This window comes from Tepidimonas thermarum (genome assembly GCF_007556705.1).
Taxonomy (GTDB): Bacteria; Pseudomonadota; Gammaproteobacteria; order Burkholderiales; family Burkholderiaceae_C; genus Tepidimonas; species Tepidimonas thermarum.
In genome coordinates, this window is record NZ_VJOL01000006.1 from 1 (window position 1) to 56186 (window position 56186).

Annotated in this window: 47 protein-coding genes and 6 tRNA genes (1 of these 53 running past the window's edge); 29 read left to right on the forward strand and 24 right to left on the reverse strand. The window is 69.7% G+C overall.

Going from position 1 to position 56186, the window contains the following annotated elements:
* Window positions 1-213: 213 nt before the first annotated feature.
* The gene (locus tag Tther_RS02740) at window positions 214-1845 is read right to left on the reverse strand and encodes a transglycosylase SLT domain-containing protein (RefSeq protein WP_143900650.1); all 1632 of its coding nucleotides are present in this window, start codon (window positions 1843-1845) and stop codon (window positions 214-216) included.
* The gene (gloB, locus tag Tther_RS02745) at window positions 1842-2642 is read right to left on the reverse strand and encodes a hydroxyacylglutathione hydrolase (protein WP_246098881.1); all 801 of its coding nucleotides are present in this window, start codon (window positions 2640-2642) and stop codon (window positions 1842-1844) included. The genes Tther_RS02740 and gloB overlap by 4 nt, the downstream gene beginning before the upstream one ends.
* Window positions 2643-2648: 6 nt before the next feature.
* Between gloB and xerD the strand changes: the two genes are divergently transcribed.
* Window positions 2649-3563, forward strand: a complete 915-nt coding sequence (xerD, locus tag Tther_RS02750; protein WP_425472796.1) for a site-specific tyrosine recombinase XerD — start codon at window positions 2649-2651, stop codon at window positions 3561-3563.
* Between the two features lie 378 nt (window positions 3564-3941).
* Window positions 3942-5048 (forward strand): methyl-accepting chemotaxis protein, encoded by a 1107-nt coding sequence (locus tag Tther_RS02755; RefSeq protein WP_143900652.1) that lies wholly within the window; start codon window positions 3942-3944, stop codon window positions 5046-5048.
* On the opposite strand, the gene Tther_RS02760 is transcribed toward Tther_RS02755, so the two are convergent.
* Complete coding sequence (locus Tther_RS02760; protein WP_143900654.1) at window positions 5024-5917, reverse strand: ferritin-like domain-containing protein; 894 nt, start codon at window positions 5915-5917, stop codon at window positions 5024-5026. The two genes, Tther_RS02755 and Tther_RS02760, sit on opposite strands and share 25 nt — an antisense overlap.
* Before the next feature lie 16 nt (window positions 5918-5933).
* Between Tther_RS02760 and Tther_RS02765 the strand changes: the two genes are divergently transcribed.
* Together Tther_RS02765 and hslO are read left to right on the forward strand one after the other, a co-directional pair.
* Window positions 5934-6458 carry a gamma carbonic anhydrase family protein gene (locus Tther_RS02765; RefSeq protein ID WP_143900656.1) on the forward strand — a complete coding sequence of 175 codons (525 nt, stop codon included), beginning with the start codon at window positions 5934-5936 and terminating at the stop codon, window positions 6456-6458.
* A 10-nt stretch (window positions 6459-6468) separates the two neighbouring features.
* The gene (gene hslO / locus Tther_RS02770; RefSeq protein WP_143900658.1) at window positions 6469-7452 is read left to right on the forward strand and encodes an Hsp33 family molecular chaperone HslO; all 984 of its coding nucleotides are present in this window, start codon (window positions 6469-6471) and stop codon (window positions 7450-7452) included.
* Window positions 7453-7522: 70 nt separating this feature from the next.
* On the opposite strand, the gene ftsB is transcribed toward hslO, so the two are convergent.
* Genes ftsB through Tther_RS02795 form a run of 5 tightly spaced genes read right to left on the reverse strand, consistent with a single transcriptional unit; the run spans window position 7523 to window position 12033 of the window.
* Complete coding sequence (gene ftsB / locus Tther_RS02775) at window positions 7523-7852, reverse strand: cell division protein FtsB (protein WP_143900660.1); 330 nt, start codon at window positions 7850-7852, stop codon at window positions 7523-7525.
* Between the two features lie 9 nt (window positions 7853-7861).
* Window positions 7862-9145, reverse strand: a complete 1284-nt coding sequence (gene eno / locus Tther_RS02780; RefSeq protein WP_143900662.1) for a phosphopyruvate hydratase — start codon at window positions 9143-9145, stop codon at window positions 7862-7864.
* 57 nt (window positions 9146-9202) lie between these two features.
* Window positions 9203-9499: a DUF1330 domain-containing protein gene (locus tag Tther_RS02785; protein WP_143900664.1), complete on the reverse strand. Its 297-nt coding sequence runs from the start codon at window positions 9497-9499 to the stop codon at window positions 9203-9205.
* A 36-nt stretch (window positions 9500-9535) separates the two neighbouring features.
* A complete protein-coding gene (gene kdsA, locus Tther_RS02790) occupies window positions 9536-10393 on the reverse strand; it encodes a 3-deoxy-8-phosphooctulonate synthase (RefSeq protein WP_143900666.1) in 858 nt (285 codons plus the stop codon).
* Window positions 10390-12033 carry a CTP synthase gene (locus Tther_RS02795; protein WP_143900668.1) on the reverse strand — a complete coding sequence of 548 codons (1644 nt, stop codon included), beginning with the start codon at window positions 12031-12033 and terminating at the stop codon, window positions 10390-10392. Before Tther_RS02795 ends, kdsA begins: the two co-directional genes overlap by 4 nt.
* A 101-nt stretch (window positions 12034-12134) precedes the next feature.
* Between Tther_RS02795 and coaBC the strand changes: the two genes are divergently transcribed.
* Window positions 12135-13361 carry a bifunctional phosphopantothenoylcysteine decarboxylase/phosphopantothenate--cysteine ligase CoaBC gene (gene coaBC / locus Tther_RS02800; RefSeq protein WP_143900670.1) on the forward strand — a complete coding sequence of 409 codons (1227 nt, stop codon included), beginning with the start codon at window positions 12135-12137 and terminating at the stop codon, window positions 13359-13361.
* A 57-nt stretch (window positions 13362-13418) separates the two neighbouring features.
* Here coaBC and Tther_RS02805 read toward each other — a convergent pair whose 3' ends face one another.
* Together Tther_RS02805 and Tther_RS02810 are read right to left on the reverse strand one after the other, a co-directional pair.
* Window positions 13419-16481, reverse strand: coding sequence for an efflux RND transporter permease subunit (locus Tther_RS02805; RefSeq protein ID WP_143900672.1), 3063 nt, complete (start codon window positions 16479-16481; stop codon window positions 13419-13421).
* Window positions 16478-17563 (reverse strand): efflux RND transporter periplasmic adaptor subunit, encoded by a 1086-nt coding sequence (locus tag Tther_RS02810; protein WP_143900674.1) that lies wholly within the window; start codon window positions 17561-17563, stop codon window positions 16478-16480. Before Tther_RS02810 ends, Tther_RS02805 begins: the two co-directional genes overlap by 4 nt.
* Window positions 17564-17634: 71 nt before the next feature.
* Between Tther_RS02810 and Tther_RS02815 the strand changes: the two genes are divergently transcribed.
* Window positions 17635-18312 (forward strand): TetR/AcrR family transcriptional regulator, encoded by a 678-nt coding sequence (locus tag Tther_RS02815; RefSeq protein ID WP_143900676.1) that lies wholly within the window; start codon window positions 17635-17637, stop codon window positions 18310-18312.
* Here Tther_RS02815 and Tther_RS02820 read toward each other — a convergent pair.
* Window positions 18246-18542, reverse strand: a complete 297-nt coding sequence (locus Tther_RS02820; RefSeq protein ID WP_143900678.1) for a DUF167 domain-containing protein — start codon at window positions 18540-18542, stop codon at window positions 18246-18248. The two genes, Tther_RS02815 and Tther_RS02820, sit on opposite strands and share 67 nt — an antisense overlap.
* Window positions 18543-18597: 55 nt before the next feature.
* Here Tther_RS02820 and Tther_RS02825 point away from each other — a divergent pair, with 55 nt between their 5' ends.
* On the forward strand, window positions 18598-19791 hold the full coding sequence (locus Tther_RS02825) for a GGDEF domain-containing protein (RefSeq protein ID WP_185974984.1): 1194 nt from the start codon (window positions 18598-18600) through the stop codon (window positions 19789-19791).
* An 80-nt stretch (window positions 19792-19871) separates the two neighbouring features.
* Here Tther_RS02825 and Tther_RS02830 read toward each other — a convergent pair.
* The 6 genes from Tther_RS02830 to Tther_RS02855 all read right to left on the reverse strand — a co-directional run bounded on the left by Tther_RS02830 (window position 19872) and on the right by Tther_RS02855 (window position 26895).
* Window positions 19872-19947 (reverse strand) — tRNA-Thr (locus tag Tther_RS02830).
* Between the two features lie 77 nt (window positions 19948-20024).
* Complete coding sequence (locus tag Tther_RS02835; protein WP_143900682.1) at window positions 20025-21065, reverse strand: class 1 fructose-bisphosphatase; 1041 nt, start codon at window positions 21063-21065, stop codon at window positions 20025-20027.
* A gap of 29 nt (window positions 21066-21094) precedes the next feature.
* Window positions 21095-23749 (reverse strand): aminopeptidase N, encoded by a 2655-nt coding sequence (gene pepN, locus Tther_RS02840; protein WP_143900786.1) that lies wholly within the window; start codon window positions 23747-23749, stop codon window positions 21095-21097.
* Between the two features lie 36 nt (window positions 23750-23785).
* A protein-coding gene (gene prfB, locus Tther_RS02845) for a peptide chain release factor 2 (RefSeq protein WP_143900684.1) occupies window positions 23786-24890 on the reverse strand; the annotation gives its coding sequence in 2 pieces (ribosomal slippage) (window positions 23786-24808 and window positions 24810-24890; 1104 coding nt in all).
* A gap of 108 nt (window positions 24891-24998) precedes the next feature.
* Window positions 24999-25877, reverse strand: a complete 879-nt coding sequence (locus tag Tther_RS02850; RefSeq protein ID WP_143900686.1) for a DMT family transporter — start codon at window positions 25875-25877, stop codon at window positions 24999-25001.
* Window position 25878: 1 nt separating this feature from the next.
* Window positions 25879-26895 (reverse strand): alpha/beta fold hydrolase, encoded by a 1017-nt coding sequence (locus tag Tther_RS02855; RefSeq protein ID WP_143900689.1) that lies wholly within the window; start codon window positions 26893-26895, stop codon window positions 25879-25881.
* Between the two features lie 38 nt (window positions 26896-26933).
* Here Tther_RS02855 and Tther_RS02860 point away from each other — a divergent pair, with 38 nt between their 5' ends.
* The 3 genes from Tther_RS02860 (at window position 26934) to plsY (ending at window position 30576) form a co-directional block, all read left to right on the forward strand.
* Entirely contained in the window at window positions 26934-28712 is a 1779-nt protein-coding gene (locus Tther_RS02860) for an acetate--CoA ligase (protein ID WP_143900691.1), read from the forward strand.
* 97 nt (window positions 28713-28809) lie between these two features.
* Window positions 28810-29874: an aldo/keto reductase gene (locus tag Tther_RS02865; protein WP_143900693.1), complete on the forward strand. Its 1065-nt coding sequence runs from the start codon at window positions 28810-28812 to the stop codon at window positions 29872-29874.
* A gap of 60 nt (window positions 29875-29934) precedes the next feature.
* Entirely contained in the window at window positions 29935-30576 is a 642-nt protein-coding gene (plsY, locus tag Tther_RS02870) for a glycerol-3-phosphate 1-O-acyltransferase PlsY (protein ID WP_143900788.1), read from the forward strand.
* 17 nt (window positions 30577-30593) lie between these two features.
* On the opposite strand, the gene Tther_RS02875 is transcribed toward plsY, so the two are convergent.
* Both Tther_RS02875 and Tther_RS02880 read right to left on the reverse strand, forming a co-directional pair.
* Window positions 30594-31541: an HD-GYP domain-containing protein gene (locus Tther_RS02875; RefSeq protein WP_143900695.1), complete on the reverse strand. Its 948-nt coding sequence runs from the start codon at window positions 31539-31541 to the stop codon at window positions 30594-30596.
* Between the two features lie 34 nt (window positions 31542-31575).
* On the reverse strand, window positions 31576-32061 hold the full coding sequence (locus tag Tther_RS02880) for a YajQ family cyclic di-GMP-binding protein (protein WP_143900697.1): 486 nt from the start codon (window positions 32059-32061) through the stop codon (window positions 31576-31578).
* Between the two features lie 43 nt (window positions 32062-32104).
* On the opposite strand from Tther_RS02880, the gene murB reads away from it, so the two are divergent.
* Window positions 32105-33157, forward strand: a complete 1053-nt coding sequence (gene murB / locus Tther_RS02885; RefSeq protein WP_143900699.1) for a UDP-N-acetylmuramate dehydrogenase — start codon at window positions 32105-32107, stop codon at window positions 33155-33157.
* A gap of 57 nt (window positions 33158-33214) precedes the next feature.
* Here murB and Tther_RS02890 read toward each other — a convergent pair whose 3' ends face one another.
* Window positions 33215-33673 (reverse strand): hypothetical protein, encoded by a 459-nt coding sequence (locus Tther_RS02890; protein WP_143900701.1) that lies wholly within the window; start codon window positions 33671-33673, stop codon window positions 33215-33217.
* Between the two features lie 184 nt (window positions 33674-33857).
* Between Tther_RS02890 and Tther_RS02895 the strand changes: the two genes are divergently transcribed.
* Complete coding sequence (locus tag Tther_RS02895) at window positions 33858-34898, forward strand: alpha/beta hydrolase (protein ID WP_185974985.1); 1041 nt, start codon at window positions 33858-33860, stop codon at window positions 34896-34898.
* Window positions 34899-34941: 43 nt separating this feature from the next.
* Here Tther_RS02895 and argG read toward each other — a convergent pair whose 3' ends face one another.
* The 3 genes from argG to Tther_RS02910 all read right to left on the reverse strand — a co-directional run bounded on the left by argG (window position 34942) and on the right by Tther_RS02910 (window position 37057).
* A complete protein-coding gene (gene argG, locus Tther_RS02900) occupies window positions 34942-36267 on the reverse strand; it encodes an argininosuccinate synthase (RefSeq protein ID WP_143900706.1) in 1326 nt (441 codons plus the stop codon).
* 31 nt (window positions 36268-36298) lie between these two features.
* Entirely contained in the window at window positions 36299-36625 is a 327-nt protein-coding gene (gene ppnP / locus Tther_RS02905) for a pyrimidine/purine nucleoside phosphorylase (protein WP_143900708.1), read from the reverse strand.
* A gap of 87 nt (window positions 36626-36712) precedes the next feature.
* Window positions 36713-37057, reverse strand: a complete 345-nt coding sequence (locus Tther_RS02910) for an ArsC family reductase (RefSeq protein ID WP_143900710.1) — start codon at window positions 37055-37057, stop codon at window positions 36713-36715.
* A 133-nt stretch (window positions 37058-37190) separates the two neighbouring features.
* Here Tther_RS02910 and folC point away from each other — a divergent pair, with 133 nt between their 5' ends.
* The 11 genes from folC (at window position 37191) to Tther_RS02965 (ending at window position 44527) form a co-directional block, all read left to right on the forward strand.
* Entirely contained in the window at window positions 37191-38537 is a 1347-nt protein-coding gene (folC, locus tag Tther_RS02915) for a bifunctional tetrahydrofolate synthase/dihydrofolate synthase (RefSeq protein ID WP_143900712.1), read from the forward strand.
* Between the two features lie 3 nt (window positions 38538-38540).
* On the forward strand, window positions 38541-39305 hold the full coding sequence (locus Tther_RS13620) for an SPOR domain-containing protein (protein WP_143900714.1): 765 nt from the start codon (window positions 38541-38543) through the stop codon (window positions 39303-39305).
* Window positions 39306-39308: 3 nt separating this feature from the next.
* Window positions 39309-39794: a CvpA family protein gene (locus Tther_RS02925; protein ID WP_143900716.1), complete on the forward strand. Its 486-nt coding sequence runs from the start codon at window positions 39309-39311 to the stop codon at window positions 39792-39794.
* Between the two features lie 16 nt (window positions 39795-39810).
* Window positions 39811-41322, forward strand: coding sequence for an amidophosphoribosyltransferase (gene purF, locus Tther_RS02930; protein WP_143900718.1), 1512 nt, complete (start codon window positions 39811-39813; stop codon window positions 41320-41322).
* 2 nt (window positions 41323-41324) lie between these two features.
* Window positions 41325-42539, forward strand: a complete 1215-nt coding sequence (locus Tther_RS02935; protein WP_143900720.1) for an O-succinylhomoserine sulfhydrylase — start codon at window positions 41325-41327, stop codon at window positions 42537-42539.
* Between the two features lie 27 nt (window positions 42540-42566).
* Window positions 42567-43970 (forward strand): glutamate--tRNA ligase, encoded by a 1404-nt coding sequence (gene gltX / locus Tther_RS02940; RefSeq protein ID WP_143900723.1) that lies wholly within the window; start codon window positions 42567-42569, stop codon window positions 43968-43970.
* A gap of 143 nt (window positions 43971-44113) precedes the next feature.
* Window positions 44114-44189: transfer RNA gene (locus tag Tther_RS02945), tRNA-Ala, on the forward strand.
* A 7-nt stretch (window positions 44190-44196) separates the two neighbouring features.
* Window positions 44197-44272: transfer RNA gene (locus Tther_RS02950), tRNA-Glu, on the forward strand.
* 4 nt (window positions 44273-44276) lie between these two features.
* Window positions 44277-44353 (forward strand) — tRNA-Asp (locus Tther_RS02955).
* 17 nt (window positions 44354-44370) lie between these two features.
* Window positions 44371-44446: transfer RNA gene (locus tag Tther_RS02960), tRNA-Glu, on the forward strand.
* A 4-nt stretch (window positions 44447-44450) separates the two neighbouring features.
* Window positions 44451-44527: transfer RNA gene (locus tag Tther_RS02965), tRNA-Asp, on the forward strand.
* 96 nt (window positions 44528-44623) lie between these two features.
* Here the strand turns inward: Tther_RS02965 and Tther_RS02970 are convergent.
* The gene (locus Tther_RS02970) at window positions 44624-49174 is read right to left on the reverse strand and encodes an EAL domain-containing protein (protein WP_185974986.1); all 4551 of its coding nucleotides are present in this window, start codon (window positions 49172-49174) and stop codon (window positions 44624-44626) included.
* 132 nt (window positions 49175-49306) lie between these two features.
* Here Tther_RS02970 and tsaD point away from each other — a divergent pair, with 132 nt between their 5' ends.
* The 6 genes from tsaD to tpiA all read left to right on the forward strand — a co-directional run.
* Window positions 49307-50362 carry a tRNA (adenosine(37)-N6)-threonylcarbamoyltransferase complex transferase subunit TsaD gene (gene tsaD, locus Tther_RS02975; RefSeq protein ID WP_143900726.1) on the forward strand — a complete coding sequence of 352 codons (1056 nt, stop codon included), beginning with the start codon at window positions 49307-49309 and terminating at the stop codon, window positions 50360-50362.
* Window positions 50363-50508: 146 nt separating this feature from the next.
* Window positions 50509-51837, forward strand: a complete 1329-nt coding sequence (locus Tther_RS02980; protein ID WP_143900728.1) for a branched-chain amino acid ABC transporter substrate-binding protein — start codon at window positions 50509-50511, stop codon at window positions 51835-51837.
* A 159-nt stretch (window positions 51838-51996) separates the two neighbouring features.
* Window positions 51997-52263 carry a 30S ribosomal protein S15 gene (gene rpsO, locus Tther_RS02985; RefSeq protein ID WP_143900730.1) on the forward strand — a complete coding sequence of 89 codons (267 nt, stop codon included), beginning with the start codon at window positions 51997-51999 and terminating at the stop codon, window positions 52261-52263.
* Between the two features lie 256 nt (window positions 52264-52519).
* On the forward strand, window positions 52520-54643 hold the full coding sequence (gene pnp, locus Tther_RS02990; protein WP_143900733.1) for a polyribonucleotide nucleotidyltransferase: 2124 nt from the start codon (window positions 52520-52522) through the stop codon (window positions 54641-54643).
* A gap of 34 nt (window positions 54644-54677) precedes the next feature.
* Window positions 54678-55691, forward strand: coding sequence for an NAD(P)H-quinone oxidoreductase (locus tag Tther_RS02995; protein ID WP_143900735.1), 1014 nt, complete (start codon window positions 54678-54680; stop codon window positions 55689-55691).
* Between the two features lie 13 nt (window positions 55692-55704).
* On the forward strand, window positions 55705-56186 hold the 5' portion of the coding sequence (gene tpiA / locus Tther_RS03000; RefSeq protein ID WP_143900738.1) for a triose-phosphate isomerase. The gene runs 262 nt beyond the window's last position; the window shows 482 of its 744 coding nt (coding positions 1-482); its start codon is at window positions 55705-55707; its stop codon lies beyond the right edge, outside the window.

The following is a 56186-nucleotide window of genomic DNA, read 5'->3' on the forward strand; positions in this document are numbered from 1 at the left end:
TTATTTCGACCAACTTGGCCTACCCCGACTCTCATGACCTCAACTTCTCGAACCGCCCGGTGCGGACCCGCATGCCGGGTGGTGTGGGAGGGGCTCGGTCAGGCATACTGACCGCCCCTATCCCTATTTGGTTGTCACGTCCCCCATGGCCCGCGCACGGGATGGATGTGGCTCGGAGGGCGTGCGCGCGGACTCGACGGCCGCGCGGGGCCGTCAACGGGTGGACGCTGCAGCGGGTTTGGCCTGGGCCGTGCGCACCGGGGGCTGTTTGCGGGTGGCCACCGGGCGCGCTGCCGCGTTGCGCGCCGCTGTGGTGGTCCGGGCCGCCTTGGCCTGGGGCGCCGCCGCGCGGGATGCCGTGGCCCGGGGGGCAGCCGCCTTGTCGCGCGGCACTTCGATGTGCAGTGTCTGACCGGCTTTGAGCCGCGCGTTGGCGCTGAGCTGGTTCCAGGCCGCCACGTCGGCCACGCGCACGCGATACCGCCGGGCGACGGTGGCCAGGGTGTCGCCGGCGCGGGCCTGGACGCGCACCCGCCGGGTGGGCGGGCGATCAGGTGCCAGCAGCAGCTGCGCGTTGTCGGCCAGGTGCTCCGGCACGTCGCGGTCGAGCTTGCCTTCCCGCGGCACCAGGATCGTCGAGCCGGCCCGCAGCCGCATGCGCGCCGGGATGCGGTTGATCTCCCGCAGCGCGCGCTCGTCCCAGCCCAGTTGGCGCGCCGCTTGCGCAGCCGTCATGTCCTGCGGGACGCGCCACGCGGTCCAACTGGCGGCAGGGCCGTCGTAGTGGCGCAGCCGCTGTGCGAACAGCAAGGCGTTGTCCCATGGCAGCAAGATTTCCGGCGTGCCGGCGGCCATGATCACGGGTTGGTGGTGCGACGGGTTCAAGGTGCGAAAGTCGGCTTCGCTGATCCCGGCCAGACGCGCCACCACCGCCACGTCGATGTCGCGGTCGATGCGCACGGTGTCGAAAAAGGGGTGGTTGCCGATCACGGGCAGCGCCACGCCGGGCTGCTGGCGCATTTGCACCAGGCGCTTGACCGCCAACAGTTTGGGCACGTAGTGGCGCGTTTCGTCGGGCATGCGCAAATCGGCGTAGCCCGTGCCCAGCCCGGCGGCCTCGTTGCGGCGTATGGCCCGCTGGACGTTGCCCTCGCCCCAGTTGTAGGCGGCCAGCGCCAGGTGCCAGTCGCCAAACATGCGGTGCAGGCGCTCCAGGTAATCGAGCGCCGCGCGTGTGGAGGCCAGCACATCGCGTCGGTCGTCGCGGAAGGCGTTTTGCTTGAGGTCGAAGTGCTTGCCCGTGGCCGGCATGAACTGCCACATCCCCGCCGCCTTGGCGTGCGAGACGGCTTGCGGGTTGAAGGCGCTCTCGATGAAGGGCAGCAGCGCCAGCTCCAGCGGCAGGTCACGGCGCTCCAGTTCCTCGACGATGTGGAACAGGTACTTGCTGGCACGGTCGGCCATGCGCTGCAGGTAGTCGGGCCGGCTGGCGTACCACTGCTCCCACTGCTGCACCCGCGGGTCGTCGAGGTCGGGCATGGCAAAGCCGCGTTCGATGCGTTCCCACAGGTCGTTGGGGGCGACGACGGTGGCCACGGGACGCAGGCTGGGCAGGGATGCCGGCTCGATCGCGGGCGGCGTGGCAGCGGCTGACGTGGACGGTGGCTCAGGCGTGCGCGCAAGCGCAGCCGCTGCCGGGTCATCGCCGGTCGGTGGGGCCGAGGAGGCCGGGGCGTTGGGGGCGCCGGCCGCGGCATCGTCACGGCCACCGGGCGTGGGCAGTGCGGCGCAGCCTGCCAGCACCGCAGCGCCCAGCAGCAGGGTCAGGTGTCGCCAAGCGGTCATCGAAAATCGTCCTTCCAGCGGCGCAGCGTGGCAAAGATCTCGACGTCGCTGTTGGCCGCGGGGTTGCGATGCCTGATCGCTTGGCGCACCGCAGGTTCCCGGCAGCGCAAAAACGGGTTGATGCGGCGTTCGGTGCCGATCGTGCTGGGCAGCGTGGGCGCGCCGCGTGCGCGGCGCGCCTCGCACGCTTGGGTGTAGGCGGCCAGATCGGGGTTGCCCGGCTCCACCACGTGCGCAAAGCGCAGGTTGGACAGGGTGTACTCGTGGGCGCAGCAGACCCGGGTGTCGTCGGGCAGGGCCGCCAAGCGGTCCAGCGAGGCCAGCATCTGCGCAGGCGTGCCTTCGAACAGGCGGCCACATCCGCCGGAAAACAGCGTATCCCCGCAAAACAGCCAGCGCGGGCCCGCGGGCGCTTCGTTGACATAGGCCACGTGGCCAGCGGTGTGCCCCGGCACCGCCAGCACGCGCCAGGTGTGGCCCAGTGCCTGCACCGCATCGCCATCGCCAACCGGCTCCACCGGCTCGGGCAGGGCTTCGCCCGCGGGGCCCACCACGCGACAGCCGGTGGCGGCGCGCAAAGCCGCCACGCCGCCGACGTGGTCGGCATGGTGGTGGGTGATCCAGATGCCTTGCAGGGTCAGCCCCCGTTGCTGCAAGGCGCGGCGCACCGGAGCGTCGTCACCAGGGTCCACCACCCAGGCGCAGCGGCCATCGTGCACCAGCCAGATGTAGTTGTCGCTCAAGGCGCCCAACGGCTCCACGGTCAGCGGGCCGGCTGCCGTCGCGGACGATACCATTGTCATATGGCGATGATAGCCGGCGATGACGCCGTGGTCGACCGCTTTCTTGACGCGCTCTGGCTCGAAGATGGGCTGGCGCCGCGCACGCTGGCGGCTTACCGCAGCGACGTGCAGGCGTTCCGGGCCTGGCTGGGGCGCACCGGCGTGGGGCTGCTCGGGGTGGGCGCGGCCGAGGTGCAGGCATACCTGGCGCACCGCTTGCCGGGCAGCCGGGCCAGCTCCAGCAACCGGCGCCTGACGGTGCTGCGACGGTTTTACCGCTGGGCGCTGCGCGAGGGGCTGGTGCGGGCCGACCCGACGCTGACGCTGCTGTCCGCCAAGCGCCTGCTGCGCGTGCCCAAGACGCTGACCGAAGCGCAGGTCGAGGCCTTGCTGGTCGCCCCCGACGTGTCGCTGCCGTTGGGGCTGCGCGACCGCGCCATGCTGGAGCTGATGTACGCCAGCGGCCTGCGCGTGAGCGAGCTGGTGGCGCTGCGGCTGTTCGAGGTGAGCCTGCCCGACCAGGTGCTGCGCGTCACCGGCAAAGGCGACAAAGAGCGGCTGGTGCCGTTTGGCGATGTGGCGGCCGAGTGGTTGCGGCGCTACCTGGCCGAGGCGCGCCCGGTGCTGATGGCGGGCCGCTCCGGGGATGACCTGTTTGTGACCGAGCGCCACGGCAGCGCCATGACCCGGGTGATGTTTTGGATGCTGGTCAAGCGCTATGCGCGCGCCGCGGGCATCACGGCGCCTCTGTCGCCGCACACGCTGCGCCACGCCTTTGCCACCCATTTGCTCAACCACGGTGCCGATTTGCGCGCGGTGCAGCTGCTGCTGGGCCACGCCGACATCTCCACCACCACCATCTACACCCACGTGGCGCGCGAGCGCCTCAAAGCGTTGCACGCGCGGCACCACCCGCGCGGCGGGGCAGCGGCGTAAGCGCCGGGTCACCCCTTCGGGTAAATCCTGAGGCGCAGCGCCGGGGCAGCCCCGTTACACTTCCATATTAGAACGAACGGTCGTTCTTTTTTGGGACGGGTATGCGCAGAATCCACGATTGGCCCCTGGCCACCAAGCTCTGGGTCGGGGTGGCGGTGCTGCTGCTGACGCTGGCCACGGTGGTGGCTGCGGTGATCGTGCGCTCGGTGCGCTCGACGCACGCGGCCCAGGCGCAGGTGGCGCAGCAGACCGACCGGGTGTTTGCCGCTGCTCAGTGGGCCGCCTTGAGCGAGGCGCGGCTGCTGGCCGAGGTCGGGGCCGCCACCGCGCGTGATCCGGTGGCCCTGGAACTGCAGCGCGCCACGGCGCGGCAGGCACATGCGCAGGCCGCGCAGTGGCAGCAGCGCGTCCAGGCACTGGCCGAAGGGACGCCGCACCGCCCCGCGGTCGAGCAGATCCTGGCGTTGCAGCAGCAGGCCGATAGCGCGTTGGCGGCGGTGTTGCGGGTGTACCGGGAGGGGCAGGCAGCCGTTGCAGCGTTCGGTGCAGTGCGCGCACGAAATCGCCCGTGGCGATCTGTCCCATGCCCTGGTGGCCGATCGGCAGGACGAGTTTGGCGCGTTGCTGCGTGCACTGGAGACGATGCGCGCGCGGCTGGCGCGTGTCGTCAGCGGCGTGCGCGATGGGGCCCAGCGGGGGCACGGCGCCGCGGCCGAGATCGCGGCGGGCAACCAGGATTTGTCAGCCCGCACCGAACGCACCGCCACCAGCCTGCAACAGACCGCGGCGCGCATGCAGCAGGCCACCCAGGAGTGGCAGGCGTTGGCTGAAGCCGCGCAGCAGGCGTTGATGGCAGCCGACCGCGCGGCCGCCTCGGCCGAGCAGGGCGGCCAGCAAGCGCAGCAGGCGGTGCAATCGATTCAGGCGGCGGCGCGCGCCAGCGAACGCATTGCCGACATCACGGGCATGATCGACAGCCTGGCGTTTCAGACCAACATCCTGGCGCTCAATGCCGCGGTGGAGGCGGCGCGCGCGGGCGAAGCCGGACGGGGCTTTTCCGTGGTGGCGGGGGAGGTGCGGCAGCTCGCCCAGCGCAGCGCCCAGGCGGCCAGCGAAATCAAGCGCCTCATCGAGGCCAGCGTGCAGGCGGTCAACCAGGGCACGTCGCAGGTGGGGCTGGCCGGCGAGGTGATCGAGCGTCTGCGCCAGGAGGTGCTGGGCCTGCACGAGGCCATGGACCACATGCACGGGGCCAGCCAACGGCAGGCGGCCACGGTGGCGGACATCAACCACACCTTGGCGGCGCTCGACCAGGACACGCAGCACAACGCGGCCCTGGTGGAGCAGACGGCGGCTGCCGCGGCGGCGCTGTCGCAGGAGGCGGCGCGCCTGGGCGAGGCGGTGCAGGGCTTTGCGCTGTCGGCCGCGGTTGCGCCCAACGCCTTGGCGCTGGACGGTGCTCAGGCCACCGTTTGGGTCAGGTAATCGAGCTCGGCAGCGCTAAAACCCGCGCGCAGCCGGGCCTCGGTGTTGAGCGGGGGCTTGGGGCGGGGCGCACGGTGCAGGCGCACCAATTGGCGAAAGTGCGCCAGGGGCTCCAGCCCCCTTTGGTCGCACAGCCAGTGGTACCAGCGGTTGCCGATGGCCACGTGGCCCACCTCGTCGCGCAAGATGAGGTCGAGGATCGCGCAGGTCCGCTGGGCCGCGGGCGTGCCGGCGCGGCGCAGCTTGGCCTGAATCAGCGGGGTGGCGTCCAGCCCGCGCGCCTCCAGCGTGCGCGGCACGAGCGCCATGCGCGCCACGATGTCGTGGGCCGTGCGGTCGCACATGGTCCACAGGCCATCGTGCGCCTCGAAGTCGCCATAGTCCCAGCGCTGTCCGTCGGGGCCGTGCAGCGTGCGCAGGTGCTCGCGCAGCAGCGAGAAGTGCAGCGCTTCCTCCGCCGCCACGCGCAGCCAATCGCGGTAGAAGGCATCGGGCATGCCCGCAAAGCGCCACACGGCATCCAGCGCCAGGTTGATCGCGTTGAACTCGATGTGGCACAGGGCGTGGACGAGGGCCGCGTGCCCCTCCGGCGTGAAGGGGGAGCGCGCCGGGACCGCGCCGGGTTCGATCAAGACGGGGCGCAATGGCCGCCCGGGCAGCGGCCGTTGCGGCGGCGGGGTCAAGGCCGCCACCGGATCGACCCAGGGGCGGCCGGCGGCGGCATCCGCCTGCACGCGCTGCCACAGGGCCTGCACACCGCTGACTTTGGCCTGCGGGTCGGCTTGCGTGAGCCAGTGCAGCGCCTGCGCGCGCGCCTCGGCTGCCCCGGGCAGACCCGCGGGGGGCGGGGTGGACGTGGTGGGATGCATCCGTACAATTCTACGAATGAGCATCTACCAACTCGATGACATCGCCCCCGACGTGCACCCGTCGGTGTTCGTGGCCGACACCGCCCGGGTGATCGGGCGCGTCGCCCTGGCCGAAGACGCCAGCGTTTGGTTTGGGGCGGTGCTGCGCGGGGACACCGACCCGATCACGGTCGGGCGTGGCAGCAACATCCAAGACGGCAGCGTGCTGCACGCCGACATTGGCTACCCCTTGACCATTGGCGCGCACGTCACCGTGGGGCACCAGGTGATGCTGCACGGCTGCACCATCGGGGATGAGTCGCTGATCGGCATCGGGGCGGTGGTGCTCAACGGCGCGCGCATCGGGCGGCATTGTCTGGTCGGCGCCGGCGCCCTGGTCACCGAGGGCAAGGCATTTCCGGACGGCTCCATGATCCTGGGCAGCCCGGCCAAGGTGGTGCGCCAGCTCACGCCCGAGCAAATCGAGGGCCTGCGCTGGAGCGCGCGCCACTACATCGAAAACGCGCGCCGCTTCAAGGCCGGCCTCAAGCGCATCGGCTGAAGGGGCGGGCGTGTCCGAATTGCACAAATTTTTGTTTGACGGCGTGCCCGTGCGCGGCGCGCTGGTGCGCTTGACCGACGGCTGGCAGGAGCTGCTGCGCCGGCGCGAAAGCGCCGGTGGCTACCCGTCGGCGGTGGTCGAGCTGCTGGGCGAGATGACGGCGGCTGCGGTGCTGCTGCACAGCAACATCAAGTTTGCCGGGGCGCTGGTGTTGCAGATTTTTGGTGATGGGCCCGTCAAGGTGGCCGTGGCCGAGGTGCAGCCCGACATGGCGTTTCGTGCCACGGCCAGCGTGCGCGGGGAGGTGGCCACGGGCGTTGCGCTGTCGCATCTGGTCAATGTGCTGGGACAGGGGCGCTGCGCGATCACCTTGGACCCGCGCGAACGCCAGCCGGGGCAAAAGGCCTACCAGGGCGTGGTGCCGCTGGTGGATGCCCGTGGGCGGCCGCTGGAAGCGCTCAGCGACGTCATTGGCCACTACATGCGGCAAAGCGAGCAGCTCGACACGCGCTTGGTGCTGGCGGCCAATGCGTCGGTGGCGGCGGGGCTGTTGATTCAGCGCATGCCCGCGACGGGCGAGGGCAACCTGTCCGGCACGGCGGCAGTCGCCGACGACGCCGATGCGCTGGGTGCCAACGAGGACTTTCACCGCATCGCCACGCTGGCGTCCAGCCTGACGCGGCAGGAGCTGCTGACGCTGGACGCCGACACCATCTTGCACCGCCTGTTTTGGCAGGAAGGGCTGCTGCGGCTGCCGCCGTCCAGCCCGCAGCAGGCGCACCCGCACTTTGCCTGCACCTGCTCGCGCGAGCGCGTGGGCGGCATGCTGCGCGCACTGGGCGTGGACGAGGTCGAGGCGATCCTGGCCGAACAAGGCGATATCGACGTGGCATGCGATTTCTGCGGCCAGCACTACCGCTTCGATGCGGTGGACGCGGCCCAGCTGTTCTTGGCACAAGACCAGCAGCCGCCCACGTCGCCGCGCATGCAGTAAGGCCGCGCGGCGCGCGGTGCACGGCGGCGTGTTCGGCCACAACGTGCGGCCGCCGGCTGGTGCCCCGCCGTCACCGGGACGGCTGCTCGCCGGCGCTGCGGACCGCGGGCGACGCAGCGGTGGCCGGCGACTGGATTTGCACGAAGATTTCGTTGGGCTTGACCATGCCCAATTCCTGGCGGGCGATTTCTTCGACGGTTTCGACCCCTTCGCGCAGGTCCCGCACCTCGGCGGCCAAGCGCTCGTTGCGCAGCCGCGCGGCCTCGTTGGCCTGTTCCTGGGCGGCGAGTTCGCGCCGCAGGGCCTCGACCTGCGACACGTTGCCCCAGCCCCACCAGAGTTGCGCGTGGACCACGGCCAGCAGCACCAGCAGCACGGCCGTGACCCAGCGCCCGCCCATGGTGGGTCCTCAGCGCAGGTTGTAGAACGCGTCGCGACCCGGGTACACGGCGACATCGCCCAGGTCTTCTTCGATGCGCAGCAGCTGGTTGTACTTGGCCATGCGGTCGCTGCGGCTCATCGAGCCGGTTTTGATTTGCCCGGCGTTGGTGCCCACCGCGATGTCGGCGATGGTGCTGTCCTCGGTCTCGCCCGAGCGGTGGCTGATGACCGCCGTGTAGCCGGCGCGCTTGGCCATCTCGATCGCGGCGAAGGTCTCGGTCAGGGTGCCGATTTGGTTGATCTTGATGAGGATCGAGTTGGCGATGCCCTTTTGGATGCCTTCCTTGAGGATCTTGGTGTTGGTGACGAACAGGTCGTCGCCGACGAGCTGCACCTTGCGGCCCAGGCGCTCGGTCAACAGCGCCCAGCCGTCCCAGTCGCCCTCGGCCATGCCGTCTTCGATGCTGATGATGGGGTATTTGTCGCACCAGGTGGCCAGGATGTGGGTCCACTCTGATGCGTCCAGCACCAGCCCCTCGCCGCTGAGGTGGTATTTGCCGTCGCGGAAAAACTCGCTCGAGGCGCAGTCCAGCCCCAACGCGATTTGGCTGCCGGGGGTGTAGCCAGCCTTGTCGATGGCTTCGAGGATGAGCTGAATCGCCGCTTCGTGGTTGGCCACGCTGGGGGCAAAACCGCCTTCGTCACCGACGGCCGTGCTCATGCCACGGTCGTGGATGATTTTTTTGAGCGCGTGAAACACCTCGGCGCCCCAGCGGATCGCCTCGCGCAAAGAAGGCGCGCCCACCGGCAGGATCATGAACTCCTGCAGGTCCAGGTTGTTGTTGGCGTGCGCGCCGCCGTTGATGACGTTCATCATCGGCACGGGCAGGGTGGTGGCAGCGCTGCCCCCAAAGTAGCGGTACAGCGGCAGGCCGGATTCTTCGGCCGCGGCGCGCGCCACCGCCATGCTGACGGCCAGCATGGCGTTGGCGCCCAGGCGCGATTTGTTGTCGGTGCCGTCGAGCTCGATGAGCGTGCGGTCCAGGAACGCCTGCTCCGAGGCGTCGAGGCCGAGCACGGCTTCGCTGATTTCGGTGTTGATGTGCTCCACGGCCTTGAGCACCCCCTTGCCCAGGTAGCGGGCGGGGTCGCCGTCGCGCAGCTCGATGGCCTCGCGGCTGCCGGTGGAGGCGCCCGAGGGCACGGCGGCGCGGCCCATGACGCCCGACTCCAGCAGCACGTCGCATTCGACGGTGGGGTTGCCGCGGCTGTCCAGAATCTCGCGGCCGACGATATCAACGATGGCGCTCATGCGTGGGGTTCCTTGTGGATCGTGGGGATGGTAAAAACGTTGGCGGGCGGTGTGGCATCAGTCCCCGACGCCTTCGACCGCGACCATGCGCATGATGGCCGCGCCCTCGCGCGCAGCGCGGGCACGGCGGTATTCGGGCGAATCGTGAAAGGCGCGCGCGGCCTCGAGCGAGGGAAACTTCAGCACCACGGTGCGACCCGGGTTCCAGTCGCCTTCGAGCACCTCGACGCGGCCGCCGCGCACCAACACCTCGGCGCCGTGGGCCTGGATGGCCGCAGTGGACCAACGCTTGTATTCCTCGTACTGCTGCGGGTTGGTCACGGTGACCGAGGCGATGATGTAGGCGCAGGGCATGGTGGTTGGGGGGCGTTGGGGCGCTTGGGGTGGCGATTACGTGGCGAAGTCGGTTTCCAAAAACCCTTGCCGTTTGGTTACCTGGTCGAGCGCCAGCAGGGTTTCGAGCAGGGCGCGCATGTGCTTGAGCGGCACGGCGTTGGGACCGTCGGAAAGCGCCCGCGCGGGGTCAGGGTGGGTTTCCATGAACAGACCCGCCACGCCGACGGCGACGGCGGCACGCGCCAGCGGGGGCACGAACTCGCGCTGCCCGCCGGAGCTGCTGCCCTGACCGCCCGGCAGCTGCACGCTGTGGGTGGCGTCGAACACCACAGGGGCGCCGGTCTCGCGCATGATCACCAGGCTGCGCATGTCCGACACCAGGTTGTGGTAGCCAAAGCTCACGCCGCGCTCGCAGGCCAAAAAGTTGTCCTCGGGCAAGCCCTTTTCGCGCGCGGCGGCACGGGCCTTGTCGATGACGTTTTTCATGTCCTGCGGCGCCAGGAACTGCCCTTTTTTGATGTTGACCGGCTTGCCCGACTGCGCCACGGCGCGGATGAAGTCGGTTTGGCGGCACAAAAAGGCGGGCGTCTGCAGCACATCCACCACGGCGGCGACCTCGGGCACCTCGGCCTCGGTGTGCACGTCGGTCAGCACCGGCACGCCGATGTCGCGCCGCACCTTGGCCAGGATCTCCAGACCCTTGGCCATGCCGGGGCCGCGAAACGACGCACCGCTGGAGCGGTTGGCCTTGTCGTAGCTGCTCTTGAAGATGAAGGGAATGCCCAGCTCGGTGGTGATTTCCTTGAGCCGACCGGCGACGTCCATTTGCAGCGCTTCGCTCTCCACCACGCACGGGCCGGCGATCAGAAAAAACGGCCGGTGCAAGCCGACGTCGAAGCCGCACAACTTCATGCCTGCGCCTCCTGCCGCTGGTGTTCCAGCGCCGCCGCGATGTAAGCGTTGAACAGCGGGTGGCCTTCCCACGGCGTGGATTTGAACTCGGGGTGGAACTGCACACCCATGAACCACGGGTGCACGTCCTGCGGCAATTCGATGATCTCGGTGAGTTGCTCGCGCTGGGTCAGCGCCGAAATCACCAGACCCGCCGCGCGCAGGCGGTCCAGGTATTGGGTATTGGCCTCGTAACGGTGGCGGTGGCGTTCGGTGACCACCGGGCCGTAGATGCGGTAGGCCAGCGTGCCCGGCAGCACGTCCGCGCTTTGCGCGCCCAGGCGCATGGTGCCGCCCAGTTCGGTGTTGGCGTCGCGCTTTTGCAGCGTACCGTCGGCGTCCAGCCATTCGTCGATCAGCGCAATCACCGGGTGCGGGGTGTGCGGGTCGAACTCGGTGGAGTTGGCGCCCTCCAGCCCCGCGACGTGGCGGGCGAACTCGATCGTGGCCACCTGCATGCCCAGGCAAATGCCCAGGTAGGGGACGCGGTGTTCGCGCGCGTAGCGGGCGGCGCGGATCTTGCCTTCCACGCCACGCTTGCCAAAGCCACCCGGCACCAGGATGGCGTCGTAGCCGCGCAAGCGCTCGGCGACGTTGTCGTCTTCGAGCGTTTCGGAGTCGATGTAATCGATGGCCACGCGCACGTGGTTCTTCAGCCCAGCGTGCCGCAGCGCCTCGTTGAGCGACTTGTAGCTGTCCGACAGGTCCACGTACTTGCCCACCATGGCGATGCGCACCTCGCCCTGCGGATGCTCGACCTCGTAGACCAGGTCGTCCCAGCGCTTGAGGTTGGCCGGTGGCGTGTGCAGGCGCAGCTTGTCGCAGATCAGGCCGTCGAGTCCCTGCTCGTGCAGCACGCGCGGCACCTTGTAGATGGTGTCCACGTCGGGCATGGAGATGACGCCCCACAGCGGGACGTTGGTGAACAGGCTGATCTTTTCCCGCTCGTCGGCGGGGATGGCGCGGTCGGCGCGGCACAGCAGCGCATCGGGCTGGATGCCGATTTCGCGCAGCTTTTGCACCGTGTGCTGGGTTGGCTTGGTCTTGAGCTCGCCGGCAGCCGCGATCCACGGCACGTAGGTCAGGTGCACGAAGGCCGCGTGGTTGGGGCCCAGGCGCAGGCTCATCTGGCGCACCGCTTCCAGGAACGGCAGCGACTCGATATCCCCGACGGTGCCGCCGATTTCGACGATGGCCACGTCCATGCCTTCGGCGCCGCGTTGGATGAAGGTCTGGATCTCGTTGGTGACGTGCGGGATGACCTGCACCGTCTTGCCCAGGTAGTCGCCGCGGCGCTCTTTCTCGAGCACGGACTTGTAGATCTGCCCGGTGGTGAAGTTGTTGGCCCGCTTCATCCGGGTGGTGATGAAGCGCTCGTAGTGGCCCAGGTCCAGGTCGGTCTCGGCACCGTCGTCGGTGACGAACACCTCGCCGTGCTGGAACGGGCTCATGGTACCCGGATCGACGTTGAGATAGGGGTCGAGCTTGATGAGCGTGACCTGCAGACCGCGCGATTCGAGCAACGCGGCCAGCGACGCGGACGCGATCCCCTTGCCCAGGGACGACACCACGCCGCCAGTGACAAACACGTATTTGGTCATGACGTAGGGCGGACCGCGTACCGGCCCGTCGGTGGAAAGGCCGATTATAAAAGCCGCGCCCGCCGACGGGCCTGGGCGCGGCGGGTATATAGTGCGTGCGCATGAAGGAACTCGACGGCAAGCACATCGTACTGGGGCTGTCCGGCGGCATCGCCTGCTACAAGTCGGCGCAGCTGTGCCGGCTGCTGGTGCAAGCGGGCGCGCGCGTGCAGGTGGTCATGACCGAGGCGGCCTGTCAGTTCATCACCCCGGTGACGATGCAGGCGCTCAGCGGCGAGCCGGTGGTCACCACCCAGTGGGACCTGCGCGCCCCCAACGCCATGGCGCACATCAACCTGGGGCGGGCGGCGGACGCCATCGTCATCGCCCCGGCCAGCGCCGATGTGATCGCCCAACTGGCCCAGGGCCGCGCCGCGGAGATTTTGACGCTGCTGTGCCTGGCCCGGCCGCTGGGGCGCACGTCGCTGCTGCTGGCCCCGGCCATGAACCGCGAGATGTGGGCCCACCCCGCCACGCAGCGCAACGTGGCGCAGGTGCGCGCCGACGGCGCTGTGGTGTTGGACGTCGGCCAGGGCGAACAGGCCTGCGGCGAAGTGGGCGATGGCCGCATGCTGGAGCCGCAGGACATCCTGGAAGAGCTGGTGGCCCATTTGCAGCCCAAGGTGCTGGCCGGCCAGCGCGTGCTGGTGACGGCGGGGCCGACCTTCGAGGCCATCGACCCCGTGCGCGGCATCACCAACCACAGCAGCGGCAAAATGGGCTTTGCCATCGCCCGCGCGGCGCACGAGGCGGGCGCCGACGTCACGCTGGTGGCCGGGCCGGTGGCGCTGCGCACCCCGCGTGGGGTGCGGCGGGTGGATGTGCAGTCGGCGCTGCAAATGCACGCTGCGGTGATGGCCGAAGTCGAGCGTGCGACGGTGTTCGTGGCGGCGGCCGCCGTGGCCGACTGGCGCCCGGCACAGGCGGCGGCGCACAAGCTCAAAAAGGACGGCTCGGGTCAGCCGCCACCGCTTGCCTTCGTCGAAAACCCCGACATCCTGGCCACCGTGGCAGGGCTGCCGCGCGCGCGCCGCGGCGAGCTCTACTGCGTCGGCTTTGCCGCCGAGAGCCACGATCTGCTCGCGCACGCGCAGGCCAAGCGCGCGCGCAAGGGTGTGCCGCTGCTGGTCGGCAACATCGGCCCGGCCACCTTCGGCCGCGACGACAACGCCCTGCTGCTGGTGGACGAGCACGAGGTGGTGGAATTTCCGCCGGCGCCGAAGATCACGCTGGCGCGCCAGCTCGTGGCCGAGATCGCGCGCCGGCTGCGCGCCGAACACGCGCACTGAAGGCGCGCCCCCGACCCAGGTCGGGGGCCGCCGCCGCGGGGGCCGGTTGTCGCGGCGTCAACCCGCCGCCGGTCGGATGCGGAACCACAGCGCATAGAGCGCCGGCACGAACAGCAGCGTGATCAGCGTGCCCACCGCCACCCCGCCAATCAGCACGTAGGCCAGCGGACCCCAGAAGCTGTCCTGCGTCAGCGGCACGAAGGCCAGCACCGCCGCCAGCGCCGTCAGCACCACCGGGCGCGCGCGTTGCACCGCGGCTTCGACCACGCCCTCAAACGCGGGCATGCCCGCTTCGAAGTTGTCGCTCACCTGCTGGGTCAGGATCAGCGTGTTGCGCATCAGGATGCCCGCCAGCCCGGTCAGCCCCAGCAGCGCGACGAAGCCAAACGGCTGCCGGAACACCAGCAGCGCGATCACCGCGCCGATGAGGCCCAGCGGCGCCGTGGCCACCACCATGAAGGTGCCGGCGAACGAGCGCATTTGCAGCATGATGAAGATGAGCATTGCCGCCACCATCACCGGCTGCAGCTTCTGGATCGAGGCGTCGGCCTTGCCCGATTGCTCCACCGAGCCGCCGATGGCCACGCGGTAGCCCGGAGGCAAGTCGGCGCGCACGGCCTCGAGCGCCTTCCACACCGCGTTGGTCACATCGTTGGGTTGGGCGCCGCGCACCTCGGACTGCACGGCAACGAACGGCTCGCGGTTGTAGCGCTTGATCACCGGCTCCTCATAGCGCACCTCGAGTGTGCCCAGTTGCGACACCGGCAGCTTGCGGCCATCGCGGTTGAGCAGCTCCAGCCCCGCCAGCGACTGCACGTCCAGCCGCTGCCCGCCCACCGCCCCGCGCGCGATCAGCTCGACGCTGCGGGTGTCGCGCCGCAGTTGGGTGACGGGCACGCCGTCGAGCAGGAATTGCAGCTGCTGCGCCACATCCTGCGGCGTCAGCCCCATGAGGCGCAGCCGCTCGGCGTCGGCGCGCAGGTGCAGCACGGGCGCGCGCTCGTCCCATTCCAGGTGCGGATCGACCACATGCGGGTTGGCGGCCATCACCTCGCGCACCCGGTGGGCAATCGCGCGCACCTGAACGGGGTCAGGGCCAAAGACGCGGAATTGCACCGGCCACGCCACAGGCGGGCCGTAGAGCAACCGTGCCACCCGGATGCGCGCCTGCGGGAATTCGCCCTTGCGGATGTGTTCCTCCAACGTGGCGATGACGCGGTCGCGCGCCGCTTCGTCATGCGCCAGCGCGATGATCTTGCCAAAGGCGGTGTTGGGTGGCTCGGGGTTGGCGGAAATGAAAAACCGCGGCGCACCGGCTCCGACGTAGGACGACAGGGTTTTGACCTCGGGCATGGGGGCGAGGATCGCCTCCAGCTGGCGCACCGTCTGGTCGGTCACGCCAATGGCCGTGCCCTGCGGCAGGTAGACGCTTACCAGCACCTCGGTACGGTCCGAGCTGGGAAAAAACTGCTTTTGCACCACCGTGGCCATGCCCACGGCCGACAACACCAGCAGGCCCACCGTGCCCGCGACCACGCTTTTGCGGTGGATCACGCACCAGGCGATCACGGCGCGCAGGCGGCGGTACAGCGGGGTTTGGTAGAGCACATCGTGGCCGTGGTGCGTCCCCCTGGGGGCGTCGCGCAGCATCTTGACGCCCAGATAGGGCGCAAACACCACCGCCACCAGCCACGACACCAGCAGCGCAATGCCCAGCACCCAGAAGATGTTGCCAGCGTACTCGCCCACGCCGGAGCGGGCAAAGCCAATCGGCAAAAAGCCCGCGACGGTGACCAGCGTGCCAAACAGCATCGGCGCGGCGGTCACGTTCCAGGCGTGCGCCGCGGCGCGCACCCGGTCCCAGCCTTCTGCGATTTTGACCAGCATCATCTCCACCGAGATGATGGCGTCGTCCACCAGCAGGCCCAGCGAGATGATGAGCGCCCCGAGCGTGATGCGGTCGAGGTTGATGCCCATGAGCTTCATGACGAGAAAGCTGATGCCCAGGGTGACCGGCACCGCGATGCCGACGATGAGCCCGGCGCGCACCCCGATGGCGACCATGCTCACGCCCATGACCACCAGCACGGCGACCAGGAACTTGAGCTGAAACAGATCGACCGCTTTGCGGATCGCATCGGCCTGGTTGGTCAGTTGGGTGAGCGTCATGCCCAGGGGGAGTTCGGCCTTTTCGGCCTGCAGGTAGGCTTCCAGCCGTTGGCCCAGCGCCAGGCCATTCTCACCGGCGTTCATCACCACGCCAATGAGCACCGCGTCCTGCCCGCGCGCGCGCACCAGGTACGAGGGCGGATCCTCGTAGCCGCGGCGGATGGTGGCGATGTCGCCCAGGCGCACGACCTTGTTGCCAGCGCGGATGGGCACGCCGGCGAGCGCCTGCGGGTCGCTCAGGTCGGCGTCGAGCCGAATGTACAGGCGCGGGCCGTCGGTTTCCAGCCGGCCGGTGGGCACCAGCCGGTTGCTGGCGTCGATGGCCTCGAAGATGGCCTGCGGCGACACCCCCACGTTGACCAGCCGCGCGCTGTCGAACTCCACGTACATGCGCTCGGTGCGCTCGCCAATGATGACGGCCTTGTGCACACCCTCGATGCGCTGCAGTTGGTCGCGCAGGCGGTCGGCCTCGCGCGCCAGATCCGCCATGGGCAGGCCAGGGGCGGTCAGCGCCAAGAGGCTGAAATACACGTCGGCAAAATCGTCGTTGGCGATGGGGCCGATGACGCCCGGCGGCATCTCGCGCTGCGCGTCCCACATGCGCTTGCGCACCTGGTAGAACAGCTCGCGCACCTTGGCCTGTGGGGTGTAGTCGTGAAACTCCACCTGCAGCGTGGCCTGGCCGGGGCGCACCGTGGTTTCGATGCGGTAGAGGTATTCGACCTCCTGGATGCGCTTTTCCAGCCGGTCCACCACCTGTTGCTGCAACTGCTCGGGCGAGGCACCCGGCCAGGCGACGTTGACCTGCATGACGCGCACGGTAAAGGCCGGGTCTTCGGCGCGCCCCAGCGACGCAAACGCGTACAGCCCCGCCAAAATGGACAGGATCAACAAAAACAGGGTGACGGCACGCTCGCGCACCGCCAGCGCGGACAGGTTGGGCAGACTCATCGGGCCAGCTCCCGCACCGTCATCCCATCGTGCAGCAGGTGGGTGCCCAGGGCGACCACGCGCTCACCGGCCTGCAGCGGCCCAGCCACCGTGGCCTGTCGGTCGTCCACGGCGCGGACCTGCACCGCCACCGGGTCCAGCCGGCCATCGCGCAAGCGCCACACGCGCGGGCCTTGGCCGCGTTCGTCCAGCGCCCCCACGGGCACACGCCACAGCGCTTCGCCCGCGGCTGCGCCCGGCAGGGCAAAACGGGTGGCGACCACGCTGCCCAGCGCCACCGTGGGCGGCAGCTCCGCGACCGTGTAGCGGGCGCGCCGCGTGCGGCCCAGGGGATCGACGGCGGGCGCAGCCTCGCGCAGGCGCAGCGCGCGGCGCTGGCCGTCGGGCAGCAGGGCTTCGCCCTCGGCGGGTGGGGTCACGCCATCGGGAAAATGCACCTCCACCTCGCGCGCGCCCTGCTGGGCCAGCACCGCCACGGCCTGCCCGGCGGCCACCACCTGGCCGGGCTGGCCGGTGACGTCGATCAGCACCCCGGCCGCGGGGCTGCGCAGCACCGCATAGCCGCGCGCGTTGCGGGCCTGGGTCAGGCGCGCGCTGGCGGCGTCGCGCCGGCTTTGCGCTTCGCGCAGCGCAAGTTCTGCGCGCTCCAGCGCCTGCGCACTGACGAAGGCGCGCGCCTGCAGTTCGCGCACGCGCGCCAGCTCGCTTTGCGCCGTGCGCAGCGCCGTCTCGGCCGCCTCGGCGTCGGCTTGCGCCGCGCGCACCGCCTGCTCCAGATCGGCCGGGTCCAGCTCGAACAGCACCTGCCCGGCGCTGACCGTTTGCCCCGCGTCCACCCGCCGCGCGATGATGCGCCCGCCCACCTGAAACGCCAGCGGCGCCTCCACGTGTGCCCGCACCGTGCCAGACAAGCCCTGTGCCGCGCCACCGGCGGGCTCCACCGCCGCGGTGCGCACCAACGGCGGTGCGTCCGCTGCGGCAGGCGGGGCACCGCGCTGGCAGCCGGCAAGCGCGGCGCACAGCGCCAGCGTGGCCCACAGCGGGGCGTGGGCAGCGATGGTTCGGCTCGGCGTTTCAGGCATGGTGCGCAATCTCCCGAATATGGTCATAATTGAACGCGATCGTACAGTATCGTCGGCAACCCTGCAGCGCCATGACCGCATCCACCCACCGGGGGCGCCCCATCGACCGCGGCAAAGACCAGGCCATCCTGCGCGCGGCGCGCCGCCTGCTCAAGCACGAGGGGCCGCAGGCGCTCACCATGGAGCGTGTCGCCCAGGCGGCCGGCGTGTCCAAGGTGACGCTCTACCGCCGCTACCCCAACCGGCAGGCGCTGCTGGAAGCGGTGGTGGCGCTGGATGCGTCGCGGGTGTTCCGGGCGCTGCTGCGGCCGGCGGCAACGTCGGCCGATGTGCGCGCGCAGCTGGAGGCGTTCGTCGTCGATCTGGCGGGACTGCTGTGCGGGCCCGACCACCGGCGCTACATCCAGGCGCTGGGGGAGCTGCCGCGCGCCGGCTTGGACGTTGCCCGCATCTGGCGCCAGGGACCGGCGCGGGCGCATTCGATGCTGGTGCAGTTTTTACAGGGTGCCCAGGTGGCAGGCCATCTGCGTTGCGAGGACGTGGAGCAGGCTGCCGAGCTGCTGCTGGGCATGGCGGTGGGGCTGGACCTGGTGCGCTCGCTCTACCGCGTGCCGCTGGCGCGACAGCGCCTGGCGGTGCGCCGCGCGCACGCCACGCGCGTGGTGGAAGTGTTCTGGCACCGCTATGCGCTGGGGTCCGAAGCTTCGGGGGCAGCCGGGGCCCCCAGCAACGCGGCGCGCGCCGTCTGATCGTCCACACCGTCGACTTCGAGCCGCTTGAGGCGACTGGTGTGCCCTTGCACGATGCGCACGCGCGAACGCGCCACCCCGCAGCGCTGCGCGACGAAGGCGATCAACGCCTCGTTGGCGGCGCCATCGACGGGTGGGGCTTGCAATTGCACCTTGGGCTTGCCATCGTGCAAGCCCGCCACCCGCGTGTGGCGGGCACCCGGTTGGCAGTACAGGACGAGCGTGGCCATGGTGACGGGATCGGTGCGTGCGGCCGCATCATATCCTTTGACATACGATAGCGGCATGACGATAAAGGCACGCTGGCGTCGCTGGGCACGCGAGGACGCGCAGGTAAGCGAGGCCGCGCTGCGTCGCAACCTGCACGCGCTGGCGGTGGCGGCGTGGGTCGTCGTGGCTCTGAATGCGCTGCATGTCGTCGTGTTTGGCACGCTGCACTTTGACGATGCCGTGCGCAGCACGTGGGCGCAGCGCGTTGCGGGGGCGCACGCCGCCATGGCCGTGGTCATGCTGGTGACCGGTTGGCTGGCGCGACGGCTGCAGGCGCGCGGTGCGCTGCCCGCTGCGGCGGCTTGGTTGCCGCTAGGGGTCAGCGCGCTGGTGCTGGGGTGGGCGATTGCGCTGACGGCATTCGACCAGGCGATAGGCGGCAGCCTCAGCGCCTATGTCAACGCCGCCATCGCGGTGCCGGTGGTGTTGTTGTTGCGGCCCCGGGTGATGGTCACACTCATGGCGCTGGCCTGGGGGGCGCTGGCCGTCGTGCTGCGTTGGGTGATCGAGGACGCGGCGTTGTTGACTACGCACCGCATGAACGCTGCCTCCACGAGCGTGCTCGCCGCCCTGGTGGGGGTGCTGTTCTGGCGGCACTTCGTGCGCACCGAGCGGCTGCAGCGGGCGCTGGCCGACAGCAACCAACAGCTCCAGGCGCAGCACCATGAGCTGCAGGCGTTGGCCACGCGCGATCCGCTGACCGGGCTGCTGAATCGCCGCGCGTTCGAGCACGAGGCGCAGCAGGTCCTGGCCCGCGCGCGCCGGCAGCGCCACCCGCTGGCGCTGCTCATGCTCGACGTCGATCATTTCAAGGCCATCAACGACCGCCACGGCCACCCCGCGGGCGACGCGGCGCTGCGGCAGGTCGCGGCGTGCATGGCTGAGGCGATTCGCCAGACCGACCCGCTGGCGCGCTTGGGTGGCGAGGAATTCGTGCTGTTGCTGCCGGATACAGGGGCTGACCAGGCGTGGCACCTGGCCGAAAAACTGCGGCACACGCTGGAGCAGACGCCGTTGCCCGCCATTGGGGCGCCGCTGACGGTCAGCATCGGGTTGGTCACGGTGGCCGCCGATGCCACGCCCACATTGGAGGGGTTGCTGCAGCAGGCCGACCAAGCGCTGTATGCGGCCAAGCGCCAGGGACGCAACCGCACCGTGACCTGGGACGCGGAACAGGCCGCGAGGGGCGCATCGACCGCCAGTGGCTGATACGACGTTCAAACTCTACACGAAATCCGCGGGATAAAAAAACAAAGCCCGCGCGAGGCGGGCTAAGTCGTTGATTCGGTTGGTGCCGCAAAGAGGAGTCGAACCTCCGACCTACTGATTACGAATCAGTTGCTCTACCAACTGAGCTATTGCGGCTTGGCGGCTTCCCCGCCGTTGGCGGCGACGCCGCAGAACAAGCCACGATTATACAGCTTCGGGCAGCGGTCGCTGGCTCAAGCGGCGCCCGCCGCGTCGGCTTCCAGGTGGTAGCGGGTGATGCGTTCGACCTCGTTCTTGGAGCCGAGCACCACCGCCACGCGGTCGTGCAGCCCGCGCGGTTCGATGTCGAGGATGCGGCGGCGACCGTCGGTGGCGGCGCCCCCGGCTTGTTCGACGATCCAGCCCATCGGGTTGGCCTCGTACATCAGGCGCAGCTTGCCGGGTTTGTTGGGCTCGCGCTTGTCCCACGGGTAGAGGAAGACCCCGCCGCGCGTGAGGATGCGGTGCACATCGGCCACCATGGAGGCGATCCAGCGCATGTTGAAGTCTTTGCCGCGCGGGCCTTCGACGCCGGCCAGGCACTCCTCGATGTAGCGGCGCACGGGCGGGGCCCAGTGCCGCCAGTTGCTCATGTTGATGGCGAATTCTTTGGTGTCTTCGGGGATGCGCACCTGGTCCTGCGTCAGCACCCAGGCGCCTTGTTCGCGGTCGAGCGTGAACATGGCCACGCCGTTGCCCACCGTGAGCACCAGCGTCGTCTGCGGCCCGTAGATGCAGTAGCCCGCAGCGACTTGCTGACGCCCCGGCTGCAAAAAGTCCGCCGCCGACACGGGTTCGACCACGGTCGGGTCGTCGTTGAGGCGTCGCAACACCGAGAAGATGGTGCCGATGCTGACGTTGCAATCGATGTTGCTGGAGCCGTCGAGCGGGTCGAACAGCAGCAGGTATTCGCCGCGCGGATAGCGGTTGGGGATGGGGTGGATGCCGTCGAGCTCCTCGGAGGCCATGGCCGCCAGATGGCCGCCCCACTCGTTGGCCTCGATCAACACCTCGTTGGCGATGACATCGAGCTTTTTTTGCACCTCGCCCTGGACGTTTTCGGTGCCGGCCGAGCCGAGCACGCCGCCCAGCGCGCCTTTGCCGACGGCGATGGCGATGCGCTTGCAGGCGCGTGCGACGACTTCCAGCAGCAGCCGCAGCTCGGGCGTGAGCGCGCCGTGCACGCGCTGCTGCTCGATCAGGTAGCGGGTCAGCGAGATGCGGGACTCGGACATGGTGGCGACTCCGGGCGGAAAAAGGGGGGTCAGTCGGCCAGCGCGCGCGTGACGACCTCGCGCACGTCGGTGCTCAGCGTGTCGTGGGCGGCAACGGCTTGCAGCGCGGCCTGCGCGGCGCTGCGGTAAGGCTCGGCGAGCTTCTTCCAGCGGTCCAGCGCCCGCGCCAGGCGCGCGGCCACCTGCGGGTTGAAGGCGTCGATTTCGAGCACGCGCTCGCGCCAAAAGGCGTAGCCAGCGCCATCGGCACGGTGAAAGCCTGCCGGGTTGGCGTGGCAGTACGTGCTGATGAGGCTGCGCGCGCGGTTGGGGTTGCGCAGGTGGAAGTCTGGGTGCTGCAGCAGCGCCTGCACGCGCGGCAGCGCGTCGCCGCCGCGGTCGGGGGCACCGGCTTGCAGCGCAAACCACTTGTCCAGCACCAGGTCTTCGTCGCGGAAGCGTTCGTGGAACTGCGCCAGCGCGCGCGCCGCCAGTTCGTGGCCGCTGTTGACCAGGGCGCTGAGGGCCTGGTAGCGGTCGGTCATGTTGGTGGCATCCTTGAAGCGCTGGTAGCTCTTGCCCGGCCAGACCGGGTTGCCGTTGTCGCGCGCGGCCAGGCACAGCATGTGCAGCGCCAGTCCGGCCAACGCGCGGCGGCCGGCGCTCACCGGGTCGGGCCGGTAGGCGCCGTTGTCCTTGTGCTGCTCGTAGGCCCAGACCCAGTCGTCGTGCAGCGCGTGTGCGAGCTGGCGGCGCATCGCCTCGCGCACCGCGTGGATGCGCTGCGGATCGACGGTGTCGAGCTGTTCGGCGATGTAGGTCTCGGCCGGCAGCGTCAGCACCAGCTCCTTGAACGCCGCATCCAGCGTCGGGTGGCGCAGCACCGCGCGCATCGCCTCCAGGAACGCCGCATCCAGCGGATCGTGCACGGGGCCTTCGGCGCGCACCGCCGCCAGCGCCCGCCGCAGCGCCAGCTGCTGGCCGGCCTCCCAGCGGTTGAAGGGGTCGGTGTCGTGCGCCAGCAGCGTGCGCAGTTCGTCGTCGGTCAGGTCGTGTTCCAGGATCACTGGGGCGCTGAAGCCGCGCAGCAGCGACGGCACCGGCGCCGCGTCCATCCCCTCGAAGACGACGGTGGTCTCGGGCTCGTGCAGCACCACCAGCCGCTCGGTGTGCGGCAGCGCGTGGCCCTGGGCATCCAGCAGGCCCACGGCCACCGGGATGACGAACGGCTCCTTGACCGGCTGGCCCGGCGTGGGCGGGCAGCTCTGGCGCAGCGTCAGGGTGTAGGTGTGCGCCTGGGCATCGTAGTGGCCGCTGGCGTGCACGCGTGGTGTGCCCGCCTGCGAATACCAGCGCTTGAATTGCGGCAGCCGGCGCGCCAGCTCGCTGTCCGGGTTGGCGTCGGCGATCGCTTGGGCAAAGTCGTCGCAGGTCACGGCCTGGCCGTCGTGGCGCTCGAAGTAGAGCTTGAGCCCGCGCCCAAACCCCTCGCGGCCCACCAGGGTCTGCATCATGCGCACGACCTCGGCGCCTTTTTCGTACACCGTGACGGTGTAGAAGTTGTTGATTTCGGCGTACTGGTCCGGGCGCACGGGGTGCGCCATAGGGCCAGCGTCTTCGGGGAACTGCGCGGTGCGCAGCACGCGCACGTCCTCGATGCGTTTGACCGCGCGCGCCGAGGGGCTGCCCGCCATGTCCTGGCTGAATTCCTGGTCACGAAAGACGGTCAGGCCTTCCTTGAGGCTGAGTTGGAACCAGTCGCGGCAGGTGACGCGGTTGCCGGTCCAGTTGTGGAAGTATTCGTGCGCCACCACCGATTCGACGTTGGCAAAGTCGGCATCGGTCGCGGTGGCGGGGTTGGCCAACACGTACTTGGTGTTGAAGATGTTGAGGCCCTTGTTTTCCATCGCGCCCATGTTGAAGTCGCCGGTGGCGACGATCATGAAGCGCTCCAGGTCCAGCGGCAGGCCAAAGCGGGTCTCGTCCCAGGCGATGGCCGCCATCAGCGACTGCATCGCGTGCTCGGTCTTGTCCAGGTCGGCCTGGCGCACGTAGATTTGCAGCAGGTGCGGCGTGCCGTGGCGGCTGATGATGGGTTGGCTGCGGCACACCAACGGGCCGGCCACCAGCGCGAACAGGTAGCACGGCTTGCGGTGCGGATCGACCCACTTGGCGTAGTGGCGCCCGTCGTCGAGTGGGCCGCTGTCCACCAGGTTGCCGTTGGACAGCAGCACGGGGTAGCGCGCCTTGTCGGCGCGCAGCGTCACGGTGTAGGTGGCCATGACGTCGGGCCGGTCCAGGAAGTAGGTGATGCGGCGAAACCCCTCGGCCTCGCACTGCGTGAAGAAGGTGCCCTGGCTGACGTAGAGCCCCATGAGCTGGGTGTTCTTCTCGGGCGCGCAGGTGGTGAAGATCTCCAGCTCGAAGGGCTCGTGGCCTTCGGGCAGCTTCTCCAGCACGAGCTGGCCGTCGTCGAGCCGGAAGCTCGTGCCCGCCCCGTTGACCAGCACCCGCGCCAGGTTGAGGTCCTCGCCGTCTAGGCGCAGCGGCTGGGGCGGCACGTCCGGGTTGCGGCGCACGCGCATGCGGTTGAGCACGCGCGTCTTGGCCGGGTCGAGGTCGAAGGTCAGATCGACGGTGTCGATCCAGTAGGCAGGTGGGGCATAGTCTTCGCGGCGGACGATGCGGGGGCTGCCTTCACGCATGGCGGTCATGGGTGCGGTCCTGGTGGGGAGAGGGGGTCAGACGCCCTGCTTGAGCGAGGCTTCGATGAAAACGTCGAGGTCGCCATCCAGCACTTTCTGGGTGTTGGAGACTTCGACGTTGGTGCGCAGGTCTTTGATGCGGCTTTGGTCCAGCACGTAGCTGCGGATCTGGTGGCCCCAGCCGACGTCGGTCTTGCTGGCCTCCAGCTGCTGTTGCGTCTCCATGCGCTTGCGCATCTCCAGCTCGTACAGCTTGGAGCGCAGGCGCTGCCAGGCCAGGTCGCGGTTGGAGTGCTGGCTGCGGCTGTCCTGGGCGGTGACGACGATGCCGGTCGGGATGTGGGTCAGGCGCACCGCCGAGTCGGTCTTGTTGATGTGCTGGCCGCCGGCGCCGCTGGCGCGGTAGGTGTCCACGCGCACATCGGCGGGATTGATCTCGACCTCGATGGAGTCGTCGATCTCCGGGTACACGAATACCGAGGCAAACGAGGTGTGGCGCCCGCCGGAGGAGTCGAAAGGCGATTTGCGCACCAGGCGGTGCACGCCGGTTTCGGTGCGCAGCAGGCCAAACGCGTAGTCGCCCTCGACCTTGATGGTGGCGCTTTTGATGCCTGCGGTGTCACCCGGCTGTTCGTCTTCCACCGTGGCCTTGAAGCCCTTGCGCTCGGCGTAGCGCAGGTACTGGCGCAGCAGCATCTGCGCCCAGTCGCAGGCCTCGGTGCCACCCGCGCCAGCCTGGATGTCGATGAAGCAGTTGTTGGGATCGGCCGGGTTGTTGAACATCCGGCGAAATTCGAGCTGCTCGACCGTGGGCGCCAGGCGCTCGACGTCCGCCTCGATGGTCTCGAGGCCCCCGTCATCGCCCTCGTCGCGCGACATCTCAAAGAGCTCGGTGTTGTCGGCCAGCTCCTGCGCCAGCCGGTCGAGCACCAGGACCACGTCCTCCAGCTGCTTTTTTTCCTTGGCCAGCTCCTGCGCGCGCTTGGGGTCGTTCCAAACGTTGGGGTCTTCCAGCGCGGCGTTGACTTCCGACAGTTTCAGGGCCTTGGCATCGTAGTCAAAGAAACCTCCGCAAGTCGGCGACGCGTTGCGTCAAATCCTGCAGGCGGTTGGCAAGGGCGTTGAGGCGTTCGGCTTCCATGGTGATGCGTTGCGGTGATCGTTCGTTTTGAAAATACGCGATTTTCTCACGGGGCGCTTGACGGTGCAGGCACAGCGCCCCGCGTCGCCGTCAGCGCCGGGGGGCGCGCTAACCCCGGCGGCCAAGCTGTGCCAGCAACATGCCGGCCAGAATCAGCGCCGCGCCACCCCAGCCCCTCCAGCCGATCGACTCGCCCAGCACCCACCAGCCGCCGATGGCGGCAAACACCCCTTCGCTGCTGTAGATGATGGCCGCGTGCGACGCCTTGGCCGTGCGTTGCGCCACCACCTGCAGCGTGTAGGCGATGCCGATCGACAGCAGTCCGCCCCAGGCGATGGCGCCGGCCGCGCCCGCCAGCGCGTCGGGGCTGATGGCTTCGCCCCGCGCCACGGCGGCCGCCCATGACAGCAGCCCCGCCACCGCGTACTGCATGATGGACAGGCGGATGGCGTCGTGTCGCCGCGCCCAGTGGCCCACCAGCAGCACGTGCACCGCCCACAGCGCCGCGCCGCCCAGTTGCAGCCAGTCGCCCGGGGCGATGGTGGCGTCGGGCTTGACACTGAGGAAGTACAGGCCGGCCGTGGCCAACGCCACCGCTGCCCACACCGACAGCCCCACGGGTTGGCCGAGCAGACGCATCAGGATGGGCACCAGCACCACGTACAGCCCCGTGATGAAGCCGGCGTTGGACACGCTGGTGCCCAGCAGCCCCACCTGCTGCAGGTTGATAGCGGCAAACAGCACCAGCCCCAGCAGCACGCCGTCGCGCCACAGGCCGGTGCTCGCCAGCACGGGCACGCTGGCAAACGGCCCGCCGCGCCACCACCACAGGGGTGCGATCAGCGCCACGCCCAACGCCATGCGCGCCGCCGTGTAGGTAAACGGCCCCACGCTGTCCATGCCCAGCTGTTGGGCCACGAAGGTCGAGCCCCAGATGGCCGCGACCCCGACCATCAGCAGGTCGGTCTTCCAGGTTGCGCCCGCCATGTCAGGCCCCCCGTCCGCCGAGGGGGGCGTCGCCGCCGTCGGGCGCGTCCAGGTGTGCCTCGATCAGGGCGGCCACCCGTTGCGGCTGGTCGTGGTGCAGCATGTGGCCGGCGTCCTCGACGCGGGCGATGCGGCAGCGCGGCACCGCTTGCAGGCGGCGGTGGTACTCGGCCAGCGAGTGCTCACCCCGTGGAAACCACTGGGCCAGGCTGTCGTCGCTGGCCTCCACGGCCAGCACCGGTGCGGCGATGTTGCCATAGACCGCCAGCACCTCGTCCACGCGGTAGAGCTGGCTGCTGCGCACTTTGTGCGCAGGATCGCCCAGGATCACCCACTCGCCCTCGGGCGCTTGCGGGTCGAGCGGGCGCGCCCAGTGCTGGGCCAGCCAACGGGCGCGGTCATCGGGAAGGCGGCGGTTGGTCTTCATCAGCCTCTGGGCCACACCGTCGAGCCCGCGGTAGGTCTTGAGCGTGAGTTCCCCGTTGGCGAGCTGGTGCAGCTCATCCAGCCAGGCGGCGTAGCGGCGCGGCGCCTGCTCGGGCCGCGTGGCGGGCAGGCCGAAGCCTTCCAGGTTGACCAGCCGACGCACGCGCGCCGGGCGCACGCCGGCGTAGAGCATGGCGACGTTGCCGCCCATGCTGTGCCCCACCAGGTCGATGGGCGCATCAGGGGCGCGGCCCAGGCGCTGGTTGACACGCCCGATCAGAAAGTCCACATCCGCCAGGTAGTCGGCAAACAGGTAGTGGTCTGTCAGGCCATAGGGGGGTGGGGCAGGGGATGCATCGGCCAGGTGGGCGGCGCGCGTCAGCCCAAAACCACGCCAGTCGGGCGCGATGCAGTACCGCTCGTGGGCCAGGGCATCGACGACGAATTGCCACGAGGCAGACACGTCCATCCAGCCGTGCAGGAGCCACAGGGGCGCACGGTCGGGCTGAGGCGTGCCCCATTCCCGCAGGTGGTAGCGCAGACCGCGCACCGTCTCGAAGGTGCTGCGCGAGGAACGAAGGACTTGATACATTTGCGTCATTATTGAGGAGACAAAGGGGGATGCCTTCCATGCCCAGTCATGCGCACGACACCCGCAGCGCAGCGCCCGACTTCTACGCTGCGCTGCATGGCAGCTTCCGCTGGCATGTACCGGCGCGCTTCAACATCGCCCAGGTCTGCCTGCAGCGGTGGGCGGCCGACCCGCGGCACGCCGCGCAGACGGCCATCATCGAGGATGGGCCAGGCCAGCGGCGCCCGGTGCACCACCGCTATGCCGATCTGGCGGTGCAGGCCAACCGGCTCTCGCATGCGTTGCGGTTGCTCGGCGTGCGGCCCGGCGAGCGGGTGGCCATCGTGCTGCCGCAGCGCTTCGAGACCGCGGTGGCCTACATGGCCGTGCTGCAGCTGGGCGCCGTGGCGGTGCCGCTGTCGCAGCTCTTTGGGCCCGAGGCGCTGGAATACCGGTTGCAGGACAGTGCCGCCGTCGTGGCACTGGTGGACGAGGCCACCGGCCCCGGCGTGCAGGCCGTGCGGGCGCGCTGTCCGGCGCTGCGCCATGTGGTGGGGCTGACCGGGGCGTTCGACGCCGAGGTGATCGACTGGCCACACGCGCGCGACGGCCTGCGCAAGCGCTTTGAGCCGGTGGACACCGCTGCCGACGACCCGGCGGTGCTGATCTACACCAGCGGCACCACGGGCAACCCCAAAGGCGCGCTGATTCCACACCGGGCGCTCATCGGCAACCTGAGTGGCTTCGTGTGCAGCCAAAACTGGTTTGGCTTCGACCCGTGGGACGCGCGCGTGCGCAGCGAAGCGGTGTTCTGGAGCCCGGCCGATTGGGCCTGGACTGGCGGGCTGATGGACGCGCTGCTGCCAACGCTGTACTTTGGGCGTCCGATCGTGGCCTGGCGCGGGCGGTTCGATCCGCTGCAAGCGTTTGCCCTGCTGCAGCGGCACCGCGTGACGCACACCTTTTTGTTCCCGACGGCGCTCAAGGCCATGATGAAAGCCGTGCCCGAGCCGCGCCGGCGCTACCGCCTGCGGCTGCAGGCCATCATGAGTGCGGGCGAGGCGGTGGGTGACGCCGTCTTTGCCTGGTGTCAGGAGCAACTGGGTGTGACGGTCAACGAAATGTTTGGCCAGACCGAGATCAACTACGTGGTGGGCAACTGTGCTCGGTTGTGGCCGGCGCGCCCCGGCAGCATGGGCCGTGCCTACCCGGGGCACCGGGTGGCGCTGCTGGACGAGGCGGGGCAGCCGGTGCCGCCGGGCACCGTCGGCGAGGTGGCGGTGCACCGGCGCGATGTCCACGGCGATCCGGACCCCGTGTTCTTCCTGGGGTATTGGGGCAACGAGGCCGCCACGCGCGCCAAATTCACCGGCGATCCGGCCGACAGCTGGTGCCGCACGGGCGATCTGGCGCTGCAGGATGCCGACGGCTACCTGTGGTACCAGGGGCGTGCCGACGACGTGTTCAAGTCGGCGGGCTACCGCATCGGCCCCAGCGAAATCGAAAACTGCCTGGTCAAACACCCGGCGGTGGCCAACGCCGCCGTCGTGCCCAAGCCCGACCCCGAGCGCGGCGCCGTGGTCAAGGCCTACGTGGTGCTGGCGCCCGAGTGGGCGGCACGCCGCGAGCGCAGCGCCGATCCGGCGCGCGACTTCGACCCGCCGCTCATCGAGGCCCTGCAGCAGCACGTGCGCGGCCGCCTGGCGCCTTACGAATACCCCAAGGAAATCGAATTCATCGACGCGCTGCCGATGACCACCACCGGCAAGGTGCAGCGGCGCGTGCTGCGCCTGCAGGAAGAGGCGCGGGCCGCGGCCGCCGCTTCGGGCGGCGGCTGATCGGCGCGCGCCGCCCTGGCCGCTGCGTGCCACGCCCAGTGGCCGGCTGCGGCCGGTTTGTACACCCCGTTGCATGACCCCCCACGAGCCGTTGACCATGACCTTCAACCCCGTCACCCTGGCCCCTGGCCTGTCCGTTTCGCCCATTTGCCTGGGCACCATGACCTTCGGCGAGCAAGTCGGCGAGGCCGATGCGCACGCCATGCTTGACCGGGCGCTCGAGCGCGGCGTGAACTTCATCGACACCGCCGAGATGTATGCCGTGCCGGCACGCGCCGAAACCTGCGGCGCGACCGAGACCATCATTGGCCACTGGCTGGCGCAGCGGCCGGGCGTGCGCCAGCGCGTGGTGCTGGCCACCAAGGTCGCGGGGCCGTCGCGCGGCATGCCCTGGATCCGCGGGGAGCATGCCGGGCTGACCAAGGCCGAGATCGTCGCCGCCTGCGAGGGCAGCCTGCGGCGCTTGCGCACCGACGTGATCGACCTCTACCAGATCCACTGGCCGGCGCGCAACGTGCCGATGTTTGGGGCGTTGACCTTCGACCCCGGCAAAGACAAGCCCTGCGCCAGCATCCTCGAGCAGCTCGAGGCCATGGACACGCTGGTGCGCGCCGGCAAGGTGCGCGCCATTGGCCTGTCCAACGAGACGCCGTATGGCGTGCACGAGTTCGTGCGCCTGGCCGAGCAGCACGGCCTGCCGCGGGTGGTGTCGGTGCAAAACCCCTACTGCCTGATCAACCGCAGCTACGAGAACGCGCTCGATGAGACCTGCCACCGCCTGGGCGTGGCGCTGCTGGCCTACTCGCCGCTGGGTTTTGGGTTGCTCACCGGCAAGTACGACGAGACCGGCATCGAGCACGCCGGCCCGCCGCAAGGGCGCATGGCCCTGTTCGAGAGCATGCGCAAGCAGCGCTGGGGGCGCCCGGAAGCGCTGGCCGCCGCCCGCCGCTACAACGCGCTGGCGCGCGAGCATGGCCTGACGCCGGTGCAGCTGGCGCTGGCGTTTTGCTACCGCAACTGGCGCGTGGCCAGCACCATCATCGGCGTGACCTCGCTGGCGCAGCTGGACGCCTGCCTGGACGCCTGGGACGTGACGCTGGCGCCGGAGGTGCTCGAGGCGGTGGACCGCATCCGCTGGGACATCCGCGATCCGGCGCAGTGAGGCGCTGCTACCATCGCGCCGTCGTGATCGAACTTGGAGGTCCAAACCGTGCCCGATAGCCTGAGTGGGGCCGCGCCTTGGGTGGCGCTGTTGTTGGCGTATGCCGTGGGGTCGCTGTCGTTTGCCGTCGTGGTCAGCCGCCTGATGGGCCTGGCCGACCCGCGCACCTACGGCAGCAAAAACCCGGGCGCCACCAATGTGCTGCGCAGCGGCAACAAGGCGGCGGCCGCGCTGACGCTGCTGCTCGATGCCGTCAAGGGCTGGTTGCCGGTTTGGGCGGTGGCGCGCTGGGGCGGAGCGTGGGGCTTGGGGGACGGCACGCTGGCGTTGGTCGGGCTGGCGGCCTTTCTAGGGCACCTGTTTCCGGTGTTCTTCCGCTTTCAGGGCGGCAAGGGCGTGGCGACGGCCGCCGGCGTGCTGCTGGCGTTTGAGCCCTGGCTGGGCGTGGCCGTGATCGCATCGTGGGTGCTGATCGCGGGGTTTTTTCGCTACTCGTCGCTGGCGGCCATCGTGGCGGCGGTCTTTGCGCCCCTGTATTACTGGTTTGGCGATGGGGCGGCGTGGGACGTGCGCGCGCCCGTCGGGTTGGCGGTGGCCGCGATGAGCGTGCTGCTGCTGTGGCGGCACGCGGGCAACATCCAGCGCCTGCTGGCTGGGCAGGAGAGCAAAATCGGCGCCAAAAAGGGCAGCCCCAGCCGCTGAGCAGCGGCAGGCGCGGCTCAGCGGGCGCGCACGGGCACCTGCCGTGACAGTTGCAGCAGCCGCGCGTGGTCCAGCCGCACGCGCACCGTGGCGGTTTGCAGCGCGGCTTCGATCGCGGTGTCGTCGTCGCCGGTATCCACCAGGATGGGCTCGAGCACCGGGTGGCCCTCCGCATCCAACACCGGGCTCACCCAGGGCTCGCCCGGTCGGCCCGAGCGGCGCAGCACCACCGCGATGCGCCCGTCGGCCAGGCGCACGAAGGTGCCGGGGGGACAGATGCCCAGCGTGTGCAGCAGCGCGCGCCCAATGTCATCCAGTTGTCCGCCCGGCCGCACGAGCAGCGTGCGCGCCGAGTCGGTCACGTTGCGCCCGGGCCGCGTCTCGCGCGGGCTGATGAGGGCGGTGTAGCGGTCCATGCGCTGCAGCAGCCGCACCGCCACATCATGGCTGTCGGACTCGTGGTGCTGCTCGACGATTTCCAGCCAACGCGCATCGCGCACCCCGCACTCGCGCAACCACTGCGCACCGCGCGCCGCGTGGGTGTCGATCAGGGCGCGCTGCTCCTGCGTCGGGGGCTCGCGTTGGGCCGCCAGCGTGTCCTGCAGCCGCGTCATGCCGATGTTCATGGTCAACGCGGCGCGCTCCAGCGCGGCCGCCTCCTCACCGGCCAGGCCCACCGCGGGGGCCAGCAAGCGGCACATGGCCCAACACGCCAGCGCGTGCGAGGTGCTGTAGCCCACCGGCGTGGAAGCTGCCAGCTGAAACAGCCAGTACAGCGAGGCGTCCTCATCCTGCTCCAGCAACGCCTGGGCGTCGGCCAGCAGCCGTTGCAGGCGCGGCAGGCAGTCGGGGTGGCGCAGGGGTGCCGCCAGCAGCGCCGCCAGTTGTGTCTCCAGCGTCGTCCAGCGCAGCATCCAGTCGTGTGTCGGCCCATCGGCTGGCGCGGGGGGTGGGGGCGTGACCATGGGGATCATCCGGCCGCGGGCGGCGGCGCACCGTTCAATCGCGGAAATTGTTGAAGCTCAGCGGCAGTTGCGCCATCTGCTGGCGGATGAGGGCGATGGCCGCCTGCAGGTCATCGCGCTTGGCACCACTGACGCGCACCGCATCGCCCTGGATCGCGGCTTGCAGCTTGAGCTTGCTGCCCTTGATGAGTTGCTGGATCTTTTTGGCGTCTTCGCCGGCGATGCCGCTGCGCACCCGCAACACGCGCTTGACCTTGTCGCCGCTGATTTTTTCCACCTTGCCCGGGTCGAGAAAACGCACGTCCACGTTGCGTTTGGTGAGCTTGTTGCGCAGGATGTCTTCCACCTGCTGGAGCTGAAAGTCGCTGTCCGCGTAGGCGGTGATGTCGTGATCGGCGAACGCCACCGCGGCGGACGAGCCCTTGAAGTCGAAGCGGGTGCCGATTTCGCGCTGCGTCTGCTCCACAGCGTTTTTCACTTCGACCCAGTTGGGTTCGAGCACGGTATCGAACGAAGGCATGCGGTATTCCTTGGGTCCATCTATGGTTTGCGACAATCCGTGCATGGTAGTCGAGAACCACGTGCCATTGCAGCGCCTCAACACCTTCGGCATCGCGGCGCGCGCGCACCGGCTGGCGCGCATCCGCAGCGAGGACGACGTGCTCGCCCTGGTGCGCCATCCCGACTGGCGGCCACAGGAGACGTTCATCCTCGGCGGCGGCAGCAACATCGTGCTCACGGGCGACCTGCGCCAACTCGTGCTCAAGGTGGAGATCCCGGGGCGGCGCCTGCTGCGCGAGGACGCGCGCGGCTGGCTGGTGGAGGCCGGGGCGGGCGAGAACTGGCACGCCTTCGTCGATTGGACGCTGGCGCAGGGCTGGCCGGGGCTGGAAAACCTCGCGCTCATCCCCGGCACGGTTGGGGCGGCGCCGGTGCAAAACATCGGTGCTTACGGCGTGGAGCTGCAGGACCGCTTCCATTCGCTGGACGCCATCGATTTGGAGACGGGCGAGCGGCTGACCCTGCAACACGCGCACTGCGCCTTTGGCTACCGCGACTCGGTGTTCAAACACGCGCGCGCCGGCGCGCGCGGCATGGGTCTCAAGGGCCGGGCGTTGATCACCCGGGTGCGCTTTTGGTTGCCGCGCCACTGGCGGGCGGAACTGGGCTACCAGGATTTGGCGCGCAAGGTGGCGGAAACCGGGATCACGCAACCCACGCCGCGCCAGGTGTTCGACTGGGTGTGCGCCATCCGGCGCGCCAAGCTCCCCGATCCGGCCGTCATCGGCAATGCGGGGAGCTTTTTCAAAAACCCCACGGTCACACCGGAGCAGTGCGCCGACATCATCGGCCGCGACCCCAAGGTGGTGCACTACCCCATGCCCGACGGCAGCGTCAAGCTGGCGGCGGGCTGGCTCATCGAGGCGTGTGGCTGGAAAGGCAAGACCGTGGGCCACGCCGGCGTGTACGACAAGCAGGCCCTGGTGCTGGTCAACCGGGGTGATGCCGAACACCCCTGCACCGGCGGCGAGGTCATGACGCTGGCGCGCCTGATCCAAACCAGCGTCTACGAGCGCTTCGGCATCCGGCTGGAGCCGGAGCCGGTGGTGGTCTGAACGCGCCCGCCGCGGGATGGCGGGCGGGCGCAGGGCAGCGCAGCAGCGCCGGGCGGCTCAGGCCGCCAGCGGCTCGGGCAGGACGGCGGCGTTGGCCGGGGTCTGCTCGGCACTGAGCGTGGCGCGTGCGCCGCGCCCATCGGGCGTTGCCTGCAGCGCATCGACCATGGCCTGGGCACGGGTATGGCCTGCGCGCACCAGGCGGGCAAAGTCGTCAAGCGCGCGCTGGCGGGCTTTTTCCATGCGCTGTGAGGGCTGGCCCATGGACGGGGCGCCGTCGCGCTGCGCGCTGGCCAGGGCCGTGCGCGCCAGCCAGCCCTGGGTGTGGCCACACGTGGGGCAGACCAGGCCCTCGCGCTGCGCCACCAACACACCCAGGTAACCGCCGGCAAAGCTGTGCCGACCATCCTTGGCGTTGGGGCAGGTCAGCGGGTGCACGGGCGATGGAACCACCCCCGCCTGCATACGGTTGATTTGGTCGATGACGGCGGGGTCAAAAGGGGCTTGTAGCCACACGGTGGTACTCCTGGTGAACGGCCAACCGGCGTTGCTGCGGTTGCCCGCATTGTTGGAGCCCGCCCCGTCGATGCCAAGCGGTTCTTGCAATGAGAGAGGCTTGTTACGGCCGGTTACAGTCGCGGGGGAGAAAACGCGGTGTTGCAAGGCGCCTATCATGAGTGGGTCGTCACCGGAGTTTTCGATGTCCTTCGTATCCTCATCGTTGGTCGGCGCAGCCGGGTGCGCGCGCCAGCGGGGGCGCGTGCGGCGCGCGCTGGCAGGTCTGTTGGTCGTGCTTGCCGCGCTGGCGGCGCTGTGGCTGGCCGGCCCCCGCTATGCCTACGGCCCGGACGCACCCGCTGCGCGCGCGCAGCCGCCAGCCGCGTTGACAGCGCTGGACGGTTGGCTGGCGGCGCAGGAGGCCGCGCACCCCGATCTGCGGCCAGGGGCGGCCAAGGGCATCGTCTGGCACGGGGCGGCGGGCACGCGCACCCCTTGGGCGGTGGTGTACCTGCACGGCTTTACCGCCACCCGGGCCGAGACCTATCCCCTGGCCGAGCGGGTCGCACAGGCCCTTGGGGCCAACCTGTTTCACACCCGGTTGACGGGCCATGGGCTGCCCGCGCAGGCGCTGGCGTCCGTCACCCCGCAGGACTGGTTGGCCGATGCCGTCGAGGCGGTGCGCATCGGCCACGCGATCGGCGAGCGCGTGCTCGTCATCGGCACCTCCACCGGTGGCACACTGGGGGCGTGGCTGGCGTTGCGGCCGGACGCGGCCGGTGTGCCGGTGGCGCGGCAGGTGTGGATCTCCCCCAACTTTGGGCCGGCGGACAAGCGCACCGAGCTGCTCCATGGCCCCTGGGGCGCGCAGCTGGCGCAGGCCATCACGGGCGGGACCGTGGGGGCGCCCAGCGAAGATCCGCGCATCAACGCCGCCTGGACGCGCGTGTACCCGGTGCAGGCCCTGTTGCCGATGATGGCGTTGGTGCAGCGCGTGCGCACGGGCGATTGGGCGGCGGTGCGCACGCCCGTGCTGGTGCTCTACAGCCCGCGCGACCGCACCGTCGATCCGGCCCAGACCGAGGCCGTGTTCGCGCGGCTGGGCAGCCCGCTCAAGCGGCTGGAGCGGGTCGAGGACAGCGCCGACCCCGAGCAGCACGTGCTCGCTGGCGATGTGCGCTCGCCCGGCACGACCGAGCGCCTGGCGGCGCGCATCGTGCGCTGGGCGCGCGAAGGGGCGTAAGCGGTGGGTGCCCGCGGGCGCCGCAGGCCCGGCGGGCGGCGCGTCAGCCGCCGAGCTTGAGCAAATCCCCGTCTTTGCCGATGGCCAGCAGCCCGGCCTGGGTGTAGATGGAGAGCTTGTCGCGCGTGTCGGTGATGTCCAGGTTGCGCATGGTCAGCTGCCCGATGCGGTCGCGCGGGGTGAACACCGAGGCGCCCTTTTCCATGGTCAGCCGCTCGGGGTGGTAGGTCAGGTTGGGGCTTTCGGTGTTGAGGATCGAGTAGTCGTTGCCGCGGCGCAGCTCCAGCGTCACGTCGCCGGTGATGGCGCGCGCCACCCAGCGTTGCGCCGCCTCGCGCAGCATGATGGCCTGCGGATCGAACCAGCGGCCCTGGTAGAGCAGCCGGCCGAGCTTGCGGCCGTTTTCACGGTACTGCTCGATCGTGTCTTCGTTGTGGATGCCGGTGACCAGCCGCTCGTAGGCGATGAACAGCAGCGCCATGCCGGGCGCCTCGTAAATGCCGCGGCTCTTGGCCTCGATGATGCGGTTTTCGATCTGGTCGCTCATGCCCAGGCCGTGGCGGCCGCCGATGCGGTTGGCTTCCAGGAACAGCTCGACCAGGTCGGGGTACTCGCGCCCATTGAGCGCGACCGGGCGGCCTTCCTCGAAGCGCACGGTCACCTCCTCGGCGGGGATGTCCACCTCCGGCTTCCAGAACGCCACGCCCATGATGGGGTTGACAATGCGGATGCCGGCGTTGAGGTGCTCGAGGTCCTTGGCCTCGTGCGTGGCGCCCAGCATGTTGCTGTCGGTGCTGTAGGCCTTTTCCACCGACATCTTGTAGTCGAAGCCGTTGCGGATCAGAAACTCCGACATTTCCTTGCGGCCGCCCAGCTCGTCGATGAAGGCCTGGTCCAGCCACGGCTTGTAGATTTGCAGCGCGGGGTTGGTGATCAGGCCGTAGCGGTAGAAGCGCTCGATGTCGTTGCCCTTGTAGGTCGAGCCGTCGCCCCAGATGTGGACGTCGTCCTCCTTCATCGCCGCCACCAGCATGGTGCCCGTGACCGCGCGGCCGATGGGGGTGGTGTTGAAGTAGGTCAGCCCCGCGGTGCTGATGTGAAATGCCCCGCACTGCAGCGCGGCCAGCCCCTCGGAGGCGAGTTGCGGGCGGCAGTCCACCAGGCGCGCCTTTTCGGCCCCGTAGGCCAGCGCGCGCTGGGGGATGGCGTCGTAGTCGGATTCGTCCGGCTGGCCCAGGTTGGCGGTGTAAGCGTAGGGGATGGCGCCCTTTTGGCGCATCCACAGCAGCGCGGCGCTGGTGTCGAGGCCGCCGGAAAACGCGATGCCGACCTTTTGGCCGACGGGCAGGCTTTGCAGGATGGTGGACATGGCCTTGGATCGTTGCGGGTGGGGGAGGGCGTCAGCCGAAGTGGCAGATGTAGTGGTAGGGCTCGCCATCGACGCGGATCTGGAAGCTCGCGTTGCCGGGCACGGCAAACCGCTCACCGGGGCCGTAGCGGCGCCAGACCTGCTCGCCAGGCAGCAGCACCTCGCAATGGCCGGCGACGCCTTCCATGATCTCCGGCGCGCCGGTGTTGAAGGTGAGCGTGGCCGGCAGGATGACCCCGACCGACTTGCGCGTGCCGTCGGGCAGCGTCAGGCTGTGGCTCACACACTTGCCGTCGAAATAGACGTTGGCGCGCGTGCTCACGGCCGCGCCGCTGAAGGTGTCGGTGATCGCATTCATGGTGCGCCGATTGTAGGCGCTGCGTTTCCGACGCCGGCCGCGACCGGCATCGGGTGGGCGTGGGGCGGTGGCGCGCGCGCCGGTGCGTCACAGGCGGCGCTGCCAGTCCTCGGGGTCGAAGCCCACGGTCACCGCGTCGCCCCATTCCACCACCGGCCGCCGGATGACGCTGGGCTTGGCCAGCATCAGCGCCCGCGCGCTGGCCGCATCGGTCACGCCGGCGCGGGTGGCGTCGTCGAGCTGGCGCCATGTGGTGCCGCGCCGGTTGAGCAGCGCCTCCCAGCCCAGCGCGGCCAGCCACGCGTCCAGCCGATCGGTGGGCAGGCCCTGTTTTTTGAAGTCGTGAAAGGTGTGCGGCACATCCTGCGCCTGCAGCCAGGCGCGGGCTTTCTTGACGGTTTCGCAGTTGGGGATGCCATAGACGCGGATCATGATCGCCATCGTAGCGCAACGGGGCGGCGGCGGGCCGTGCGCGGCGCGCGCGTGCAATGGGCGTGGTCGGCGCGGTTGGCCGGCCCCGGGTGGCCTTGGCACAATGCGGGCTTTCCCCGACATGGCTGACCCGATGACCGCTGCCACCCTGGATCCCGCGCTGCCCCCCGATGCGACCGCGCCGCTGGCGCACTGGCTGGCCCATCTGGAGCGCCTGCACGGGCAGCGCATCACCCTGGGGCTGGAGCGGGTGCGCGCCGTCGCCGAGCGGCTGGGCGAGGCGCTGCGGCCCGCCTGTCCCGTCATCACCGTGGCCGGCACCAACGGCAAGGGCTCCACCTGCGCGATGCTGGAGGCCATCTACCGCGCCGCGGGCTACCGCACCGCGCTCTACACCTCGCCGCATTTGGTGCATTTCGAAGAACGAGCGCGGCGCGATGGGGTGCCGTTGGCGGCGGCCGATCTGGTGCCGGCGTTTGCGGCGGTGGAGGCGGCGCGCACCGCGGGGGAGGCGGTGGCGCTGAGCTACTTCGAGTTCACCACACTGGCGTGCGTGCATGCGTTGCTGGCGCAGCGGCCCGATGTGCTGATCCTGGAAGTGGGCATGGGCGGGCGCCTGGATGCGGTCAACCTGTGGGATGCGGACTGCGCCGTCATCACCAGCATCGACCTGGATCACATGGAGTACCTGGGCCCGGACCGCGAGGCGATTGGCTACGAAAAGGCCGGCGTGGCCCGCACCGGGCGACCGCTGATCGTCAGCGACCCGCTGCCGCCGCGCAGCGTGCTCGAGCGCGCGCGCGAGATCGACGCGGACCTGTGGCTGGCCGGGCGCGATTTTCGGCACAGCGGCGACCGGCAGCAGTGGGCCTGGCAGGGCCGCGCGCGCCGCTACGGCGGGTTGGCGTACCCGGCGCTGCGGGGCGTCAACCAGCTGGTCAACGCGTCGGGCGTGCTGGCGGTGCTGGAGGCGCTGCACGCGCGCTTGCCGGTCGCGGCGCAGGCGGTGCGCCAGGGGCTGGCCCTGGTGGAGTGGCCGGGGCGCTTTCAGATCGTCCCGGGCGAGCCGGTGCTGGTGCTGGACGTGGCGCACAACCCCCATGCCGTGGCGGCGCTGGCCGAAAACCTCGACGCCATGGGGTTTTACCCGCAGACCCAGGCGGTCTTTGGCGCCATGGCCGACAAGGACGTGCGGCCCATGCTCGAGCGACTGGATCCCCTGATCGACGCTTGGCACTTTTGCGACCTGCCCACCGCGCGCGCCGCGCGCGCCACCGATTTGCAGGCGCTGTGGCAGGGCGGCACGCGGCGTGCCGACGTGGCCGCGCGGACGTACCCCGACCCGGTTGCGGCGTTGCAGGCGGCCCTGGGGGCGGCGGACCCCGCTGGTAGAATCGTGGTTTTCGGATCCTTCTACACGGTGGGCGGCGTGCTGCAACACGGGTTGCCGCGCCGGGGCGCCAAGCACCTGCAGGCCTGACGCATGTTCCAACTCCGCTCCGGTTCCGGCGCAACGCCCGCTTCGACCCCAGGGGGGCGGCAGCAGCCCCCGTCGATCGAGATGCTGCGCCGCCGTGCCCGCCAGCGGCTCATCGGCGCGGCGGTGCTCGTGGGCATCGCCATCATCGCGCTGCCGATGCTGTTCGAGTCGCAGCCGCGCCCGATACCCGTCGATATCGTCATCGAGATCCCGGCGCGCCACGCCGTCGAGCCGTTGAGCGTGCCCGGCCGCGCGGCAGGTGAGGGCCGCACGGGCGAGCGCCAGGGGGGCGCGCCGGCGCCAGCCCAGAGCGCCCAGGCGGCGCCGCCAGAGCCGGGCCATGATCGCAAGGCGCCGGACGCCACCACGCCTGCTACCCCGGCACCCGTGGCGCCCCCAGCACCCCCATCCGCGCCACCCCAGGCGCCGGCGGCGCCTGCCCCCGCCAGCCCAACACCGGCCGCCCCGCCGTCGGCCGCCGCCAGCACGCCCGCGCCGGCCGCAGCGCGGGCGGATGCCGACACCGCCGCCGCGGCCAAGACACGCGTGGTCGTGCAGGTGGGGGCGTTTGCCGATGCGGCGCGCGCGCAGGAGGTGCGGCGCCGCCTCGAGCGCGCGGGCCTCAAGACCTACACCCATGTGGCCGAAACGCCCGAAGGCAAGCGCATCCGGGTGCGGGTCGGTCCGTTCGACACCCGTGCCGAAGCCGAGAAGGTGGCGGAAAAGGTCAAGGCGTTGGGTTTGCCCGCGGCGGTGCTGACGCTGTGAGCCATGGCCACCGTCGACATCGTCTTGCTCGTGGTGCTGGGCGCATCGGTCGTCATCGGTTTGTGGCGCGGCCTGCTGTACGAGGTGTTGTCCGTGCTGGGCTGGATCGTGGCGTTTGTGGTGGCGCAGCGCTGGGCGCTGCAGGCGGCCGACAGTTTGCCGCTGGCGCACGCGGCGGCGCCGCTGCGCTATGCCGCGGGGTTTGCCGTGCTGTTCGTGCTCACCGCCTTCGTGGCGGGCTGGGTGGCGTGGCTGGCGCAACGGGGGGCGCAGCTCGTGGGGTTGCGGCCGGTGGATCGCGCCCTGGGCGGGTTGTTTGGTTTGGTGCGCGGCGTCGTGCTGCTGCTGGCGGCGGCGCTGCTGATACGGCTCACGCCGTGGGCGGACAGCGCGGCGTGGCGCGAGGCCGTGGGGCCGCGCTGGCTGGGCCAGGGGCTGCAGGTCGTCAAAGGCCTGGCGCCGCCCGCCGTGGCGGCCTATTTTCCGTGATTCGAGGGGCAAGGCTATGTGTGGCATCGTCGGCGTGGTCAGCGCCCAGCCGGTCAATCAGCTGATTTATGACGCGCTGCTGCTGTTGCAGCACCGCGGGCAGGATGCGGCTGGCATCCTGACCCAGCTGGGGCACAAATTTTTCATGCACAAGGCCAAGGGCATGGTGCGCGACGTCTTTCGCACGCGCAACATGCGTGCCCTGCCGGGCACGAGCGGCCTGGGGCAGGTGCGCTATCCCACGGCGGGCAACGCGGCCAGCGAGGAGGAGGCGCAGCCGTTTTACGTCAACGCGCCGTTTGGCGTGGTGATGGCGCACAACGGCAACCTCACCAACGCGCAGGCGCTGCGGCGCGAGCTGGTGCAGACCGACCACCGCCACATCAACACCGAGAGCGACTCCGAGGTGCTGCTCAACGTCCTGGCGCACGAGCTCGGACGCGCCTCGCAGGGTGGCGCGCTGCAGCTCGAGGGCATTTTTGGCGCTGTGGCCGCGGTGCACCGGCGCGTGCGTGGCAGCTACGCGGTGGTGGCGCTGATTGCCGGCCACGGCATGTTGGTGTTTCGCGATCCGTTTGGCATCCGGCCGCTGTGCATCGGCCGCGGCGCCGATGGCACCGTGATGGCGGCCAGCGAGTCGGTGGCCCTCGAAGGCACGGGCCACCGCTTCGAGCGCGACGTGGCGCCGGGTGAGGCGATTTTCGTCACGCTCGATGGGCACATCCACGCCCGCCAGTGTGCCGAGGCGCCGCGCCACCACCCGTGCATGTTCGAATTCGTCTACCTGGCGCGGCCCGATTCGGTCATCGACGGCATTTCGGTTTACCAGGCACGGCTCAACATGGGGCAGACGCTGGCCACGCGCGTCGTCTCCACCGTACCGCCCAACGAGATCGACGCCGTCATCCCCATCCCCGAGTCCAGCCGTCCCGCGGCGATGGAAGTCGCGCGCCTGATCGGCCGCCCGTATCGCGAGGGGTTCGTCAAAAACCGCTATGTCGGTCGCACGTTCATCATGCCCGGGCAGGCGGTGCGCAAGAAGTCCGTGCGCCAAAAGCTCAACGTCATCGCCAGCGAATTCGCCGGGCGCAACGTGCTGCTGGTGGACGATTCGATCGTGCGCGGCACCACCAGCCGTGAAATCGTGCAGATGGCGCGCGAAGCGGGTGCGCGCAAGGTGTACCTGGCCAGCGCCGCGCCGCCGGTGCGCTACCCCAACGTGTACGGCATCGACATGCCGACGCAGGAGGAGCTGGTGGCGCATGGCCGCACGGTCGAGCAGGTGCGCGCGCTCATCGGCTGCGATGCGCTCATCTACCAGGACGTGGAGGCGATGAAGCGCGCGGTGGCGGCGCTCAACCCCGGCTTGCAGGGGTTCGAGGCGTCGTGCTTCGACGGGGTGTACATCACGGGCGATGTCACGCCCGAGTCGGTAGTGGCCATGAACGCGCCGCGCCAGGCCAGCGCCGCGGAGGATGACGACGGCGCCACCACGCGGCTGACCCTGCCCAACGCCCAGGAGAGCTGAGGATGAGCGACCCGCGGGGCGCGGCGCCCTGGCATCCCGAAACGGCCGCGGTGCGCGTGGCCACGCCGCGCACACCCTACGGCGAGAACGCCGAGGCGCTGTTTTTGACCAGCGGCTTCGTGCAGCCCAGTGCACAGGCCGCGGCGGCGCGTTTTGCCGGCGACGAGGATGGCTACACCTACGCGCGCTACGGCAACCCCACCACGGCGAGTTTCGAGCAGCGGCTGGCGGCGCTCGAAGGCACCGAGGCGGCGATCGCCACCGCCTCGGGCATGTCCGCGATCCTGATGCTGTGCCTGGGGCTGCTGCAGGCGGGTGACCACGTGGTGTGCTCGCAGTCGATGTTTGGCGCCACCATCAAGCTCATCGGCAGCGATTTGGCCAAGTTTGGCGTGGCGTCCACGTTCGTGCCACAGGCCGATGTCGATGCTTGGCGCGCGGCGGTGCGGCCGCAGACGCGGCTGCTGCTGGCCGAAACCCCCACCAACCCGCTGACCGAGGTGTGCGACATCGCCGCCCTGGCCGACATTGCCCATGCCGCTGGTGCCCTGCTGGCGGTGGACAACTGCTTTGCCACGCCGGCGCTGCAGCGGCCGGTCGAATGGGGCGCCGATATCGTCGTCCATTCGGGGACCAAATTTTTGGACGGGCAGGGGCGCGTGATGGCGGGGGCGTTGTGCGCCCGCCGCGCGCTGGTGGAGGAGAAGTTTTTGCCGGTGCTGCGCAGCGCCGGCATGACGCTGGCGCCCTTCAACGCCTGGGTGGTGCTCAAGGGGCTGGAGACGCTGCATCTGCGCCTGCAGGCCCAAAGCGCCACGGCGCTGCGGCTGGCGCACTGGCTGCTGGCGCACCCGGCGGTGGCGCGCGTGCATTACCCCGGTTTGCCTCACCATCCGCAGCACGCCCTGGCCATGCGCCAGCAACGCGGCTGCGGTGGTGCCATCGTCGCCTTCGAGGTGCGCGCCGACGACGTCCAGACCGGGCGCGAACGCGCCTTCGCGGTGCTGGACGCGCTGCGCGTGCTGTCGCTGTCCACCAACCTGGGCGACACCAAAACCCTGTGCTCGCACCCCGCGAGCACCTCGCACGGCCGCCTGACCGAGGCGCAGCGGCAAGCCGCCGGCATCACGCAGGGGCTGATCCGCATCTCCGTTGGCCTGGAGCATTTCGACGACATCACCGCCGACCTGGCGCGCGGCCTGGACGCCATCCGCTGACGCCCGCGCCGTTTTTCCCCTATCGCCATGACCGCACGCGTTCGCACCCGCTTTGCCCCGTCGCCGACGGGCTTCATCCACCTGGGCAATATCCGCTCGGCGCTGTACCCATGGGCGTTTGCGCGCGCCCACGGTGGCGATTTCATCCTGCGCATCGAAGACACCGACCAGGAGCGCTCCACCGAGGAGGCGGTGCGCGTGATCCTGGAGGCGATGGACTGGCTCGGCCTGACCCCCGATGAAGGCCCGTACTACCAAATGCAGCGCATGGACCGCTACCGCGAGGTGATCGCGCAGATGCTGCAGGCGGGGCTGGCCTATCACTGCTACATGACGCCGGAAGAGCTCGACGCCCTGCGCGAGCGGCAAATGGCCGCCAAGCTCAAGCCGCGCTACGACGGCACCTGGCGCCCCGAGCCGGGCAAGGTGCTGCCAACGCCGCCCAGCGGCGTGCTGCCGGTGATCCGCTTCAAAAACCCGCTGTCAGGCAGCGTCGTCTGGGATGACAAGGTCAAGGGCCGCATCGAGATCCGCAACGACGAGTTGGACGACCTCGTCATCGCGCGCCAGGCGCCGGTCGGCGAGATCGGCGTGCCGACCTACAACTTCTGCGTCGTGGTCGACGACATCGACATGCGCATCACGCACGTCATCCGCGGCGACGACCATGTCAACAACACGCCGCGGCAGATCAACATCATCCGTGCCCTCGGGTACGAGCCGCCGGTCTACGCCCACCTGCCCACCGTGCTCAACGAGCAGGGCGAAAAGATGAGCAAGCGCCACGGTGCCAAGCCTGTGACCTGGTACCGTGACGCTGGCTTTTTGCCCGAGGCGATGATCAACTACCTGGCGCGGCTGGGCTGGAGCCACGGCGACGACGAAATCTTCACGCGCGCGCAGTTCCTGCAGTGGTTCGACCTCGAGCACCTGGGGCGCAGCGCCGCGCAGTTCGACGAGGCCAAGCTGCGCTGGGTCAACGCCCAGCACCTCAAGATGACGCCGGACGAGCGGCTGGCGCCACTGGTGGCCGAACAACTGGCGCGGCGCGGCCTGCACGCCGACGAGCGGCTGCCCGCGATCTGCGGCCTGTTCAAAGACCGCTGCGACACCACGGTGGCGCTCGCCGACTGGGCGCAGCCCTACTACCAGGCACCCACGCCGCGCGACGAGGACCTGGCGCAACACGTCACCGACGCGGTACGCCCAGCGCTGGCGGAGCTGCGCCAGCGCCTGGCCGACGCGGCGTGGACACCCGCGGGGATCGCCGCGGCCATCAAGGCCACGCTGGCGGCGCATGGGCTGAAAATGCCGCAGTTGGCCATGCCGGTGCGCGTGCTGGTCATGGGCACGCCGCAGACGCCTTCGGTGGATGCGGTGCTGGCGCTGCACCGCCGCGAGGATGTGCTGGCGCGCTTGTCGCCCGCCTGACGATTGACGGGGTGCCGGCGGCGGTTGGGGCGGATTTTTCCACCCCGTGACGGAAACGGCCCCGATTTGTGTCTATAATGCAGGTCTCGACAGCGCACAACGCGATCGGCAACGATATCCAAGCAACCGCTGTCGAGGCCCGTGGGGGTATAGCTCAGCTGGGAGAGCGCTTGCATGGCATGCAAGAGGTCAGCGGTTCGATCCCGCTTACCTCCACCACGAATCAGACCCTATCGTCTAGAGGCCTAGGACATCACCCTTTCACGGTGAGTACCGGGGTTCGAATCCCCGTAGGGTCGCCACATTGGAGCGGTAGTTCAGTTGGTTAGAATACCGGCCTGTCACGCCGGGGGTCGCGGGTTCGAGCCCCGTCCGCTCCGCCAACCGATAGCTCAGCGACGACCCTATCGTCTAGAGGCCTAGGACATCACCCTTTCACGGTGAGTACCGGGGTTCGAATCCCCGTAGGGTCGCCACATTGGAGCGGTAGTTCAGTTGGTTAGAATACCGGCCTGTCACGCCGGGGGTCGCGGGTTCGAGCCCCGTCCGCTCCGCCAACGCATCGCACACGCCACCCATTGCGGGTGGCGTTTGTGTTTGGGGCGCCGTGTTTGAGGTCGGTCGGCGTTCGGTCGGCGGGCTATCGGTCGCGTTTAGGGTGCGGCCAACACCCCCTGAGCATCCACCCAGGCGGCAAAAGCGTCCCACGGCAGTGGCCGGCTGTAGCGAAAACCCTGCACGTCCAGCGGCGCATGGGGCGTGAGGAACGCCAGCTGCCCGTCCGTCTCCACCCCTTCGACCACCACGCGCGCGTGCAGCGCGGCGGCCAGCTCCAGCACCGCGGTCACGACGCGCTCGCTCGGCCCGCCGGTGCCCACGTGGTCGGTAAAGCGCTTGTCCACCTTGAGCTCATCCACGGGCGTGCGCAGCAGATAAGCCAGGCTCGAGTAGCCGGTGCCAAAGTCATCCAGCGCCACGTGGCCGCCACCCTCGCGCACGCGCTGCAGCCACGCCAGCGTCGAGGGGCTGTCGGCCATCCAGACCGATTCGGTCACTTCGATGATCAAGTGCGGCAGGGCGGCGCGGTGTTCCTCGAGCCAGTCGCGCAGGCTGGCGTCGCCAAACTGCGCGGCCGAGACGTTGATCGCCAGCCGAAACGCCGGTCCCCAGCGCCGCGCGGCTTCCATGGCCAGCCGCGCGCCTTCGCGCAACACCCAGCCGCCGATGCGCCGGATCTGGCCGCTGGCCTCGGCGACGTCGATGAACTCCACCGGCGAGACCAGCCCGCGCGTGGGATGGCGCCAGCGCAGCAGCACCTCGGCACCGCGCACGCGCTGCTGCGGCAGCGCCACGATGGGCTGGAAGTGCAGCTCGAACGCGCCCTGCGCCAGCGCCTGCTCGAGGCCGGCCTTGACTTCGGCGAGGTGGCGCGCGCGGCTTTCCATCTGCGGCGAATAAAACCGCAGGCGATCGCGGCCGCTGTTTTTGGCGGCGTACATCGCGGTGTCGGCCATGCGCAGCAGCTCTTCGGTCGTTTCGCCGTCGTTGGGAAAACTGGCCACGCCGATGCTGGCGCTCAGGCGCAACACGTTGCCGTGCAGGTTGATGGGCTGCCGGATGGCCTGCAGGACGCTGTCGGCGATGCGCTCGACCACCAGCGGGGAGTCGACGCCGTCGAGCAGCAGCACGAACTCGTCGCCGCCAAAGCGCGCCACCGTGTCGTTGGGGCGCAGGGCGCGGCGGATGCGTCCGGCGATCTCGACCAGCACCTCGTCGCCGACCTCGTGCCCGTGGACGTCGTTGACATCCTTGAAGCCGTCCAGGTCGCAAAACATCACGTAGAGGGGGCGCAGCTGGCGCTGGCCGCGCAACAGCGCCTGTTCCAGCCGGTCGCGGTAGAGCGCGCGGTTGGGCAGACCGGTGAGGGCATCGAAGTTGGCCTGCCGGAAGATGGTCTGCTCGCGCGCCTTGGCCTCGTCGATGTTTTCCAGCAACAGCACCACCATGTCGCCCAGCGGCTCGGGGTGGCTGGCCAGCGAGGCATGCTGGCGCGCCCAACGTACCGAACCGTCGCGCGCCAGCAGCCGGTGTTCCAGCGGCGCGTTGGGCCGCGCCAGGGTCAGCGCGCGCAGCTGCTGCTGCACGCTGCCGCGGTCGTCGGGGTGGATCCAGTCGGCCCAATGGCTGCCGCGCAGGTCCTCGGCGGCGACGGCCAGGCGCGCGGCCAGCGCCGCGTTGCACTCCTGCACCGTGCCATCGGGCAGGCAGATCGCAATACCAATGCTGGGGTTGTCCCAAACCGCTTGCAGGCGGCTGTGGGCGATGCGCTCGCGCTGCTCGAGCTGCACGCGGTCGGTGACGTCCAGCAGCGACGCCGCAACGAGGCGCCGGCCATCGTGCGCGGTGGCCACGCGTGCGCCGCGCTCTTGCACGTCGCGCCATTGGCCATCGGGCCCGCGCAGGCGGTAGCGCTGGGTCCACTGGGGGTTGCGCTCATCGTGCCAGGTGGCTTGGACGCGGCCCTGGTCCTGCGGGGCGATCGCCGCCAACAGCCATGCCAGGTCGTCCCGGCCCGTCTCGGTGGCGGGCGCTGGCAGCCACTCATCGAGCCGCGGCGAGGCGTAGTCGATGCGTCCCCGCACCACGTCCAGCAGCACCACGCCCTCGTGCAGCGCATCGGTGAGCAGGCTCAGGCGCTCCTGCAACGCCAGCCGCGCCTGCTCGGCTTGGCGCAACGCGGTCAGATCGGTCAGCGCCACCACGTAGCCGGTGCGCTGGTCGTGGGTCTGCCAGGGCACCAACTGCACCCACAGCCGGGCATTGGCCCGTTCGACGCCGCCCTGCCACGCACCGCTGTGGCCGCCCACCACGTGCGCGATCAGCCCCGGTGGCCAGGCAAAGTGCCGCGTATCGAAGCTCCACGGCATGCCCAGCTGGGTTTCGCGCAGGCCGATCAAGTCCGCCGCCAGCTGGTTGAAGCGCAGCAGCCGCCGCTCCTGGTCCAGCACCAGCAACGCCGTGCCGGCGCTTTCCTGCACCGCATGCAGGAGCTCGTTGAGCTGTTGCTGCTCGCGCAGCGAGCGGTCGAGTTCCTCGTTGAGGGTGCGCAGTTCCTCGTTGGACGCTTCGAGTTCTTCGTTGGAGGCTTCCAGCTCCTCGTTGGCGGCTTCGAGTTCTTCGCTGGTGACGCTCAATTGCTCGTTGAGCTGCTGCAACTGTTGCTGGCTGTGTTCCAACGCATCGACCAGGCTTTCCAGCCGCTCCTGCGCCAGCGCCGATGCCTCGGTCGTGCAGGCCACGCTCGACGTCGCCTCCGGCGCTGCGGGCGCCGCACGCGCAAAGCTGACGATCGCGTACGGCTCGCCGCCATGCTCGAAACGCGCCGCCTGCAGCACATACGCCGGCAAGCCGCGTACCTGCGGCAGCGGCAGTCGCAGCGCGCTTTCCTCGCCTTGCAGCAAGCGGTGCAACACCAGTTGCACATCGCGCCGCCAGGCCGGCTCGACCAAATTGGGCAAGGTCAGCGCCACGGTGGAGCCGGCGGGCCAGCGCATCAGCCCCTCCATCGACCCGACCACGTGCAGCGGGTGGCCGTCACGGTCCAGCAACACGGTGGGCGGCGCATGGCGCTCGATCAGGTGCTGCAGCAACCGCTCGCGCAAGTCGCCCTCGAGCCGGTCCACGCTGCGCAGCTGCACCGTTGGAACGGTGTCGCCCACATGGGCCCCCGCGCGCGGTACGAAGCGGCGTTTGAGGTTGAGCGTGGGCTCGCCCACGTCGGCGCGCTTGCGCCACAGGTGCTCGTGGGTCGCCAGGGACGCGAACAGACTGCGCGTGCGCGGCGTGAGCGACTCCGAGCGCCCGAGCATGAGCAGGCCGTCGGGCAGCAGGGCGCGGTGCAGACGGCGCAGCACCTCGTCCTTGGCGCTGGCCTTGAGGTAGATCAGCACATTGCGGCAGGCCACCAGGTCCATGCGCAGGAAGGGCAGGTCCTGCACGACGTCGTGTCGGGCGAACACCACATGGCGCCGCAGCTCCTGCTGGATGCGCAGCGTGTGCCCGATACGGGTGAAATGCCGCTGCCGCCACGGCGCCGGCAGCGCGCGGGCGCTGTCCTCGTCGAAGATGCCGCTGCGCGCCTGGTCGAGCGCGGCGCCGTTGACGTCGGTGCCCAGCACCGTCCAGTCCCAGCTCAGGCCCAGCTCGTCGAGCAGTTCGGCGCTCAGCATGGCCAAGCCGTAGGCTTCCTCGCCCGTGGAGCAGCCCACCGACCACAGCCGCAGCGACGTGGCACCGCTGGCCGCGCGGCGCTGTATCTGCTCGCGCAGCGCCACGCGCAGGGCGCCAAAGGCGCTCGGGTCGCGCAGCCATTCGGTCACGCCAATCGTGACCGATTGCATGAGGTTGTGCAGCAGTTGCGGATCGCGCTCCGTGGCGGCCAGCAACTGCTGCAGGCCGTCCAGGTTGCGCTGGCGCATCACGCGCTCGAACTGGCGCCGCAGCGTGGTCTCCTGGTATTGGCTCAGGTCCAGCCCGGTGGCTCTGCTCAGCCGCGTCAGCAGCGCCGCCATGGCTTCGCGCTCATCCGCCATCGATGTGTGCGGGCCAGTGCGCGTCGGCGCCGGCGGCTCCTGCAACAGCATGCCGAGGCGGCGCCCCAGTCCGGCGGCGGTATCGACATGGTCGGCCAAGCCGCGTTCGACGATGGTCTGTGGCATCGAGGCGAACGGCGCCTCGGTGGGCGTTTCGGCCCACACGGCGCCGCCCGCCTCGCGCAGCACGCGCGCACCCACGGCGCCGTCCTGGCCGGTGCCGGACAGCACGATGGCCACCGCGTGCCGTCCCAGGGTGCGCGCGGCGCTGGCAAACAGCCGGTCCAGCGACGGTGCGGGGCCTCGATGGGGCGCACTGGGGTGCAGGCGCAGCCGATGGCCCTCGAGCTCGACGTGGTGGCCGGGCGGCGTCACGTACACGATGCCGCCGCGCAGCCGAACGCCGTCCTGCGCCTCCTGCACCGGCACGTTCGTGACGTGCTGCAGCAGCCGCGCCAGCGTGGACGCTTCCGCGCTGGCCAGGTGTTGCGCGACGACGCAGGCCAGGCGCTCGTCACGGGGCATGGCAGCCACGAACTCGCGCAGCGGGTCCAAACCGCCGGCGGAGGCGCCGAGGAGGGCAACCCAGGCGGGAGGGGGACTGGCGTGCACGATGAGGCTTCCAACGGTTCGATCCCATTGTAGGCGTTTGGGGTCGTGATTCCCACAGCGCGGGTCGGTCGGTACAGGATGGCCACGGCCCCGTGGTACCGAGGGGTGGCCGTGCGCCCGTACACTTGCGGGATGCGCGTACTGGGCATCGAATCCTCGTGTGACGAAACCGGCGTCGCCGTCGTGGAGGCGGCGCCGCACGGTGTGCCGCGCCTGCTGGGCGCTGCGTTGCACAGCCAGGTGGCCATGCACCAGGACTATGGCGGGGTGGTGCCCGAGTTGGCCAGCCGCGACCACATTCGGCGCGTGCTGCCGCTGACCGAGGCGGCGCTGGCGCAGGCCGGCCTGACGTTGTCGGACATCGATGGCATCGCCTACACCCGCGGGCCGGGGCTGGCGGGGGCGTTGCTCGTCGGCGCCGGCGTGGCGTGTGCGATGTCGGCGGCGCTGGGCGTGCCGACGCTGGGTGTGCACCACCTGGAGGGGCATGTGCTGTCGCCCTTCCTGAGCGCGGACCCGCCCGCATTTCCGTTCGTCGCGTTGCTGGTCTCCGGCGGGCACACGCAGCTCATGCGTGTCGAGGGCGTGGGGCGCTACACGCTGCTGGGCGAGACGATCGACGACGCCGCGGGCGAGGCGTTTGACAAATCGGCCAAGGTGTTGGGGCTGGGCTACCCGGGCGGGCCGGCGCTGGCGCGCCTGGCGGAGCAGGGCGATGCGACCGCCTTTGCCCTGCCGCGGCCCCTGTTGCACAGCGGGGACTTGGATTTTTCGTTTGCGGGCCTGAAGACGGCGGTGTTGACGCAGGCGCGCAAGCTGGGGGCAGGGCTGGCGGCGCGCCAGGCCGATTTGGCGGCCTCGACGCAGGCTGCCATCGTCGACGTGTTGGTGCACAAAGCGGTGGCGGCGCTGCGGGCCACGGGCCTGCGGCGGTTGGTGGTGGCCGGTGGCGTGGGGGCCAACCGGGCCCTGCGCCAGCGGCTCGACCAGGCCTGCGTGCGCCACGGCTGGCGGGTGCATTACCCGGAGCCGGCGCTGTGCACCGACAACGGCGCCATGATCGCCCTGGCGGCGGCCATGCGCTGGCAGGTGGGGGCGTGGCCGCCCGGCGGCGACGGCTTGGCCTTCGATGTGCTGCCGCGCTGGCCGCTGGAGGCGGTGGCGCTCGACGCGACGGGAACGGGGTGATGCGGCGCCGGTGCGGTTGCCGCGGGCCGACTCAATAATTATGAATTATCAGATCGGTTTTCCAGCTAGAATGCGCGCTTCGTCCGGCCGCGGCGTTGTCTGTGCCGTCTGGCCGGGACGTCCCCCGTCATCGAGGAAACCGAACCATGACACCATCACCATCGAACACTGGGCGGCGGCGCTGGCTGCTGGGCAGCGCAGCCCTGCTGCTGTCGGCATGGGGCCGCGGCGTGGCGGCGCAGGGCGCCGCGGGCCGTTCCGCACCCATCCGTGTGGCATTGATCGAGACCCTCTCCGGCCCCATGGGCAACGCGGGCGAGGCGGTCTTTCGCAACCTGGTGTGGGCATCCGAGCGTGTCAACGCCCGCGGCGGCATCGAGGTCGCGCCGGGCGTGCGCCGGCCGCTGCAGATCGTGCGCTACGACAGCAAAGGCCAACCCCAGGAGGCCTTGTCCGCCCTGCAGTCGGCGCTCGACGATGGCATCACGCTCGTCGCCCAGGGCAATTCGTCGGCGGTGGCCGCCGCGCTGATCGAGGCCATCAACCGCCACAACGAACGCGAGCCGCAGCGCCAGGTGCTGTTTCTCAACTACTCGGCCGTCGATCCCATTTTGACCAACGAGCGCTGCAGCTTTTGGCACTTTCGCTTCGACGCGCACGCCGACATGCGCATGGCGGCGCTGATGAGCGTGCTCAAGGCCGACACCGACGTGCGCAGCGTCTACCTGATCGGGCAGGACTACAGCTTCGGCCAGGCCGTGCTGCGCGAGGCGCGGCGTCAACTCGCGCAGCAGCGCCCGGACATCCGCATCGTGGGCGACGAGCTGCACCCGATGGCGCGCATCAAAGATTTTTTGCCGTACGCGACCAAGATCAAGGCCAGCGGCGCCCAGGCCGTGATCACCGGCAACTGGGGCAACGACCTGACGCTGCTGGTGCGTGCCGCCCGCGACGTGGGGTTTGAGGGCAAGTTCTACACCTTCTACGGCAACGCGCTGGGGGCGCCGGCCGCGATCGGCGACGCGGGCATCGGCAAGGTGGTTGCGGTGGCGGATTGGTTCCCGAATGCGCCGGGCGCCGAGTCGCGGCGCTTTTACGAGGCGTTTCGCCAGCGCTTCCCGAATCCGGCGGACGACTACGTGCACCTGCGCATGCAGCTGATGGTGGAGGCGCTGGCGCAGGCGGTGGAGGCCGCGGGACGCAGCGCACCCGCGGGCGCGACGGCGCTGCCGGCGGCGCAGCGCATCGCGCTGGCGCTGGAACATGCCGATGTCACGCTGGCAGGACAGCGTCTGCGCATGCGCGCCGACGACCACCAGGCCCAGCAGCCGTTGATGGTGGCGGTCATGGACCGCCAGGGGGCGCCCGGGGTGCCGTTCGATGTCGAAGGCTCGGGGTATGGTTTTCGGGTGCTGCAACGGCTAGAGGCTGCGGCGGCCGAGCAGCCGCACACCTGTCGCATGGTGCGGCCTTGAGCCGTTGGGCTGGCGCCCGTGCGGCGCCAGCGCGGCCCCTGCTACAATGGCGCGTTGGCCGTCATCGGTCAATGTCACGTCTGCTGCGGCAACGCGCATGGGGCTTCGAGCCATCCGGCGCGCACCTGCGGCAGGTCGCATGTCCCATCGAGGTAACCCATGATTTCGTCTGACGTCAAAGCCAAAGTCATCGCCGACAACGCCCGGGGTCCCAACGACACCGGTAGCCCCGAGGTGCAGGTGGCGCTGCTGACCGCCCGCATCAACGAGCTGACCCCGCACTTCAAGACGCACGCCAAGGACCACCACGGTCGCCGTGGCCTGCTCAAGCTGGTCAGCCGCCGTCGCAAGCTGCTCGACTACCTGAAGGCCAAGGACGCCGACCGCTACGTCGCGCTGATTCAAAAGCTCGGCCTGCGCAAGTAAACGCCGGCCGCCATACGCATCGGGTGGATGCCCGTCATCCCTCCCTCCCCAGCGCCCCGGGTCGGCTGCCGGCCCCGGGCGTTTTTTGTTGCATCATCGCATTTTCGACCCGCGGCTGCGGCGCGGCCGCGGATCTTTCGGCCCCACCGGCCCAGAGCGAAGCTGTGTCATTCCAACGCCGTGGCGTGCCTCGGCGGCGCGGCGCTGGAATGGCATCGTGTTCTGCGCTGGCGGCCTTTTCTTTGAGGAGCTGCACATGAGCCTGTTTCAGAAACACACCAAGACGTTCCAGTGGGGCCGCCACACGGTCACGATGGAAACCGGCGAAATCGCCCGCCAGGCCACGGGGGCCGTTCTGCTCGACATGGACGGTACCGTCGTGTTGGCCACCGTCGTCGCCCGCCCCGAGGCCAAGCCGGGCCAGGACTTCTTCCCGCTGACCGTGGACTACGTCGAGAAGGCTTACGCGGCCGGCAAGATCCCGGGCAGCTTCTTCAAGCGTGAAGGGCGCCCGAGCGAGTACGAGACGCTCACCAGCCGCCTGATCGACCGCCCGATTCGCCCGCTGTTTCCGGACGGCTTTTTCAACGAGGTGCAGGTCGTCATCCACACGCTGTCGCTCAACCCGGACGTCGATGCGGACATCCCGGCGATGATCGCCTCCAGCGCCGCGCTGGCCATCAGCGGTATCCCGTTCAACGGCCCGATCGGTGCCGCCCGCGTCGGCTACGTCAATGGCGAATACGTGCTCAACCCGGGGCCGACCGAAAAGGCGAATTCGCGCCTGGACCTGGTGGTCGCGGGCACCGAAGCGGCGGTGCTGATGGTGGAGTCCGAAGCCGACCAGCTCTCTGAAGAGGTGATGCTGGGCGCGGTGGTGTTTGGCCATGAGCAGGGCAAGATCGCGATCGCGGCGATCAACGACCTGGTGCGCGTGGCCGGCAAGCCGGCGTGGGACTGGCAGCCGCCGCCGCGCGACGAGGCGCTGATTGCCAAGGTCACCGAGCTGGGCGAAGCGCCCCTGCGCGCTGCCTACCAAATCCGCAACAAGCAGGCGCGCACCCAGGCCTGCCGTGCCGCCTACGCCGCCGTCAAAGCCGGCTTGACCGAGCAGGGCATAGCGTTCGACGAGGTCAAGGTCGATGGCCTGCTGTTCGACATCGAGGCGCGCATCGTGCGCCAGCAGATCCTGGCGGGCGAGCCGCGCATCGACGGCCGCGACACCCGCACCGTGCGCCCGATCGAAATCCGCACCGGGGTGCTGCCGCGCACCCACGGCTCGGCCCTGTTCACGCGTGGTGAGACGCAGGCGCTGGTCATCGCCACCCTGGGCACGGAGCGCGACGCGCAAATCATCGATGCGCTCTCGGGCGAATACCAAGACCGCTTCATGCTCCACTACAACATGCCGCCGTTTGCCACCGGCGAGACGGGGCGTGTGGGCGCGCCCAAGCGGCGCGAAATCGGCCACGGCCGGCTCGCCAAGCGCGCGCTGGTGGCCTGCCTGCCCAGCAAGGACGAGTTCCCCTACACCATCCGCGTCGTGTCGGAGGTGACCGAGTCCAACGGGTCGTCCTCCATGGCCACCGTCTGCGGCGGCTGTCTGGCGCTGATGGACGCGGGCGTGCCGATGAAGGCGCACGTGGCCGGCATCGCCATGGGCCTGATCAAGGAGGGCAACCAGTTTGCCGTGCTGACCGACATCCTCGGGGATGAGGACCACCTGGGCGACATGGACTTCAAGGTCGCCGGCACCACGCAGGGCGTGACCGCGCTGCAGATGGACATCAAGATCCAGGGCATCACCAAGGAGATCATGCAGGTGGCGCTGGCGCAGGCCAAGGAAGCGCGGCTGCACATCCTGGACAAAATGCAGGCGGCCATCGCCGGGGCGCGCGAAGACATTTCCGCCTACGCGCCGCGCCTGTACACCATGAAGATCAACCCGGAGAAGATCCGCGACGTGATCGGCAAGGGCGGCGCCACCATTCGCGCCCTGACCGAAGAGACCGGCACCACCATCGACATCGCGGAAGACGGCACGATCACCATCGCCTCCACCGACGCCGACCGCGCCGCCGAGGCGCGCCGCCGCATCGAGGAAATCACCGCCGAGGTCGAAGTGGGCCAGGTCTACGAAGGCCCGGTGACCAAGATCCTGGACTTTGGCGCCTTGGTCAACATCCTGCCCGGCAAGGACGGTCTGCTGCACATCAGCCAGATCGCGCACCAGCGCATCGAGAAGGTGTCGGACGTGCTGCAAGAGGGGCAAATCGTCAAGGTCAAGGTGCTCGAAACCGACGACAAGGGGCGCATCAAGCTGTCGATGAAGGCGCTGCTCGATCGCAACGACGCGACCGCGCAGCCGCAGCAGCCGTGAGGCGTTGCCAGGCCGTCCGCTCCGGAGGGGTGTCATGACCGCGTTCATGCAGGCCATCGAAATTTCGGCGTACGGCGCGCCGGAGGTGCTGCGCCTGGTGCAGCGCCCGCTTCCCGATGCGGGCGAGGGCGAAGTGCGCATCCGCGTCAGCGCCTCGGGGGTCAACCGCCCCGACGTGCTGCAGCGCCGCGGCCTATACGCCCCGCCACCGGGGGTGTCGGACCTGCCTGGGCTGGAGGTGGCTGGCGTCATCGACAGCGGTGACGTCGAGGCCATGGAAGAGGCTGGCCTGCGCATTGGTGACCGCGTGTGCGCGCTGGTGGCCGGCGGCGGCTACGCCGAATACTGCGTCGCCCCGGTGGGCCAGTGCCTGCCGGTGCCGCGCGGGTGGAGCGATGTCGAGGCCGCGGGCATTCCGGAAACCTTCTTTACGGTTTGGAGCAACGTCTTCGACCGTGGCCGCTTGCAGGCCGGCGAGACCCTGCTCGTGCAGGGGGGCGCCAGCGGCATTGGTGTGACGGCGATCCAGATGGCGCGTGCCATGGGCGCGCGTGTGCTCGTGACCGTCGGCTCAGCGGAAAAGGCCGCCGCCTGTGTGCGGCTGGGCGCGGACCACGCGATCGAGTACCGCCATCAGGATTTCGTGGCCGAGGTGGCGCGCCTGACCGGCGGCCGCGGCGTGGACGTGATCCTGGACATGGTGGCTGGCCCCTATGTCGAGCGCGAAATCGACTGCCTGGCCGAAGACGGCCGGTTGGTGATCATCGCGGTGCAGGGCGGTACCCAGGCGTCGTTCGACGCGGGCAAGGTGTTGCGGCGGCGCCTGACGCTGACGGGCTCGACGCTGCGGCCGCGCTCGGTGGCCTTCAAGGCGGCGATTGCGCGCGAGCTGCGCCAGCACATCTGGCCGCTGATCGAGCGTGGCGCCATACGCCCGGTGGTTTACCGGGTGTTCCCGGCGGCGCAGGCGGCGCAGGCGCATGCGCTGATGGAGAGCAACCAGCACATTGGCAAGATCGTGCTCGACTGGACACGGTCGGCCCCATGACGGGAAGGATGCGATGCGCAAACTGATTGCAGGCAACTGGAAAATGCACGGCAGCCTGGCCGACAACGAGGCGCTGCTGAGCGCCATCACGGCCGGCTTGCCGCCCGCGCCGGGCGCGGACGTGGCGGTATGCGTGCCCGCGCCGTACCTGGCGCAGGTGCAGGCGCTGCTGCACGCCACCCCGGTGGCGTGGGGTGCACAGGACGTGTCCGCGCACGAGCGCGGCGCCTACACCGGCGAGGTCAGCGCTGCCATGCTGCGCGACTTTGGCTGTCGCTACGTGATCGTGGGTCATTCCGAGCGTCGCCAATACCACGGCGAGACCGACGAGATCGTGGCGCGCAAGGCGCAGCGCGCGCTGGCCGCGGGCATCACGCCCATCGTCTGTGTGGGCGAGACCGAGGCGCAGCGCGAGCACGGCGACACCGAGCTGGTCGTCAAGCGCCAACTGGCCGCGGTCATCCACGCCGTCGGGCATTGCGTCACCGAGATCGT

Coding starts and splice junctions, on each gene's coding strand:
- Tther_RS02740 (WP_143900650.1), bottom strand. CDS start 1,845: ATGACCGCTTGGCGACACCTGACCCTGCTGCTGGGCGCTGCGGTGCTG.
- gloB (WP_246098881.1), bottom strand. CDS start 2,642: ATGGTATCGTCCGCGACGGCAGCCGGCCCGCTGACCGTGGAGCCGTTG.
- xerD (WP_425472796.1), top strand. CDS start 2,649: ATGGCGATGATAGCCGGCGATGACGCCGTGGTCGACCGCTTTCTTGAC.
- Tther_RS02755 (WP_143900652.1), top strand. CDS start 3,942: ATGCGCAGGCCGCGCAGTGGCAGCAGCGCGTCCAGGCACTGGCCGAAG.
- Tther_RS02760 (WP_143900654.1), bottom strand. CDS start 5,917: ATGCATCCCACCACGTCCACCCCGCCCCCCGCGGGTCTGCCCGGGGCA.
- Tther_RS02765 (WP_143900656.1), top strand. CDS start 5,934: ATGAGCATCTACCAACTCGATGACATCGCCCCCGACGTGCACCCGTCG.
- ftsB (WP_143900660.1), bottom strand. CDS start 7,852: ATGGGCGGGCGCTGGGTCACGGCCGTGCTGCTGGTGCTGCTGGCCGTG.
- eno (WP_143900662.1), bottom strand. CDS start 9,145: ATGAGCGCCATCGTTGATATCGTCGGCCGCGAGATTCTGGACAGCCGC.
- Tther_RS02785 (WP_143900664.1), bottom strand. CDS start 9,499: ATGCCCTGCGCCTACATCATCGCCTCGGTCACCGTGACCAACCCGCAG.
- kdsA (WP_143900666.1), bottom strand. CDS start 10,393: ATGAAGTTGTGCGGCTTCGACGTCGGCTTGCACCGGCCGTTTTTTCTG.
- Tther_RS02795 (WP_143900668.1), bottom strand. CDS start 12,033: ATGACCAAATACGTGTTTGTCACTGGCGGCGTGGTGTCGTCCCTGGGC.
- coaBC (WP_143900670.1), top strand. CDS start 12,135: ATGAAGGAACTCGACGGCAAGCACATCGTACTGGGGCTGTCCGGCGGC.
- Tther_RS02805 (WP_143900672.1), bottom strand. CDS start 16,481: ATGAGTCTGCCCAACCTGTCCGCGCTGGCGGTGCGCGAGCGTGCCGTC.
- Tther_RS02810 (WP_143900674.1), bottom strand. CDS start 17,563: ATGCCTGAAACGCCGAGCCGAACCATCGCTGCCCACGCCCCGCTGTGG.
- Tther_RS02815 (WP_143900676.1), top strand. CDS start 17,635: ATGACCGCATCCACCCACCGGGGGCGCCCCATCGACCGCGGCAAAGAC.
- Tther_RS02820 (WP_143900678.1), bottom strand. CDS start 18,542: ATGGCCACGCTCGTCCTGTACTGCCAACCGGGTGCCCGCCACACGCGG.
- Tther_RS02825 (WP_185974984.1), top strand. CDS start 18,598: ATGACGATAAAGGCACGCTGGCGTCGCTGGGCACGCGAGGACGCGCAG.
- Tther_RS02835 (WP_143900682.1), bottom strand. CDS start 21,065: ATGTCCGAGTCCCGCATCTCGCTGACCCGCTACCTGATCGAGCAGCAG.
- pepN (WP_143900786.1), bottom strand. CDS start 23,749: ATGCGTGAAGGCAGCCCCCGCATCGTCCGCCGCGAAGACTATGCCCCA.
- Tther_RS02850 (WP_143900686.1), bottom strand. CDS start 25,877: ATGGCGGGCGCAACCTGGAAGACCGACCTGCTGATGGTCGGGGTCGCG.
- Tther_RS02855 (WP_143900689.1), bottom strand. CDS start 26,895: ATGTATCAAGTCCTTCGTTCCTCGCGCAGCACCTTCGAGACGGTGCGC.
- Tther_RS02860 (WP_143900691.1), top strand. CDS start 26,934: ATGCCCAGTCATGCGCACGACACCCGCAGCGCAGCGCCCGACTTCTAC.
- Tther_RS02865 (WP_143900693.1), top strand. CDS start 28,810: ATGACCTTCAACCCCGTCACCCTGGCCCCTGGCCTGTCCGTTTCGCCC.
- Tther_RS02875 (WP_143900695.1), bottom strand. CDS start 31,541: ATGGTCACGCCCCCACCCCCCGCGCCAGCCGATGGGCCGACACACGAC.
- Tther_RS02880 (WP_143900697.1), bottom strand. CDS start 32,061: ATGCCTTCGTTCGATACCGTGCTCGAACCCAACTGGGTCGAAGTGAAA.
- murB (WP_143900699.1), top strand. CDS start 32,105: ATGGTAGTCGAGAACCACGTGCCATTGCAGCGCCTCAACACCTTCGGC.
- Tther_RS02895 (WP_185974985.1), top strand. CDS start 33,858: ATGTCCTTCGTATCCTCATCGTTGGTCGGCGCAGCCGGGTGCGCGCGC.
- argG (WP_143900706.1), bottom strand. CDS start 36,267: ATGTCCACCATCCTGCAAAGCCTGCCCGTCGGCCAAAAGGTCGGCATC.
- ppnP (WP_143900708.1), bottom strand. CDS start 36,625: ATGAATGCGATCACCGACACCTTCAGCGGCGCGGCCGTGAGCACGCGC.
- Tther_RS02910 (WP_143900710.1), bottom strand. CDS start 37,057: ATGATCCGCGTCTATGGCATCCCCAACTGCGAAACCGTCAAGAAAGCC.
- folC (WP_143900712.1), top strand. CDS start 37,191: ATGACCGCTGCCACCCTGGATCCCGCGCTGCCCCCCGATGCGACCGCG.
- Tther_RS13620 (WP_143900714.1), top strand. CDS start 38,541: ATGTTCCAACTCCGCTCCGGTTCCGGCGCAACGCCCGCTTCGACCCCA.
- Tther_RS02925 (WP_143900716.1), top strand. CDS start 39,309: ATGGCCACCGTCGACATCGTCTTGCTCGTGGTGCTGGGCGCATCGGTC.
- purF (WP_143900718.1), top strand. CDS start 39,811: ATGTGTGGCATCGTCGGCGTGGTCAGCGCCCAGCCGGTCAATCAGCTG.
- Tther_RS02935 (WP_143900720.1), top strand. CDS start 41,325: ATGAGCGACCCGCGGGGCGCGGCGCCCTGGCATCCCGAAACGGCCGCG.
- gltX (WP_143900723.1), top strand. CDS start 42,567: ATGACCGCACGCGTTCGCACCCGCTTTGCCCCGTCGCCGACGGGCTTC.
- tsaD (WP_143900726.1), top strand. CDS start 49,307: ATGCGCGTACTGGGCATCGAATCCTCGTGTGACGAAACCGGCGTCGCC.
- Tther_RS02980 (WP_143900728.1), top strand. CDS start 50,509: ATGACACCATCACCATCGAACACTGGGCGGCGGCGCTGGCTGCTGGGC.
- rpsO (WP_143900730.1), top strand. CDS start 51,997: ATGATTTCGTCTGACGTCAAAGCCAAAGTCATCGCCGACAACGCCCGG.
- pnp (WP_143900733.1), top strand. CDS start 52,520: ATGAGCCTGTTTCAGAAACACACCAAGACGTTCCAGTGGGGCCGCCAC.
- Tther_RS02995 (WP_143900735.1), top strand. CDS start 54,678: ATGACCGCGTTCATGCAGGCCATCGAAATTTCGGCGTACGGCGCGCCG.